General features: G+C 65.5%; 51 protein-coding genes and 1 tRNA gene (1 of these 52 cut by a window edge). 25 read left to right on the top strand and 27 right to left on the bottom strand.

What is annotated here, in order from left to right:
* Positions 1–727, bottom strand: partial view of an aspartate aminotransferase family protein gene (locus tag N7422_RS21225; RefSeq protein WP_279808373.1) — the 5' portion only. 524 nt of this gene lie to the left of the window's left edge; only the first 727 of its 1,251 coding nucleotides appear in the window; its start codon is at positions 725–727; its stop codon lies off the left edge, out of view.
* A 197-nt stretch (positions 728–924) separates the two neighbouring features.
* Complete coding sequence (gene gcvA / locus N7422_RS21220) at positions 925–1,821, bottom strand: transcriptional regulator GcvA (RefSeq protein ID WP_279808372.1); 897 nt, start codon at positions 1,819–1,821, stop codon at positions 925–927.
* 254 nt (positions 1,822–2,075) lie between these two features.
* Here gcvA and N7422_RS21215 point away from each other — a divergent pair, with 254 nt between their 5' ends.
* The 6 genes from N7422_RS21215 to N7422_RS21190 all read left to right on the top strand — a co-directional run bounded on the left by N7422_RS21215 (position 2,076) and on the right by N7422_RS21190 (position 6,918).
* Positions 2,076–3,461: an amino acid permease gene (locus N7422_RS21215; RefSeq protein WP_279808371.1), complete on the top strand. Its 1,386-nt coding sequence runs from the start codon at positions 2,076–2,078 to the stop codon at positions 3,459–3,461.
* 100 nt (positions 3,462–3,561) lie between these two features.
* On the top strand, positions 3,562–4,059 hold the full coding sequence (locus N7422_RS21210; RefSeq protein ID WP_279808370.1) for a PaaI family thioesterase: 498 nt from the start codon (positions 3,562–3,564) through the stop codon (positions 4,057–4,059).
* Between the two features lie 331 nt (positions 4,060–4,390).
* Positions 4,391–4,786 (top strand): DUF4398 domain-containing protein, encoded by a 396-nt coding sequence (locus tag N7422_RS21205; RefSeq protein ID WP_279808369.1) that lies wholly within the window; start codon positions 4,391–4,393, stop codon positions 4,784–4,786.
* A gap of 10 nt (positions 4,787–4,796) precedes the next feature.
* Positions 4,797–5,570 carry an OmpA family protein gene (locus N7422_RS21200; protein WP_279808368.1) on the top strand — a complete coding sequence of 258 codons (774 nt, stop codon included), beginning with the start codon at positions 4,797–4,799 and terminating at the stop codon, positions 5,568–5,570.
* A 104-nt stretch (positions 5,571–5,674) separates the two neighbouring features.
* Positions 5,675–6,190 carry an N-acetyltransferase gene (locus N7422_RS21195; RefSeq protein ID WP_279808367.1) on the top strand — a complete coding sequence of 172 codons (516 nt, stop codon included), beginning with the start codon at positions 5,675–5,677 and terminating at the stop codon, positions 6,188–6,190.
* Between the two features lie 32 nt (positions 6,191–6,222).
* The gene (locus tag N7422_RS21190) at positions 6,223–6,918 is read left to right on the top strand and encodes a glutathione S-transferase N-terminal domain-containing protein (protein WP_279808366.1); all 696 of its coding nucleotides are present in this window, start codon (positions 6,223–6,225) and stop codon (positions 6,916–6,918) included.
* A 66-nt stretch (positions 6,919–6,984) separates the two neighbouring features.
* Here the strand turns inward: N7422_RS21190 and N7422_RS21185 are convergent, their stop codons facing one another.
* Entirely contained in the window at positions 6,985–8,601 is a 1,617-nt protein-coding gene (locus N7422_RS21185) for an inorganic phosphate transporter (protein ID WP_279808365.1), read from the bottom strand.
* Between the two features lie 128 nt (positions 8,602–8,729).
* Here N7422_RS21185 and N7422_RS21180 point away from each other — a divergent pair, with 128 nt between their 5' ends.
* Positions 8,730–9,116: a DUF488 family protein gene (locus N7422_RS21180; protein WP_279808364.1), complete on the top strand. Its 387-nt coding sequence runs from the start codon at positions 8,730–8,732 to the stop codon at positions 9,114–9,116.
* A complete protein-coding gene (locus N7422_RS21175) occupies positions 9,106–9,537 on the top strand; it encodes a GNAT family N-acetyltransferase (protein WP_279808363.1) in 432 nt (143 codons plus the stop codon). Before N7422_RS21180 ends, N7422_RS21175 begins: the two co-directional genes overlap by 11 nt.
* A 28-nt stretch (positions 9,538–9,565) precedes the next feature.
* Here N7422_RS21175 and N7422_RS21170 read toward each other — a convergent pair whose 3' ends face one another.
* The 11 genes from N7422_RS21170 to N7422_RS21120 all read right to left on the bottom strand — a co-directional run bounded on the left by N7422_RS21170 (position 9,566) and on the right by N7422_RS21120 (position 23,848).
* Positions 9,566–10,999, bottom strand: a complete 1,434-nt coding sequence (locus tag N7422_RS21170) for a right-handed parallel beta-helix repeat-containing protein (RefSeq protein WP_279808362.1) — start codon at positions 10,997–10,999, stop codon at positions 9,566–9,568.
* 14 nt (positions 11,000–11,013) lie between these two features.
* The gene (locus tag N7422_RS21165) at positions 11,014–12,090 is read right to left on the bottom strand and encodes a polysaccharide lyase (RefSeq protein WP_279808414.1); all 1,077 of its coding nucleotides are present in this window, start codon (positions 12,088–12,090) and stop codon (positions 11,014–11,016) included.
* A gap of 101 nt (positions 12,091–12,191) precedes the next feature.
* Positions 12,192–13,595, bottom strand: a complete 1,404-nt coding sequence (locus N7422_RS21160) for an alginate biosynthesis protein AlgX (RefSeq protein WP_279808361.1) — start codon at positions 13,593–13,595, stop codon at positions 12,192–12,194.
* Between the two features lie 30 nt (positions 13,596–13,625).
* Entirely contained in the window at positions 13,626–14,255 is a 630-nt protein-coding gene (locus N7422_RS21155) for an alginate O-acetyltransferase AlgF (protein ID WP_279808360.1), read from the bottom strand.
* Between the two features lie 18 nt (positions 14,256–14,273).
* Positions 14,274–15,356, bottom strand: a complete 1,083-nt coding sequence (locus N7422_RS21150; protein WP_279808359.1) for an alginate O-acetyltransferase — start codon at positions 15,354–15,356, stop codon at positions 14,274–14,276.
* A 71-nt stretch (positions 15,357–15,427) separates the two neighbouring features.
* Positions 15,428–16,855, bottom strand: coding sequence for an MBOAT family O-acyltransferase (locus N7422_RS21145; protein WP_279808358.1), 1,428 nt, complete (start codon positions 16,853–16,855; stop codon positions 15,428–15,430).
* A gap of 12 nt (positions 16,856–16,867) precedes the next feature.
* On the bottom strand, positions 16,868–18,316 hold the full coding sequence (locus tag N7422_RS21140; protein ID WP_279808357.1) for an alginate export family protein: 1,449 nt from the start codon (positions 18,314–18,316) through the stop codon (positions 16,868–16,870).
* Positions 18,313–19,761 (bottom strand): sel1 repeat family protein, encoded by a 1,449-nt coding sequence (locus N7422_RS21135; protein WP_279808356.1) that lies wholly within the window; start codon positions 19,759–19,761, stop codon positions 18,313–18,315. Before N7422_RS21135 ends, N7422_RS21140 begins: the two co-directional genes overlap by 4 nt.
* A 9-nt stretch (positions 19,762–19,770) precedes the next feature.
* Positions 19,771–20,934 (bottom strand): PilZ domain-containing protein, encoded by a 1,164-nt coding sequence (locus tag N7422_RS21130; RefSeq protein WP_279808355.1) that lies wholly within the window; start codon positions 20,932–20,934, stop codon positions 19,771–19,773.
* 16 nt (positions 20,935–20,950) lie between these two features.
* Positions 20,951–22,483: a glycosyltransferase gene (locus N7422_RS21125; protein ID WP_279808354.1), complete on the bottom strand. Its 1,533-nt coding sequence runs from the start codon at positions 22,481–22,483 to the stop codon at positions 20,951–20,953.
* A gap of 57 nt (positions 22,484–22,540) precedes the next feature.
* Positions 22,541–23,848: a UDP-glucose/GDP-mannose dehydrogenase family protein gene (locus tag N7422_RS21120; RefSeq protein WP_279808353.1), complete on the bottom strand. Its 1,308-nt coding sequence runs from the start codon at positions 23,846–23,848 to the stop codon at positions 22,541–22,543.
* A gap of 640 nt (positions 23,849–24,488) precedes the next feature.
* Between N7422_RS21120 and N7422_RS21115 the strand changes: the two genes are divergently transcribed.
* From N7422_RS21115 to N7422_RS21090, 6 genes are all read left to right on the top strand, one after another.
* Positions 24,489–24,878, top strand: coding sequence for a transcriptional regulator (locus N7422_RS21115; protein WP_279808352.1), 390 nt, complete (start codon positions 24,489–24,491; stop codon positions 24,876–24,878).
* A 63-nt stretch (positions 24,879–24,941) separates the two neighbouring features.
* Positions 24,942–25,580: a UvrY/SirA/GacA family response regulator transcription factor gene (gene uvrY, locus N7422_RS21110; protein WP_023631421.1), complete on the top strand. Its 639-nt coding sequence runs from the start codon at positions 24,942–24,944 to the stop codon at positions 25,578–25,580.
* 9 nt (positions 25,581–25,589) lie between these two features.
* On the top strand, positions 25,590–27,413 hold the full coding sequence (gene uvrC, locus N7422_RS21105; protein WP_279808351.1) for an excinuclease ABC subunit UvrC: 1,824 nt from the start codon (positions 25,590–25,592) through the stop codon (positions 27,411–27,413).
* 33 nt (positions 27,414–27,446) lie between these two features.
* Entirely contained in the window at positions 27,447–28,007 is a 561-nt protein-coding gene (gene pgsA, locus N7422_RS21100; RefSeq protein WP_011534581.1) for a CDP-diacylglycerol--glycerol-3-phosphate 3-phosphatidyltransferase, read from the top strand.
* Positions 28,008–28,071: 64 nt separating this feature from the next.
* Positions 28,072–28,147 (top strand) — tRNA-Gly (locus N7422_RS21095).
* Positions 28,148–28,373: 226 nt separating this feature from the next.
* Entirely contained in the window at positions 28,374–30,317 is a 1,944-nt protein-coding gene (locus tag N7422_RS21090; RefSeq protein ID WP_023911433.1) for an integrase arm-type DNA-binding domain-containing protein, read from the top strand.
* 56 nt (positions 30,318–30,373) lie between these two features.
* Here the strand turns inward: N7422_RS21090 and N7422_RS21085 are convergent, their stop codons facing one another.
* Complete coding sequence (locus N7422_RS21085) at positions 30,374–31,015, bottom strand: LysR substrate-binding domain-containing protein (RefSeq protein ID WP_094226292.1); 642 nt, start codon at positions 31,013–31,015, stop codon at positions 30,374–30,376.
* A 122-nt stretch (positions 31,016–31,137) separates the two neighbouring features.
* Here N7422_RS21085 and N7422_RS21080 point away from each other — a divergent pair, with 122 nt between their 5' ends.
* Complete coding sequence (locus N7422_RS21080) at positions 31,138–31,431, top strand: helix-turn-helix transcriptional regulator (RefSeq protein ID WP_023911436.1); 294 nt, start codon at positions 31,138–31,140, stop codon at positions 31,429–31,431.
* A 25-nt stretch (positions 31,432–31,456) separates the two neighbouring features.
* Here N7422_RS21080 and N7422_RS21075 read toward each other — a convergent pair whose 3' ends face one another.
* Positions 31,457–32,347, bottom strand: coding sequence for a LysR family transcriptional regulator (locus N7422_RS21075; RefSeq protein WP_023911438.1), 891 nt, complete (start codon positions 32,345–32,347; stop codon positions 31,457–31,459).
* 364 nt (positions 32,348–32,711) lie between these two features.
* A complete protein-coding gene (gene hppD, locus N7422_RS21070) occupies positions 32,712–33,800 on the bottom strand; it encodes a 4-hydroxyphenylpyruvate dioxygenase (RefSeq protein WP_023911440.1) in 1,089 nt (362 codons plus the stop codon).
* A gap of 130 nt (positions 33,801–33,930) precedes the next feature.
* Between hppD and N7422_RS21065 the strand changes: the two genes are divergently transcribed.
* The 3 genes from N7422_RS21065 to N7422_RS21055 all read left to right on the top strand — a co-directional run bounded on the left by N7422_RS21065 (position 33,931) and on the right by N7422_RS21055 (position 35,369).
* Positions 33,931–34,413, top strand: a complete 483-nt coding sequence (locus N7422_RS21065) for an Lrp/AsnC family transcriptional regulator (RefSeq protein WP_023911442.1) — start codon at positions 33,931–33,933, stop codon at positions 34,411–34,413.
* A gap of 93 nt (positions 34,414–34,506) precedes the next feature.
* Complete coding sequence (locus tag N7422_RS21060; protein WP_003821167.1) at positions 34,507–34,701, top strand: heavy-metal-associated domain-containing protein; 195 nt, start codon at positions 34,507–34,509, stop codon at positions 34,699–34,701.
* A 176-nt stretch (positions 34,702–34,877) separates the two neighbouring features.
* Positions 34,878–35,369 carry a DUF305 domain-containing protein gene (locus N7422_RS21055; protein WP_023911445.1) on the top strand — a complete coding sequence of 164 codons (492 nt, stop codon included), beginning with the start codon at positions 34,878–34,880 and terminating at the stop codon, positions 35,367–35,369.
* A gap of 52 nt (positions 35,370–35,421) precedes the next feature.
* Here N7422_RS21055 and N7422_RS21050 read toward each other — a convergent pair whose 3' ends face one another.
* The 4 genes from N7422_RS21050 to N7422_RS21035 all read right to left on the bottom strand — a co-directional run bounded on the left by N7422_RS21050 (position 35,422) and on the right by N7422_RS21035 (position 39,740).
* On the bottom strand, positions 35,422–36,180 hold the full coding sequence (locus N7422_RS21050; protein ID WP_023911446.1) for a glutaredoxin: 759 nt from the start codon (positions 36,178–36,180) through the stop codon (positions 35,422–35,424).
* A 215-nt stretch (positions 36,181–36,395) separates the two neighbouring features.
* Positions 36,396–36,734, bottom strand: coding sequence for an ISC system 2Fe-2S type ferredoxin (gene fdx, locus N7422_RS21045; RefSeq protein WP_023911447.1), 339 nt, complete (start codon positions 36,732–36,734; stop codon positions 36,396–36,398).
* A 15-nt stretch (positions 36,735–36,749) separates the two neighbouring features.
* Complete coding sequence (gene cueR, locus N7422_RS21040; protein WP_023911448.1) at positions 36,750–37,229, bottom strand: Cu(I)-responsive transcriptional regulator; 480 nt, start codon at positions 37,227–37,229, stop codon at positions 36,750–36,752.
* A gap of 15 nt (positions 37,230–37,244) precedes the next feature.
* Entirely contained in the window at positions 37,245–39,740 is a 2,496-nt protein-coding gene (locus N7422_RS21035; RefSeq protein ID WP_023911450.1) for a heavy metal translocating P-type ATPase, read from the bottom strand.
* Between the two features lie 235 nt (positions 39,741–39,975).
* On the opposite strand from N7422_RS21035, the gene N7422_RS21030 reads away from it, so the two are divergent.
* Positions 39,976–40,332, top strand: coding sequence for a metalloregulator ArsR/SmtB family transcription factor (locus tag N7422_RS21030; protein WP_023911452.1), 357 nt, complete (start codon positions 39,976–39,978; stop codon positions 40,330–40,332).
* A 109-nt stretch (positions 40,333–40,441) separates the two neighbouring features.
* Here the strand turns inward: N7422_RS21030 and lpdA are convergent, their stop codons facing one another.
* From lpdA to N7422_RS21000, 6 genes are all read right to left on the bottom strand, one after another.
* A complete protein-coding gene (gene lpdA / locus N7422_RS21025) occupies positions 40,442–41,872 on the bottom strand; it encodes a dihydrolipoyl dehydrogenase (protein WP_023911454.1) in 1,431 nt (476 codons plus the stop codon).
* Positions 41,873–41,975: 103 nt separating this feature from the next.
* Positions 41,976–42,374 (bottom strand): hypothetical protein, encoded by a 399-nt coding sequence (locus N7422_RS21020; RefSeq protein ID WP_023911455.1) that lies wholly within the window; start codon positions 42,372–42,374, stop codon positions 41,976–41,978.
* A gap of 56 nt (positions 42,375–42,430) precedes the next feature.
* A complete protein-coding gene (locus N7422_RS21015; RefSeq protein ID WP_023911456.1) occupies positions 42,431–45,577 on the bottom strand; it encodes an efflux RND transporter permease subunit in 3,147 nt (1,048 codons plus the stop codon).
* Between the two features lie 13 nt (positions 45,578–45,590).
* Positions 45,591–46,706 carry an HlyD family efflux transporter periplasmic adaptor subunit gene (locus N7422_RS21010; protein WP_023911458.1) on the bottom strand — a complete coding sequence of 372 codons (1,116 nt, stop codon included), beginning with the start codon at positions 46,704–46,706 and terminating at the stop codon, positions 45,591–45,593.
* Positions 46,703–47,254: a hypothetical protein gene (locus N7422_RS21005; RefSeq protein ID WP_023911460.1), complete on the bottom strand. Its 552-nt coding sequence runs from the start codon at positions 47,252–47,254 to the stop codon at positions 46,703–46,705. The genes N7422_RS21010 and N7422_RS21005 overlap by 4 nt, the downstream gene beginning before the upstream one ends.
* A 34-nt stretch (positions 47,255–47,288) precedes the next feature.
* The gene (locus N7422_RS21000; RefSeq protein WP_094226294.1) at positions 47,289–48,617 is read right to left on the bottom strand and encodes a TolC family protein; all 1,329 of its coding nucleotides are present in this window, start codon (positions 48,615–48,617) and stop codon (positions 47,289–47,291) included.
* A gap of 274 nt (positions 48,618–48,891) precedes the next feature.
* On the opposite strand from N7422_RS21000, the gene N7422_RS20995 reads away from it, so the two are divergent.
* From N7422_RS20995 to N7422_RS20970, 6 genes are all read left to right on the top strand, one after another.
* Entirely contained in the window at positions 48,892–49,149 is a 258-nt protein-coding gene (locus N7422_RS20995) for a metal-sensing transcriptional repressor (RefSeq protein ID WP_023912712.1), read from the top strand.
* Positions 49,150–49,158: 9 nt separating this feature from the next.
* Positions 49,159–50,469 carry an MFS transporter gene (locus N7422_RS20990; RefSeq protein ID WP_023912710.1) on the top strand — a complete coding sequence of 437 codons (1,311 nt, stop codon included), beginning with the start codon at positions 49,159–49,161 and terminating at the stop codon, positions 50,467–50,469.
* Positions 50,470–50,605: 136 nt separating this feature from the next.
* Complete coding sequence (locus N7422_RS20985; RefSeq protein ID WP_031276183.1) at positions 50,606–51,697, top strand: cation diffusion facilitator family transporter; 1,092 nt, start codon at positions 50,606–50,608, stop codon at positions 51,695–51,697.
* A 42-nt stretch (positions 51,698–51,739) separates the two neighbouring features.
* Complete coding sequence (locus N7422_RS20980; protein ID WP_023912707.1) at positions 51,740–52,117, top strand: metalloregulator ArsR/SmtB family transcription factor; 378 nt, start codon at positions 51,740–51,742, stop codon at positions 52,115–52,117.
* A 256-nt stretch (positions 52,118–52,373) separates the two neighbouring features.
* Complete coding sequence (locus N7422_RS20975; protein WP_279808350.1) at positions 52,374–52,940, top strand: DUF4148 domain-containing protein; 567 nt, start codon at positions 52,374–52,376, stop codon at positions 52,938–52,940.
* 175 nt (positions 52,941–53,115) lie between these two features.
* Positions 53,116–55,812: a heavy metal translocating P-type ATPase gene (locus N7422_RS20970; RefSeq protein WP_347815274.1), complete on the top strand. Its 2,697-nt coding sequence runs from the start codon at positions 53,116–53,118 to the stop codon at positions 55,810–55,812.
* The last annotated feature ends 220 nt before the right edge of the window (positions 55,813–56,032 follow it).

The raw sequence follows: 56,032 nt of genomic DNA, 5'->3' as shown, positions 1-56,032 counted from the left end.
AGCGCTGGCCGGTACGGCCAAAACCGGACTGGATCTCGTCGATGATGATCAGGATCCCGTGTGCGTCGCAGAACTGCCGCAGGGCCTGGGCAAAGGCCGGGTCGAGCGCCAGGAAGCCGCCTTCGCCTTGCACCGGCTCGAAGATGAACGCCGCCACGTCCTCCACTGCCAGTTCCACGCTGAACAGCCGTTCCATGGCCGTGAACGCCTGTTCGCAGGTCACCCCGGTGTCCGGGCTGGGGTAGGGCAGATGATAGACCGGACCGGGTAGTTCGCCCACGCGCTGCTTGTACGGGGCGACCTTGCCATTGAGGTTGAGGGTGGCCAGAGTGCGACCGTGGAAGCCGCCGTCAAAGGCGATGATGGCGCGCTTGCCGGTGGCGCCGCGGGCGACCTTGAGGGCGTTTTCCGCCGCCTCCGCGCCGCTGTTGGTGAGCATGCCCGCCAGCGGGTAGTTGACCGGGACGAACTGGCGCAGGCGTTCCATCAATTCCAGGTAAGGGCCATGGGGCGCGGCGTTGAAGGCGTAGTGGGTCAGAAGCGTGGCCTGCCGCTGGATCGCCTCGACCACCGCCGGGTTGCAGTGGCCCAGGTTGAGCACGCCGATGCCGCCGACGAAGTCGATGTAACGTTTGCCGGATGTATCCCAGACTTCGGCGTTACGCCCATGGGAAAGCGTGATCGGGTGAACGATGGCGATGGACTGACTGATACTTTCCTGATTCATGTGCACGCGGCCTGCTGTTCGAAATAAGCGGTATCCAAGCGTGTCGGGAGTGCATTGCGCAAACGAATTATTGGATTACGGTCATTCCCATAATTCGCAATGTCATCGGCATATGCGCCTCCCAAATCCTCAGGCATCGTTACCATGGGAGCGGCGCTGCGCCGATGCGACTTGCCCGCGAAGAGGTGCAGGCAGCATCAATCCCCCACGGCCACCCGCTCGCCAATCCACTGCACGAACGCCCGTACCTTCGGCACCTCGGCGGCATGCTCGGCGTGGGCCATGAAATGTCGGCCATTGCTTGGCACGGGGTGATCCCAGGCCACCACCAACTTGCCCTCGGCCAGTTCCTCGGCGACCAGGTAGCGCGGGATCAGGGCAATGCCGCAGCCGGCGATGGCGGCGCGAATGCACAGGTAGAACGTGTCGAAACGCGGCCCGTGGTAGCTGTTCTGGCTGTGCAGCCCCTGGCTCAGGAACCATTCATGCCAGGCCTCCGGACGTGAGGCGCACTGCAGCAGGCGGTGCTCGGCCAGGGCCGCGGCGCTGGAAAAGCGCTGCCGAGCCAGCAGTGCCGGGGCACAGACTGGCACCACTTGCTCGCTGAACAGTTCGATGCAGGTTGCCCCCGGCCAGGTGCCCTGGCCGAAGAAGAAGGCGATGTCGGCCTTGGCCTGCACCAGGTCGAAGGGCTCGAGCTCATTGCGAATGTCCAGGTGGATGCGCGGGTGGCGATCGCCGAAACCCTTGAGCCTGGGCACCAGCCAGCGGGCGCCGAAGGTCGGCTGGGTGGCGATGCGCAGCACTTCGGTCTCGTCGCCGTAGCTGAGGATGTAGCGGCTGGACATGTCGATCTGGGTGAGGATCTTGTTCACCTCGGTGAGGTACAGCGCCCCGGCCGGGGTCAGGTGCAGGCGTCGGCGGATGCGCTGGAACAGCGGGTGCGCCAGCATGTCCTCGAGCTGCGCCACTTGCTTGCTGACCGCGCTCTGGGTCAGGTGCAGCTCCTGGGCCGCACGGGTGAAACTCAGGTGCCGGGCGGCCGCCTCGAAGCATTGCAGGGCAGTGGTAGAGGGCATCAGGCGTTTGGACATGGTGAGGCGCTACCCAGCGAAAATGGAAGGAGTTCATTCTTTTTGGGAATGATATGCGTCGAAAAGGTCGTTTGTTGACCTGCCCCCATAGATTAATACTGGCCTGGATCAACGATGACAACTGCAGTTTCGAAAAGGAGGGAAAGTCCCGTCAGCGGCGTTTTAAAACAACAAGAAAGAGCAACTCAGAACTACCGAATCCTGCTTCAACCTTCAGTCGTCCTTGCGGCGGCCGACCCATTCGAGGGTTCCCCATGGCTTCGCCAGACAACAAGAAACAGCGTTCCCTGCAACACGGCCTGACCTCGCGCCAGGTGTCCATGATCTCCATCGCCGGCATCATCGGTGCCGGGCTGTTCATCGGCTCTTCCAATGCCATCGCCACCGCCGGCCCGGCGATTCTCATCTCCTACGCCATGACCGGCCTGCTGGTACTGCTGGTGATGCGCATGCTCGGCGAGATGGCCATCGCCAATCCCAACAGCGGCTCGTTCTCGACCTACGCCAGCGAGGCCATCGGCCCCTGGGCGGGCTTCACCATCGGCTGGCTGTACTGGTGGTTCTGGGTGCTGATCATCCCAGTCGAGGCCATTGCCGGCGCGGATATCCTCCATGCCTACTTCCCGGATGTGCCGTCCTGGTTGTTCGCCTTCCTGATCATGATCGTGCTGTCGGGCACCAACCTGGTCAGCGTGAAGAACTTCGGCGCCTTCGAATACTGGTTCGCCCTGGTGAAAGTGGTCGCCATCATCGCTTTCATCGTGGTCTGCAGCCTGGCGGTGTTCGGCTTCTGGCCGCTGGCGCAGGTCTCCGGCGTCAGTCGCCTGTGGGACAACGGCGGCTTCATGCCCAACGGTTTCGGCACGGTGCTCGGTGGGGTGCTGATCACCATCTTCTCGTTCTTTGGCGCGGAGATCGTCACCATCGCCGCCGACGAGACCGCCAACCCGAAAGACAAGATCCGCCGCGCCACCAACCTGGTGGTGTACCGCATCGCCATCTTCTACCTGGCGTCGATCTTCCTGGTGGTGTCGCTGGTGGCCTGGAACGACCCGGGGCTCAAGGCGGTCGGCTCGTTCCAGCGGGTGCTGGAAGTGCTCAACGTGCCCGGCGCCAAGCTGCTGGTCGATATCGTGGTGCTGGTGGCCGTGACCAGCTGCATGAACTCGGGCCTGTACACCGCCTCGCGCATGCTCTACTCGCTGAGTGCCCGGGGGCAGGCGCTGCGCATGACCAAGCGTATCTCCGGGGCGGGCGTGCCGACCGTGGCGGTCATCCTCTCGACCCTGGCGGGCTTTGCCGGCTGCTTCGTCAACTATGTGTTTCCCGGCAAGGTATTCGGTTTCCTGCTGTCCACCACCGGCGCCATCGCCTTGCTGGTGTACCTGGTGATCGCCGTGTCGCAACTGCGCATGCGCGCCCGCGCCGAGCGAGAAGGGCGTACGCCGGAGCTGAAGATGTGGTTGTTCCCGTGGCTGACCTGGCTGGTGATCGGCACCATCGTCATGGTGCTGGGCTATATGTTGTTCAGTGATGCGTACCGCTACGAGACGCTGATGACCGCGGGCGTGACCCTGTTCATCCTGCTGGTGTCGCTGACCCAGCGGCGCAAGCGAGCGGGCGCGTTGCAAGCGGCCTGATCCGGCACCGGGGCCGCATGGCGGCCCCTTCGGACCGGCTCATTGGCGGCGGCAGAGCAGGGCGCTACCATCGGACCCTTCCAACAAGCCAAGGATGCATATGACCGAGCACGCGCTTTCCCTGCAACAACTCGCCGCCCCCGAAGGCACCTGCTACGGCTGCGGCGTTTCCCACCCCACGGGTCTGCACCTGGAGAGCCGCTGGGACGTCGACGGTATCCACCTGCTGTGCCGTCATTCCCCTGACCAGGCCTTCATCGGCTGGCCCGGGCTGGTCTACGGCGGCCTGCTGGCGATGCTGGTCGACTGCCATTCCAACTGGACGGCCATGGCCTATCACTACCGCGCCGAAGGCCGCGAACCGGGCAGCCTGCCGCGCATCGACTGCGTGACTGGCCAGCTCGGCCTGACCTACCTCAAGCCCACGCCGATGGGTGTCGAGTTGCTGCTCAAGGCACGGGTCGAGGGTGACGTCGGGCGCAAGAGCCGGGTGATCTGCGAGGTCTGGGCCGGGGATGTGCTGACCGTCAGCGCCGACTCGGTATTCGTGCGGGTCGATACCGAGAAGCTCAAGCGCCAGGCCCATCAGCAGGGCTAGCCCCTGGCCAAGCGTGCGCGCAGGTCTGGCCGCGCGCTTGCAGCGAGTCTTCGCTGTACAACGGCGAGCCTGGCTGACTGTTGAAAAAACTGATGGGTCGCTTGTGAAAAGTCCTCTATGTCCGCCCGGTCGCCGGGAATAGTCTGAGCCCGCTTTTCCAACAGTCTGTCTTCGAGATTCTCGATCTCCGAAGTCTTGGCAAGACTCCGCGCTACCGGTATTGCCGGTTTGCGACGAGCATTTCAGACAATTCCCGCACGATGGTGCCGATGCCGGTGGTGATCGACGTTCGCCGGACACCGGCTTGCGCGTGCACCGAAGGAGCTTTTCCATGCCTGTTCTTTTCAACCGCAAGACGCTGCCGCTTGCAGGCCTGTTCGTGATGCTGGGGGCGTGTTCCAGCGTGGTGGTGCCCACCGAACAGATCGAACTCACGCGTAATGCCGTCAACCGCGCGGTCACGGCCGATGCGACCCAATACGCACCGGTGGAGATGCGTGAAGCCCAGGACAAGCTGAGCGCCATGGACCGCGCACTGGGTGAGAAACAGTACGAGCAGGCCCGTCTGCTGGCGCGGGAGGCCGAGGCCGATGCCCGTCTCGCCGAAATCAAGGCGCGGGCTCACAGGACGCTGGATCAACTCGACAGCGCGGAAAAAGGCATCGAAGTGCTCAAGCATGAAATGCTCGGCGCGCCAGATGCCATCCCGACCCACCCTGCTCAGTAAGGAACCGAACATGTCGAAACGCTATCTGCTGCCTGCCCTGTCCGGTCTTACCCTGACGCTTGTCGGATGCGCCGCCACGCCGGAAAACCCGCAGTTGCTGGAAGCCAGGCAGGCCTACGCGGCCTTGCAGGGCAAGCCGGAGTCGCACCGTATGGCAGCCCTGGAAACCCGGCAGGCGCAAGCCGCGCTGGACAAAGCCGAGCAGGCCTCGCTGGGCAACCGCAAGTCGCCCGAAGTCGGGCAACTTGCCTACCTGGCCCACCGGAGCATCGAGGCTGCCGAGCAGACCATCGTCCTGCGCCAGGCCGAGGCCGGCATGCGGGGTATCGAGGCGCGTCGCACCCAGGCTCGGCTCGATGTGCGCACGGCTCAGCTCAATGCGCTCAAAGCGCTCAAGGGGCAACCGTCCGAGCGCGGCACCGTGGTGACCTTCGGCGACGTACTGTTCGATACCGGACGGGCCGAGCTGCGTGCTGGCAACCATGCTGATATCCAGCGGCTTGCCCAGTTCCTGCTGGATAATCCTGAGCGCAAGGTGCGTATCGAAGGGTTCACCGACGCCACCGGTGGCGAGTCCTTGAACCAACGCCTGTCCGAACAGCGCGCGGCGGCGGTGGCCAATGCCTTGCACCGTCAGGGGGTAGCCCCGGAACGGATCGTCAGCGTCGGTTATGGCAAGGCATATCCGGTGGCGAGCAACGCGCACGCTCAGTCGCGCCAGCTCAACCGCCGGGTGGAGGTGGTCGTCTCCCATGACGCGCGACCGGTGGCGACGCGTCACTGAGTCCGGCAGGCGATCCGATGCAGATCGGATCGCCTTTTCATTTGCAGCACCGCGTCGGGACTGGCATTGTCGGGTGTGATCCGGCTACCCGACAGGATGTTGCCATGCCCTACCAGATCCGTCCGGCCTGCGACGCAGACTGTGCGGCCTTGAGCCTCGTCGGCCAGGCCACCTTCGCCTTGGCCAGTCCGCCCGACAGCGCCCCCGCCGCCCAGCGGCACTACATCGCCCACCATCTCCAGCCCGAGCACTTCCAGGCGCATTTGCGCCACCCGCACAAGCGTCTGCTGGTGGTCGAGCAGAGCGGCCAGGTGGTGGGCTACAGCATGCTCGACCTGGCGCCTGGCGAACTGGGCATCGCCGCTGCCGACCACCTGGTGGAAATCTCCCGATGCTATGTACTGCCTTGCGCCCACGGCCAGGGCGCTGCGCAGCAGCTGCTCGAGGCGACTCTGGCCCACACCCAAGGCCCTGTTCGCCTGACCGTCAACGAACGCAATGCCAGGGCCATTCGCTTCTACGGGCGCAATGGCTTCGGCAAGGTGGGGGAGGCGATTTTTCCGTGTGGCGATGAACGGCACATAGACTGGGTGATGGTCAGGTCGCCTTCAGGCCTTTAAATTGAGCAACCCAACCTCTCCAGGGCGCGAACATGACCGATCTTTCCGCATTCCCCATCACCCGCAAATGGCCGGCGCAGCATCCCGAGCGCCTGCAGCTCTATTCGCTGGCCACGCCCAACGGTGTCAAGGTCTCGATCATGCTCGAGGAGATCGGCCTGCCGTACGAGGTACACAAGGTCAGCTTCGATAGCGACGACCAGCTGAGCCCCGAGTTCATCTCGCTGAGCGCCAACAACAAGATCCCGGCGATCCTCGACCCTGATGGTCCGGGCGGGCTGCCGCTGCCGCTGTTCGAGTCGGGCGCGATCCTGCAGTACCTGGCAGAGAAGAGCGGCCAGTTGCTCAGCCTGGACCCGGCCCAGCGTTACCAGACGCTGCAGTGGCTGATGTTGCAGATGGGCGGCATCGGGCCGATGTTCGGCCAGGTGGGGTTCTTCCATTTCTTCGCCGGCAAGGACTACGAGGACAAGCGCCCGCGGGACCGTTACGTCAACGAGTCCAAGCGCCTGCTGGGCGTGCTCGACCGGCACCTGCAAGGGCGACAGTGGATGGTCGATGAGTACAGCATTGCCGATATCGCCATCTTCCCCTGGGTGCGCAACCTGGTGGAGCGTTACAACGCACGGGAGCTGGTGGAGTTCGACCGGTTCGGCGAGGTGCGGCGGGTATTGGCGACGTTCCTCGAGCGTCCGGCGGTGCAGCGTGGGCTGAAGATTCCCGGTTGACGATGGACGAGGCCTCCGTGGGAGCTGGTTCTCCCGCTCTCACGGAGGTCTTGTTCCTGGCGCGGGTCAGAACACCTGGTTCAGCAGCCAGTACAAGCTTCCCGCGAGCAGCATCGCCGCCGGCAACGTCAGCACCCAGGCCATCAGCAGATTGACCAGCGTGCGCCGCTGGAGCCCTGATCCATTGGCCACCATGGTCCCGGCCACGCCCGAGCTCAGCACGTGGGTGGTCGATACCGGCAAACCGAACATGTCCGCCGCGCCGATGGTGCACATCGCCACCACCTCGGCCGAGGCGCCCTGGGCGTAGCTCAGGTGGGTCTTGCCGATCTTCTCGCCCACCGTCACCACGATGCGCCGCCAGCCGACCATGGTGCCCAGGCCCAGGGCAATGGCCACCGCCACCTTGACCCATAGCGGGATGTAGCGAGTGGCATCGTCCAGCTGGCGCTTGAACAATTGCACATGGCTTGCGGTGTCGGCGTCGAAGCTGGCCAGCTGGTGCTTGTCGATCAGGCGGATGGCTTCGCTGGTCAGGTACATGTCGTTGCGCACGTTGGCCATGGCTTCGGCCGGTACGCGGTTGAGCGAGCCATAGCCTTTGACTTCCTCGCCGATCATGCCCGCCAGCGCGGCCAGCGCCGGGACCAGCTCGGGGCCGGCCTTGGGTTCGGTGATGAACGTGGTCAGCACCTGGCGCGGGTCGGCCGGTGGCGTGGCCGGCGCCGAGCGCACCAGCGCCTGACGGGTCACCTCGGCGACCGCCGAAAATTGCAGGGCCTGCTCGCTGGGCATGGTCTTGTTCAGCGCGTAGGCCATCGGCAGGGTACCGACCAGGATCAGCATGATCAGCCCCATGCCTTTCTGGCCATCGTTGGAGCCGTGGGCGAACGACACGCCGGTGCAGGTGAGGATCAGCACGCCGCGGATCCACCAGGGCGGTGGCGTCTGGCCCTCCGGCGCCTGGTACAACTCGCGGCGCTTGACCAGCGCCCGCAGGGCGAGCAGCAACAGGGCGGCGCAGGCAAAACCGATCAGTGGCGAGAACAGCAGGGCGTAGCCGACCTTGCTGGCCTGGGTCCAGTCCACGCCGCTGGTGCCGTCGCGCCCGTGCATCAGCGCGTTGGCCACGCCCACGCCGATGATCGAACCAATCAGGGTGTGCGAGGACGACGCCGGCAGCCCCAGCCACCAGGTACCGAGGTTCCAGATGATCGCCGCCAGCAGCAGGGCGAAGACCATGGCGAATCCGGCGGACGAGCCGACCTGCAGGATCAGTTCCACCGGCAGCAGGGCGATGATGCCGAAGGCCACCGCGCCGCTGGAGAGCAGCACCCCGAGGAAATTGCACAGCCCCGACCACACCACGGCCACCGATGCCGGCAGCGAGTGGGTGTAGATCACCGTGGCCACGGCGTTGGCGGTGTCGTGGAAACCATTGACGAACTCGAAGCCCAGGGCGATGAGCAGCGCCAGGCCCAGCAGCAGGAAGGGGGTGATGGTGGTGACCACGGTGCCGCTGGCGCTGACGTCCTGCTTGAGGCTCCAGAAGGTGTAGGCAAGGCCTGCCAGCAGCAGGCCGAAGAACAGCGTGAGGGTGGCGCGGCCAGGTTTGTGGGCAAGCTGCGGGCGCGGATTGCGCGCGGCCAGGTCGGTCTGGCTGGCCAGGGACGGGGTTGCCATGAGGGCTCCGGTTGGCGTCGGGCGATGATGCCGAGGGCTTTGAGCATAGAAACAATTCGTTACTGGTGCGTGACCTCGGTCAATGAAGGCCCTAGGCTTGCTGGTGAACGATGTCGCAGGAGTGTCTGATGATTCGCTGCAAACGCGTCTACGAAGCGGTTGGCGCCGAGGATGGCCAGCGTGTGCTGGTCGATCGCCTGTGGCCGCGCAACAAGCGCAAGGAGGACCTGCACGGTCAGTGGCTGCGCGAGGCCGCGCCCTCCGACGCGTTGCGCAAGGCGTTTCATGCCGGCGACGTGGATTTCTCCGGCTTCACCCGGCGTTACCGGCAGGAGCTGGCCGACCACCCCGAGCACTGGTATCCCTTGTTGGACCTGGCCAGCAAGGGCGACCTGACGTTGCTGTACGCCGGCAAGGATACCGAGCACAACAACGCCCAGGTGCTTGCCCAGTGGCTGGAAGACGAACTGGAACGCCGTGGCCCGGCAAGTTCGCCGGTGTGCTATGCCCCTTGAACTGATCCCCGCCACCGACCAGCACCTGACCTTCGCCCGCGACCTCACCCGCCGCGCGATGCTGCCGTACTACCGTGAATTCGACCTGCTGTGGATCGAAGAGGCGTTCGATGAAGCCTGGGGCTGGCGCGAGCAATGGCTGGTGGTCGAGGACGAGCAGGTGCTGGGCTTCTGCAGCCTCAGCCAGGACCGCCAGGCGCTGTTCATCCGTGAGTTGCACCTGCTGCCCGAGCATCGAGGCCGCGGCGTGGGTGGCTGGGTGCTGGAGCAGCTCGCCGGCTGGGCGGCGCAGCGAGGCTTGCCGTCGCTGCGGTTGATGGTGTTCAGCAGCAATCCGGCGCGGCGCCTGTACCAGCGCCGGGGATTCGTCGAGATGGGAATGGACGAGTGTTTCGTGCGGATGCAGCGATCGGTGGCTTGATGCTGTGGGAGCGGGCTTGTCTGCGGCGCTATTGATTACGCACCCGCACCCTCTTTGCGTCGGCCTGCGTCGCTTCCAGCACCTGCCCCTGCACCGGCAACAGATCGCCGATCAGCAGGTTCTGCAGCAAGGCCTTGCCATCGAAGGTATTGCCGCCCAGTTCGACCTCCCGCATGCCTTCGACCCGCACCACGGCCTTGCCCACCTGGCCCAGGCGATTGCCGCTGATCAGCAGCGGCCCCGGCTGGGGTGCGGCGTTGCGCAGGCTGATGGCGTACTCCGGGGTATTGCCGATGCGGTTACCCACCAGTGCCAGGGCGGCGACTTCGCTGGCGTCCACCGCGCTGCCCTGGCTGCTGGCCAGCAGGTTGTCGTCGATCAGCAGCGGGGCCGTAGAGGTGGGCATCAGGTTGCGCAGCTGGATGCCATTGCCACGGCTGTCGCCGATCCGGTTGCCGGCCAGCAGCACGGCGCCGCGCTGGTCGCTGATCTCGATGGCGGCCTTGGCCGCGCCAAGGATCAGGTTGTCTTCGATCAGGGCGCGGGTCTGGCCACGCAGGCGCACGCCGCTGTTGTTGTCGATGCCGCGCAGCTGGTTGCCCTGCACGCGCAACTGGCTGTCGCGGACGTCGATCGCGTACTGCTGCGAGCGCTCGAATTGACTGCCGGTGATGGTCGCCTGGCTGTGCTGCAGTTCCACCGCGCTGGACAGCTCGCTGAACCGGCTGGCTTCGATCAGCAGCGTGGCCGGGCGCGTGGTGGCGGCTTGCTGGGTGCTGAGCGCCGTGCTCAGGCCACGGGAAAGATTGGCGTTGTAGCCCAGCCGCTTGAGCGTTGAGCCGATCACCTGGGTGTGGCTGCCGGCCCAGGCCACCACGAACGGGCGCCAGGCGCGGTCGGTGTTGCCGGCCTTGTCGCCGGCCATGCTCTGGAGCGATGACTGGTTCAGCCCCAGCCAGCCCTGGTTGATCAGCGCCGTGCCGGAGAAGCTGTACAGGTAGAGGCTGGTGCCTTCGAGCACCAGCCCGGCGTCCGCGCCGATCATCAACGGATAGCTGAGCAGGTAACCGTCCTTGTAGCGTTTGAGGATACGCGGATCGCGCAGGGCGTCATGCAATTGCGCCAGGGTGATGCTGCCACCGCGCAGCACCACAGCCTGCGGGTGGTGCGCCTGGTAGCCGGCGATGGCGCGGAACAGACCGTTGTTGACGAAGGGTTCGAACGGCCAACTGCCGGCCTGGGACGAGAACATCGTCTGCAGGCTGACGCTGGCGCGACCCGGCGGTGGCGGGCGGCGGGCCTGCTCGAAGGCCACGGCCTGGCGTGCGTGCTGGCGCAACTGGGTCAGCTGCTGCTGGTGTTGCGCCAGGGGCAGGGTATCCACCGTGGGGGCGGCGTGGACGGCGCCCGCCAGCAATAGCGCGGCCAGGCTGGTGAAAGAGAAGCGGCTGAACGGGGCCATGGGAGCGTCCTTGGTCAAGGCAGGTTGGGGTAGGCCGGCTTGAGCGGGCCACCGATCTGGCTGTAGTTGTCCACTTCGCCGTCCTCGCTGTCGTACAGCTGGCGAGCCAGGGGGTGGTTGGGCTGGCGGGCGAGGAACGGGATCAGCCAGGCCAGTTTGTAGGGCGCGACATCGGCCTGACGCTGACCCTTGAGCTCGGGCAGGGTGTCAGGGTCGAGCACGCTGCGGGCGGCGAAGCTGGCCAGGCGCTCGAGGGTGCGCTGGTCGTCGTCGCTCCAGGGCAGGCCGTTGGCGCGGGCCGACTCGCTGAGCAGCACCAGCGGCACCAGGGCGTACTGGCTGTAGTTGGCGGCCAGTTTGCTGCGGGCCACTTCCAGCGGCAGGTAGGCATATTCGCCATGGCGCACGGCCTGGGCCAGGCCTCGGCGCAGGTTGCCATCGGCCCACTGGATGAAGTCGTCGCGGCCCACCAGCATGCCGGCGGCGGCCACCGCCCAGGCGGCCCAGTAGTCATGGTTGTTGAAGTAGACGGTGGTGGACTGGCGACGCGGGTCGTATTCGCGGATCACCTGCTCGCCCAGCTGGGTGAACCAGCGTTGCTGCACGGGGGTGAGCCGGACCTTGCCATCGGCGGCCGCCTGGGTCAGCAGCAGCGCGCCGGACATCGCCGCCAACGCCCACTTGCGCGCGGCAATGCCGGTGTTGCTGGCGTCCGGGTCGAGCAAGGCACCGGCCTTGGCCCAGTGTTCCAGCCACTGGTCCTGACAGGCCAGGGCCATGTTGGCGTCCTGGGGCTTTTTCGCGTTCTGGAAGCGCTTGCCGGCGTAGACCAGGCCACCGATGAACTGCTTGACCTGCTTGGCGATGCGTTCGCTGTCGGCGTCTGGGCTGGCGCGCAGGGTCGACTTGCTGGTGTCGCGCTGGTCGTACTTGCTCTGCAGTCGCAGGCTGCCGGTGTAGGGCGGCGGCGGCTCCCTGTTGCAGGCCAGGGTACGGTAGTCGGCGATCATGGCGGCCTGCGCGGTGGCGCGGGCGGGCCAGATCGACTGGGCGGCCTGGGCCTGGGGCAGCACAAGGACGAACGCGAGCAGTGCAAGGATGCGTGTGGGAGCGGGCTTGCCCGCAAACAGGCCAGAGGATGTGTCGGGGCCTTCGCGGGTAAACCCGCTCCCACAGGGAGCGGCTAGGCACATTACAGGCACAGGCGTGTCTCCACATCGGTGGCGGCGGTGCCGGGTTTGGTCGGTTCGAGGAACACCGAGAGCAGGTTGGCGCCGGCGAACTCCGGGGCCTTGCTCAGCTCCAGGTAGTACTGGCCGCCGCTCACTGCCGCCTCGCGGCGGAACCACACCTTGTCGCGGGCGCCATTGTCGTAATAGACGATGATGTAGAAGTCCTTGACGTTCTTGTCGCTCAGGCGGATGTCGAGGAAGCCTTTCGATCCGGTCAGCGACTGGCGCGCGCTGCCGGCATTGCTCAGCAGCTCGATGCGCTCGCCGACCTTCAGCGCCGGGCGCTGCAGTTTCGAGGCCAGCACTTGTTTCGATGTCTTGCAGCCGCCATGCACCGCTGGCACCAGCTGGCGGTACATCAGTGGCGAGTCCAGCCGGTAGTTGGCCGGCAGTTCCCAGATGATCAGCCTGGGCGGCGCGTCGGCCTTGTAGTCGGCCGACAGCAGGTACTCCAGCAGCGAGCCGTCCTCGCCCACGCCAGGCAGGGCGTAGTTGAGGATGTCCACGTCCAGGTACTGCTTCAGGTAGCCGTCGAAGTTGAACTGCTTGCTCTCGTCTTCACGGGCCGCGGCGTTGCTGTCGCCCACCAGGATCACCTGTGGGTCGGGTGTTTCGTCGAACAGCGCATCGCTGCTGTCGGCCACTGGGATGGTCTGGTAGCCGCGCACGTACTGGAAACCGTAGTTGTTGCCGCAGATGTAGCTCAGCGCCAGGTTCAGGGTGCCGTCCTTGGGCACCATCACGCCGGGCTCGGTGCGGTACTGCTTCTTGGTCAGGTCGGCATAGAACGGCTGGCGGCGGATTTCCTCGGCCATCAGTTTAGCGGTCGCTTCGGCGCCGGCCGGAGTCCAGTGATGGTCGCGGCGCAAGAAGTACTCGCCCTTGGGCGGCTGGCGCACCAGCTGCATCATCGGCGCCACCACCGCGCCGCCCTGGCGCAGTTGCCCCAGGTAGGCCTCGAGATTGCGGCTGGCGCGCGCATGGTCGAAGCCGTGCAACTGGTCGGCATAGAGCTTGTCGTGATGCATCAGGCCCCGGGTCGGCTGGATCGCCATGGCCACCTGGATGCCCTGGCTGTGGAAGGCATCCATCAGCCGGGCGAACTCCGGGCGCATGGGCGTGGGGATGCCGAAATCGTTGGTCAGGTCGACCATCGAGCGGAACAGCCAGCGCTCCTTGCCGGGAACGATCTGGCGCATCAGCTTCATGCGCCCTTCGGCATAATGCCGTGGCTCGGCCAGGGCCGGGCAGACCATGCACTGCAAGCTGTCGCAGCCGGACCTGGCGGTGGCCTGCGCCGCCTGGCCAGGCAGGCTCAGCAGGGCCAGGGTGGCCGCCAGGCCGAGGGGGAGGAGGGTGTTCATGGGCCGGTCATCCTTGCTGGTGGCACTGCGTCACTCGGTGGGGTCGATGCTGTTGGCCAGGCTCAGGCTGCGGTTGCCCGGCAGCAGCACGTAGCTGTAGGAGCGGCCTTTCTTGAGGAACAGCTCGTCGAAGCTGGCCACCTCCTTGTCACCGACATAAGCGGCGAAGTCGATCTTGATTTCGTTGACCATGCGCGTGCCGGTCTGGCCGCTGGCCAGGGTCTTGACCACCTCGTGCTTGCCGTCCGCCGTACGCAGCATGGCCTGTGCGGGCGTGAGGTTGTAGAAGGCCACCTGCGCCTTCTTCGGCTCGTTGACGTACTGGTCGGCGATCAGGTTCAGCTGCCGACCGTCGTACACCACGGTGCTGGCGGCGTTGGCCACCAGGGTCGGCTCGATGGCCTTGGCACCGATGCCGATCTTGTGGACGCCGGCCGGGACGAAGCGGTAGCCGCTGAGCTGGCCCGGGGCGACCTTCTGCGGGTTGACCTTGCCGCTAAGGGTCACGTCGATGCTGTTGTCCGACAGGTTGAGCACGCGCACGAACGCGGAATCCGCCGGCGCCACGGCGTCGTACAGGTCGGCGTTGCCTTCGGCGGCGAGGGCGGCATGGCTGGCAACGGCCAGGGCGAGGGCGGTGAACAGGGGCGAAAGCTTCATCAGGATCTCCTTGAAACGTCAGAAATGCGCAGGCTGGGTGCCGCGCTCGAGCGTGCCGGGACGCTGGGCAAGCAGGGTGCGCAGGGGAAACTCCCAGAGCACGGTGGTGATCTGCGGGTTGTGCAACTGGTCGCTGGCGAGGAACTGGCTCATCGCCTCGAACGGCCCGCGAGCCTCCACGGCGACGGACAGCAGGTCGCGGTTGAGCGCTTCCTTGAGGAAACCGACGAAGTTCCAATCGTCGATCTTGCTGTAGCTGGTGCCCACCAGGAGCAGGCTCTGCGCCTGCTCGGCGAACAAGTCGTCACTGTTCTGCTCGGCCCGCAGCGTCTCGTACAGCGCGATCGAGGTGGGGCCGAACTGTGGCGCGAGGCGCGCGTGGTCGAACTGCAGGTAGTTCATCAGGTCGCCGTTGATGCGCTTGTCGCCGGTCTTGTGCGAGACATACACCTGGTCGCCCAGCAGCTGCGGGCGCTGGCGCGCCAGCTCGTAGGCCGACAGGCGCGCGCCGTCGGGGCTCCAGTGGGTGTCGGACTTGAGGAACAGCCGTGGCCCGGACAGGTTGCGCAGGTAGGCTTCGCGCAGCGGTACCACATCCAGCCGGCGGTCTTGCAGGCCGGCGACGAAGCGGTCGTAGAGGCTGATCACCTGCGGGTCGAACGCGCGCTCGGCGTGCTCGGCGTAGATGTCCAGCTTCATCGGCAGTGGCAGCAGCACCAGTTGCTTGCCTTGCTCGGCCAGTTGGCGCTCGACCTTGACGATCTGCTCCAGCTGGCTTGCCAGGTTGGCGTCCAGGTCATTGGGCACGCGGTATTCCTGGTTGGTGTAGAGCCAACCGTCCTTGCCCAGCACCACGCCCTTGGTGCCTTCGCCGAACAGCTGGAACTGGGCGTCGGCCCACAGCTCCACCGACGGGGCGCGCAGGAAGAAGCGCTTGTCGTACGCCTGCTCGAACTTGCGCAGCAGCTTGCCGTCGACGAACAGGTTCCAGGCGTCGGTCTGGGTGCGGGCGAAGCTCAGCACCGGTGGCAGCGAGTAGACGAACATCGCCGCCAGCACCAGGGCGAAGATCACACCGTTGGCCTTGCTGGCCGAATTCATCACTGGATACATGGCACTCCCGTGGAGCAGAGACACAATTCATTGATTTGACGCGATCCCACAGGAGCCCCCTAGAACTGGAAATACAGGAACGGCGAGAACGAATTGGCCGCCAGGCTGCTCAGCGCCAGCAGGAAGGCGCCCCACAGCAGCAGGCTGTGCAGCACGCCGACGTGACGCATGAAGTAGCCCTCCTTGTTGCCGGCGTAGAAGCGCACGTTGTTGATCCCGGCCAGGATCAGCCAGGCGAACGCCACCAGGGCGAAGGCCATGGCCATCTTCGAGGCGCCGAGCACGTACAGCTCAAGCGAGCCGAAGCCGTTGAAACCCAGCAGCGCCTGGTAGATCTGCAGGCTGTGGCGCAGGTCCATGGTGAAGAACAGCGGCATGCTCAGCACGATCAGCAGGCCGGTGCGCAGGTTGCGACCCAGGTGATAGGGCGTGCTGACCTTGGTCGCCAGGCCGAACTTGCGCTCCAGCACCATGCCGATGCCGAAGAACAACCCCCAGCAAATAAAGGCGAAGCTCGCGCCGTGCCACAGGCCCGACAGCAGCATGGTCCAGACCAGCGCCGGCAGCGCGCCGGCCACGCGCTTGCGCACCAGCGGCATGTACACGTAGTCGCGCAGGAAATGCGCCAGGGTCATGTGCCAGCGCGACCAGAACTCGGTGATGCTCTGCGACACATACGGCTGGTTGAAGTTTTCCGGGAAGCGAAAGCCCATCATCAGGGCCAGGCCAAGGGCCATGTGGCTGTAGCCGGCGAAGTCGAAGTACAGCTGCAGGGTCGACACCACCAGGCCGAACCAGGCATCGCTGAACTGCAGGGTGCCCTCGCCGATGAACAGCACGTTGATCGGCGCCAGGCGGTCGGCGATCAGCACCTTCATGATGAAGCCGAGCATGAAGCGGCACACGCCCAGCGAGAACAGTTCCAGCGAGTGGCTGCGCTGGCGCAGCTGCGGCGCCAACTGGCTGTAGCGCAGGATGGGGCCCGCCACCAGGTGCGGGAACAGCGCGACGAAGGCGGCGAAGTCGATGAAGCTGCGCGTGGGCGTGGCGTCCTTGCGGTAGATGTCGACGATGTAGCTCAGGGCGTGGAACACGTAGAACGAGATGCCCAGCGGCAGGAAGATGTTCTCCAGCGTCCAGGTGTTGATGCCCAGCGGAGCCAGCAGCAGGGCCAGGACCTCGGCGCCGAAGTTGGCGTACTTGAAGTAGCCGAGCGTGGCCAGGTTGCCGGCCACGCCGATCCACAACAGGCGCAGTGCCCAGCGCTTGTCGCCAGCATCCAGGCGCGCCTTGATGCGCAGCCCGAACGCGTAGTTCCACCAGGTGATGGCGACGAACAACAGCAGGAAGTCCGGGCGCCACCATGCGTAGAAGATGTAGCTGGCGGCGACGATCACCAGCGAGCGCCACTGCGGCCGGGCCAGGTAGTAGATGGCCAGGAACAACGGCAGGTAGAGGAACAGGAATACGTTGGAGGCGAAGATCATGCAGGCCCGTCCTTAGTAGCTGATCACCACGCCGACACTCAGCTGGTAGTCGTCACCGGTGTCCAGTGCGCTGCCGGCGTTGAGGTAGCTGGCGCTGACCAGGGTGTTGACGTCCAGGTGCTTGCCGTCGAGGGCTACCGGGAACATCTTCCAGTAGTAGTTGAGGTCGATCATCTGGCCGACGTTGTCGCCATTGCCGTTGCCGCCTGCGTTGATGTCGCTCTGGCGTCGCGAGCGGGCTTCGGCGTCCATGCGGATCGGCAGGGCGCCGTCCTTGTCGCGCAGGTTGAGCTGGGTCACGCGCAGGTCCAGGGCGCTGCGCGGAGTGGGCCGGGTCTCCAGGGCGATGCCGTAGTAGCTCAGGTTGCGCAGGTCGAGGGCGACGAACGAGCTGGTCAGGCGCGTGCTGTAGGAGCCCTGGCGAGTGATGCGGTCGGACTGGATCGGGTTGAGGCGAAAACCGTCGTTGTCGTCATCCGGCTTGTCGGTCAGGCCGCCGCGCAGGGCCACGCGCGGGGTCCAGGGCAGGTTGTCGAAACGCTTGCCGACCTCGCCCAGCGCTGCCCAGCCACGGCTGGTGTGACCGGTGGTGGTGACGCCGTTGCCGTCGGTGTTGTCCATCTTGCCGTCCAGCGCCGCGAGTTCCAGGTGGTAGTCGCTGTCGAGCGGCAGGTTGTCGCCCTTGAAGAACACGCCGTAGCGCAGGCCCTTGAAGTCGTAGCGATCATCGATGTCGTGGTCGCTGCGATCGTTCTCGTGCATCAGGCGCACGCCAACCTGGTTGTTCGGGTTCCAGCGATAGGCGTACTGGCCCATCAGGTACAGCGTGCGTTCCTCGCTGGCGGCCAGCGAGTTGACGTCGGTGTTGTAGTTGTGGAACTTCTGCCCGACCGCGACGAAGGCGTCGGAGAAGGTGTCCTGATAGTTGAAGCGTACCGATTCCAGGCTGTCGTCCCACCAGATGCCGTAGTCGTCGTAGAAGCGCTGGCGACCGAACGACAACGAGAAGCGTGGGTCGTCGCCGATCAGGTTGCGCTTGACGTACAGCTCGCGCAGCTCGGCGTACCAGCCTTCCGGCTGTTCGCGCTCATTGTTGTTGGTCGATTCGTTGGCCAGGTTGCTCGACTGGCTGGAGTCGTAGTTCAGCCACAGGCGACCGTAGACCATCCACTTGGCCCAGCGTTTTTCCGGCGAGTACCAGGCGAACGAAGGCTCGTAGCGCAGGCTGTAGAAGCTCTCGCGGTCGCGGCCGACCTGGGAGTCTTCCGGGCCGTAGCCGGTCTGCACGGTGAGCTTGTTGAAGAACTCCGAGGTGATCACCGGCTCGCCGCCGTCCAGGTTGGCGACGCGCACGGGCGCATTGCTGTCGGCCTCGGGGCCGGTGATTTCCTCCAGCGCCAGGGCGGCTGGCAGCGGGGCCAGGGCGAGCAGGGCGCCGAACAGGGGTTGATGCGCTTTCACAGGGTGGCCTCCTTCAACAGTTCGTTGCGCGCGGCCAGGGCGCGCTCGATGTCATCCTTGGGCAGGGTCTTGTCCAGCCGCCTGAGCAGGCCGCGGGCGCGGGTGTCGCCCAGGTCCAGGGCGATGCGTGCATAGGTGTAGGCCTTGACTGGGTCATGGCAGATGGCGCGACCGCGCAGGTACACCGTGGCCATGCGGTACCAGGCGGCGATCGAGCCTTGCTCGGCCTGCTGTTGCCACACGGCGAGGGCGCGCTCCTGGTCGGGCTGGTCGAGACCACCTTTGCTGTACAGGTCGCCGAGCAGCAGTTGCGCATCGGGGAAGCGAGCGGCGATCAGTTCGTCGATCAGCACCTGGGACTTCTCGGGGTCCAGGGTCAGCCAGTTGTTGACCATGTAGAACGAGGCGTCCAGAGCCTTGGCCCGGGTCGGGTCCTTGGCCCGCACCTGCTCGATCAGCGCCTGGGCCTGCTCGGCGTTATGTTCGGTGGGGTTGGAAATCATGAAGCTGGCCTTGGATACCAGCGCTGGCAGGTAGCCACGGGCGACGGCGTGGTCCAGCCAGCGCTGGTACTCGGCGATGCCCTCGGCGCGCACTTTGGCGTTGGCCTGATCGCGGGCCAGCTGTTCGGCGCTGGGTTCGACCTTGGGGCCCATGGCGATGCCCTGGCGTTGCTCGCGCTCGGCGTCCAGCTCGGCGCGGGTGATGCCGTGGATGCTGTCGATCAGCGAGCCGATGCGCTGCACCACCTCCACCGACAGGCTGGCCATCTCGGGCTCCAGGCTGCGGGCGAAGGCGAGGAAGACCGGGTCCTGGCGCTCGCCGAGGAAGCGGTAGTAACGATCGATGCCGCGCGGGTCGATGCGCGCGGCCTGCCGATACCAGCGCTCGGCCTCGTCGCGTCGGCCCTGGCGCTCGGCCACCACGGCGCGGTACAGCTCGGGGCGACAATTGAGCAGGCAGCTCTGTTCGTACAGGGCCAGCAGTTCGGCGGCACGCTGGCCGGGGAACAGCTGCGGATAGACCAGGAACACTTCCAGGCTGGTGCTGGTGCTGCGCGGATCGCGGTCGTTGGGGTAACGGGTCAGCGCCTCGCGCACCCAGGGCTCCTGGCTGCGCTGCAGGCGCGGGGTGCGATCGAGCAGGCGGGCCAGCGAGGCCAGTGCCGGAATCTGGCCCTTGCCGTCGGCGAAGGCTTCGCGGTACAGGCGGATGATCTCCTGGCGGCTGGCCCCTTCATTGCCGGCGAGCACGTCGCCGAGCAACTGCTTGGAGGCCAGGTCGCCCCGCGCGGCGAGCTCGCGCAGGTCGGCGCTGACATCGGCGCTCGGGTCCTTGTACAGCGCGTAGCGGATCTGCTCCAGGCTTTGCCCGGCACAGGCGGCACCCGCCCAGGCCAGGCCCAGGCCGGCCAGCAACAGCCGTGGGGCGTTCTTGGCGTTCATGGCCGGTCCTCAGTTGGCGCTGCCGAACGGCAGGCCCAGGTACAGGTCGACCGCCACCGCCTTCTGGTAGGCGGCCGCTGGCAGCGGGCTGTCGGGCTGGATGGTCAGGGCCAGGTTGCGGTTCGCTTCGTCGGAGCGGGCATCGACCACCTTGCCGCTGAAGTGCTCATCGAGGCCGAACACCTGCATGTCCACCGCGCGCACGCGGCTGACATCGGCGAGCTTGTCGAACGGCACGTTGGCGCGCACGAACAGGCCCTCGTTCTTCGGCAGCAGGTGCATCATCGGCGCGGCCTTGTAGCCGTAGCCATCCAGCGGCGGCGAGGGGTAGTACACCTGGCAGTCGCACGGGCTGTTGATCACCGTCTCGATGGTGGCGCGGCCGAGCAGCGCCTGCAGATCGCCCGGGGCCAGGTCGGCCAGGGCCTTCATGTCGGCCGGGCTGGTGAAGCTGGTGGCCAGCTGGGTCGAGATGCTCGCCAGCGGCTGGCCGGCCTGGACCTCGGTGGCCCCGGCTGGCAGCAGGTATTTCACGTAGCCGTTGTCCGGCATGCTGATCACCTGCGCGTTGGTCGCCACCGTGGCTTGCACGGCCGGGACGCGGAAGAACAGCAGGTAGCCCTTGTAGCCGACGAAACCCAGCGCCGCGAGGCCGATCGCGCTGTACAGCGCGGTGCCCGCCACGGCCTTCAGGCGCTCGCCCGGGGTGCGGGCGGTGGCCTGCTTGTGCTTGCGCTCCTTGATGTAGTTCTCACGCTGCATCACGTTGAACAGGCCGTTGATGTCGGCGATCTCGCCCGACAGGTAGGCACTGATCAGGTAGCGCAGGATGTCGCGCTTCTGGGCGTCGAGGTCGACGAACTGGGCGCCGACCTCCTTGCCGCGCTGGGACACGATGCGCACCTTGCCGTCGATCGACAGGTCCACCTGGTTCAGGCGCAGCTGGATCGAGGCGTCATAGAGTGCGCCGACGGTCAGCGGCGCCTCGTGCAGCAGGCCGATGCCGCCCAGCGAGATATCCGCCAGGTCCGCCTCGAACGACTCGCGACCGGCACCGGCCATGCGCACCCGCGCGTTCATCCGGGTGCGCACGTACTGACGTTCGTCGATGGCTTCGTGGACGATGTTGGCCGCGGTCTTGCCCGGGGTGGCGGGGGTATTCGAAGTACTCATGTGCAGGCGCCTTTCCTTAACGTTGCGTGAGTTCCAGAAGAACGGTGATGACCCCGAAGAAGATGGCGATCGAGGAACACAGCATCGCCTTCGAGGACCAGCGATTGAGGCTGGCGTCGAAGTCGACGCTGCCGTTGGCCAGGGTGGTCTGCTGCCGCGTCCAGCGTTGCTGGTCCATGTGGAACATGGCGTAGACCTTCATCAGCGAACCGACGATCTGGTTGTAATAGAGAACGAACGGGTACATCGGGCTGACCGGGTGTCCGGCGAAGACGAACAGCACCGTCACCAGGCTGCGCGAGATCAGTACCCAGAACAGGTACACCAGCAGGTACTGGATGCCGAATACCAGGCCGGCCACCACCGAGGCGGTCAGGCCCATCAGGCAGGTCCACATCGACACGCGCTGGTCGAGCAGCACGTAGAGGGTGAACAGCCCCAGGCGCGCGCGGCCGAGCAGGGCGGTGGCGCGGAAGTTCTGGCGCAGCGAGTTGCCGTACCAGCGGAACATCAGCTGGCGGGTGGCGACCCAGAAACTGTCGCTGGGCGGGTGCTCCACCGTCAGGGTGTGGCTGTCGGGCACGTAGAAGGTGTCCCAGCCGGCGCGCATCAGGCTCAGCCAGCTCGACTTGTCGTCGCCGGTAAGGAACTGGAAACGGCCCAGGCGCCAATGCTGGAGGAAGTCGGCTTCGACATCGCGGATGAAATCCGGGTCGGTCATCACGCTGGCACGGAAGAACGACAACCGCCCGGTGAGGGTCAGCACCCGGTGCGACAACGCCATCGAGCACATGTTGATGTGCCGCTGGACGAAGCGCATCGAGTGCCACTGGCGCATCCAGCGGCTGCCCTCGACCTCGCAGAACTCGTTGGTGGTCAGGCCGCCCACGTTCGGCAACAGGGCGAACAGCTTGACCGCCCGCTCGACGCACCCCGGCAGCATCATGGTGTCGCCGTCGACCACGCCGACCACCGCGTCATCCAGCGGCATCTGCCGCGACAGGACGCGGAAGGCGTGGGCCAGGCCATCGCGCTTGCCGGTGCCGCGGGCGCGGACGATCACCAGGCCGATGTCATCGCGACCCTGCACTTCGTTGCGCATGATGTCCTTGATGAACTGCTCGTCGCCTTTCTCGACGATCGAGGCGATCACCGTGCATGGCACCTTGAGCCTTTGCACCTCCTGGAACACCGACTGGTACACCTTGAAGGTGGTGTGGGTAGGGATGCGAAAGCTGGTCACCACCATGAACATGTGCGACGGCAACGCCGCGTCGCCCAGTCGCTCGACCTGACGGCGCAGGCGCGGGAAGCGCCAGTGCAGGAAGTACATGCCGCGCAGGTAGTGGACGATGGCGTTGCCGTAGCGCCACATGCCCAGGGTGCCGATGATGAAGATGAACAGGTGATGGCTCGGATCCAGGTACTGCGGCGCGACCATCTGCGAGGCCAGCGCGATCAGCCCGGCGAGCAACGCCCAGGCGCAGAAGCTGGCGGCCGCGCGCAGGTAGCCCGGGGCCGCGCAAGGGCGCTGATGCTGTCGTTCCATGTCGCTGTAGCTCCTGTGTTCGGTTGCCCACCGCTGGCGCGGCGGGAGCGGCTTGGGTTACCAGCAGATGCCCTGGCGCCGGGCGTCGCTGGCGCCGGCCATGAACCCGACCAGGTCGATCACCTGTTTGTCGGTGCCAACTTCCAGTGCCTGGACGAAGCGCTCGTCGTTGTTGCCCAGCACGATCACTTCGGCCTCGTCGATCACCTGCTGCAGGTCACTGCGCAACAGGGCGCTGACGTGCGGGATCTGCTGCTCGATGTAGTGACGGTTGGCGCCGAACTGGCGGGCGTGATCGACGTTGGCGTCGAAGATGCGCACGTCGTAACCCTTGCCGGTCAGCTGCTCGGCCAGGGTCACCAGCGGGCTTTCGCGCAAATCGTCGCTGCCGGCCTTGAACGCCAGCCCGAGCAAGGCGACCTTGCGTTTGCCGGATTGCGTCACCAGGTCGAGTGCGTTCTGTACCTGGTTACGGTTGCTGGCCATGATCGATGCCAGTAGCGGGTGTGCGACGTCCAGCTGGCTGGCGCGGTAGGTGAGGGCGCGCACGTCCTTGGGCAGGCAGGAGCCACCGAAAGCGAAGCCCGGGCGCAGGTAGTAGCGCGAGAGGTTGAGCTTGTGGTCCTGGCAGACCACGTCCATCACCTCGCGGCCATCGACCCCCGAGGCCTTGGCGATGTTGCCGATCTCGTTGGCGAAGCTGACCTTGGTGGCGTGCCAGACGTTGCAGGTGTACTTGATCAGCTCGGCCACCTCGACCGACTTGCGGATCACCGGCGCATCGAGGCCCTGGTACAGCGATTCGAGCAGGTCGCCCGACTGGCTGTCGAGTTCGCCGATCACGGTCATGGCCGGGAAGTCGTAGTCCTGGATCGCCGTGCTCTCGCGCAGGAACTCGGGGTTGACCGCCACGCCGAAGTCGATACCGGCCTTCTTGCCCGACGCTTTCTCGAGAATGGGAATGACCACGTTGTTCAGCGTGCCGGGCAGTACCGTGCTGCGCACCACCACGGTATGGCGGCTGGCCTTGTCATGCAGGGCCGCGCCGATCTCCCGGCACACCGCCTCCATGTAGACCAGGTCGAGGTCGCCGTTCTTCTTGCTCGGCGTGCCCACGCACAGCAGTGAAAGCTCGCTGGACAGGATCGCGGCCTGGACATCGGTGGTACCGCGCAGGCGGCCCTGGCGCACACCGTCGAGCAGCAGTTGTTCGAGCCCTGGCTCGACGATCGGCGAGCGGCCCTGGTTGATCATGTCGATCTTCGTCTGGTCGACGTCCACTCCCACTACCAGGTGCCCGCGCGCCGACAGGCACCCGGCGCACACGGCGCCCACATAGCCAAGTCCAAAGATACTGATGTTCATAGATCCCTCTCCCCAGGCGCGGCGCAAGGCCGGCCGAGATACACAGTTCAAGAAGTTTTTTAGTGGCAGGCGCGCAGAATAAAGCCGCGCTCGAATGTGGCGCTGCAAGCTGTTTCTTGGTGGTCTTTTTACATCCTAAGGAGTTTTTTATTTGCTCGGCAAGCTTTGTTGTTTTTTAAGTTTGAAAATGACTTTTGTTGTCACATTAAAGTTAAAAAACTCAATAAAATCATATAGTTAAAGTTTGATATAAGTTAGGCGTCAAAAAAATGATTCGTGCGCTGCTGACGATAAAATGGCGTCAAATCGACGTTTTTCAAAGTTTCCATTCCGTTGATGGCCTTTCGTCATCTCTTTTATTGCTGTTTCTTCGGGTGTTAAGTTCGTACTTCAATTGCACTGGGTGGGCGTGTCCGACACCTTCGATGATCAGGCTTCAATTACCCTGTTTGCATCGAGCGGCCGTTGCCATGAAGGGTGCCGAGGCGTTCCAGCGACAGGTTCTGTGCTCTGCTTCAGCCATGGCGCAATGATGGCTTGCAAGGATTGGATCCAATTGGCATAGTGCCGTGCGAATGCCCACGCATTCACTCGGGTGCGGGATGTACCCGTTTCCATTCATGCAAAGGAGGCAAGGCAGATGCACGGATTCGGCCCGCGACTCAGAGAAGAGCGCGAGCGCCTGGGGCTCACCCAGCGCATTTTTGGCGACATCGGCGGCGTGGAACCCAACGCCCAGGGTAAATACGAGAGCGGCGAGCGTACGCCGCGCATGGACTACCTTGCCGCCGTGGCGGCGCGGGGGGTCGATGCGCTGTACGTGCTGAGCGGGGTGCACACGCCTGCGCCGCTGGACAGCCTGAATGCCGACGAGGACCGTCTGCTGGGCGCTTTCCGGCGCCTGCCTGCCGCCGACCAGGCCGCTGTCTGGCACCTGCTCAACCGGCTGGCGGGCGAGGCGGGAGGGGCGGAGTCCCTGCGCATGCGTCGCCCCGACCGGCAGGCATATTTCCATGACGCTTTGCGCTAGGTTCGTTGTGAAAAATTTTGTTAAGGTGGCGGGATCCAATCGCCCCACTGACGAGGTGTCTGCTTGATTAGGGTCCTGGTGGTCGACGATCACGATCTGGTGCGTACGGGTATCACGCGCATGCTGGCCGACATCGATGGCCTGCAAGTGGTGGGGGAGGCGGATTCGGGAGAGTCCGCCCTCAAGCTTGCCCGTGAGCTGAAGCCGGACGTGGTCCTGATGGACGTGAAGATGCCAGGGATTGGTGGTCTGGAAGCGACGCGCAAATTGCTGCGCAGCCACCCGGACACGAAAGTGGTCGCGGTGACCGTGTGCGAAGAGGATCCGTTTCCGACCCGGCTGCTGCAGGCCGGTGCCGCCGGCTACCTGACCAAGGGTGCCGGGCTCGACGAAATGGTCCAGGCCATTCGTCTGGCGTTTGCCGGGCAGCGCTACATCAGCCCGCAGATCGCCCAGCAACTGGCACTCAAGTCGTTCCAGCCGCAAGGTTCGCCGTTCGATGCGCTGTCCGAGCGGGAAATCCAGATCGCCCTGATGATCGTCGGCTGCCAGAAGGTGCAGATCATCTCCGACAAGTTGTGTCTGTCCCCCAAGACCGTCAATACTTACCGTTATCGGATCTTCGAAAAACTCTCGGTCACCAGCGACGTCGAACTGACGTTGCTGGCCGTCCGCCACGGTATGGTCGACGCAAGTCTGTAAGCACACCTCATGTCACAAACCTTTGATGCAAGCGCGTTCCTGGCGACCTGCAGCGGTCGCCCGGGCGTGTACCGGATGTTCGACGGCGATGCCCGGCTGCTCTACGTGGGCAAGGCCAAGAACCTCAAGAAACGCCTGGCCAGCTATTTCCGCAAGGCCGGCCTGGCGCCGAAGACGGCTGCCCTGGTGGGGCGCATCGCCCAGGTCGAAACCACCATCACCGCCAACGAGACCGAAGCGCTGCTGCTCGAGCAGACGCTGATCAAGGAGTGGCGGCCGCCCTACAACATCCTGCTGCGTGACGATAAGTCCTACCCGTACGTATTTTTGTCTGACGGGGAGTTCCCACGCCTGGGCATTCATCGTGGCGCCAAGAAGGCCAAGGGCCGCTACTTTGGCCCGTACCCCAGCGCCGGCGCCATTCGCGAAAGCCTGAGCCTGCTGCAGAAGGCGTTTTCCGTGCGCCAGTGCGAGGACAGCTACTACGCCAACCGCACCCGCCCATGCCTGCAGTACCAGATCAAACGCTGCAAAGGGCCGTGCGTGGGGTTGGTGACACCCGAGGAATATGCCGAGGACGTGCGTCACTCGGTGATGTTCCTCGAAGGCCGCAGCCAGCAACTGGGCAACGAGCTCAATGCCGAGATGGAAAAGGCCGCCATGGCCCTGAACTTCGAGAAGGCCGCCGAGCTGCGCGACCAGATCGCCTTGCTGCGCCGGGTCCAGGACCAGCAGTACATGGAAGGCGGCTCCGGCGATGTCGACGTGGTGGCGGCCTTCGTCAACCCGGGCGGTGCCTGCGTGCACCTGATCAGCGTGCGCGGCGGGCGAGTGCTGGGCAGCAAGAACTTCTTCCCCCAGGTCGGTATCGAGGAGGAGGTGGCCGAGGTCATGGCGGCGTTCCTCTCCCAGTACTATCTGGGCAACGCCGAGCGCGAGCTGCCCGGTGAACTCATCGTCAACGTGGTGCACGAGGATTTCGACGCGATCACCCAAGCGCTGCAGACCCTGCGCGGTCGCGAGCTGGCCATCAGCCACCGAGTGCGTGGCACTCGGGCGCGCTGGCAGCAACTGGCCGTGACCAACGCCGAGCAGGCGCTCAATGCGCGCCTGGCCAACCGCCAGCACATGGCCGCCCGCTTCGAGGCGCTGGCCCAGGTGCTGGGCCTGGATGAAGTGCCGCAGCGTCTGGAGTGCTATGACATCAGCCATTCCAGTGGCGAAGCCACTGTCGCGTCCTGCGTGGTGTTCGGCCCCGAGGGGCCACTCAAGTCCGACTACCGCCGCTTCAATATCGAAGGCGTCACCGCTGGCGACGACTACGCGGCCATGCACCAGGCGCTGATGCGCCGCTACGGTCGCATCAAGGACGGCGAGGGCAAGCTGCCCGACGTGCTGCTGGTGGACGGCGGCAAGGGGCAGTTGAACATGGCCCGCGAGGTGATGCAGGAGCTGGGCCTGACCGACCTCACCCTGCTCGGCGTGGCCAAGGGGGTGACCCGCAAGGCCGGCTTCGAGACCTTGTACCTGAACGATGTAGCCCACGAATTCACCCTCAAGGGCGACTCGCCGGCGCTGCACCTGATCCAGCAGATCCGTGACGAGGCCCACCGCTTCGCCATCACCGGCCACCGCGCCCGGCGCGGCAAGGCCCGGCGTACCTCGAGCCTGGAAGATGTGGCCGGTGTCGGGCCCAAGCGCCGCCGTGAGCTGCTGAAACATTTCGGCGGCCTGCAGGAGTTGAACCGCGCCAGCATCGACGAGATCGCCAAAGCCCCCGGCATCAGTAAAAAGCTTGCCGAGTCGATTTATGCCAGCCTGCATAGCGAGTAGAATGCCGGGTTCAACTCGCAGCCAGTCGTACCGATGAATATTCCAAACCTGCTCACCGTTCTACGCGTCCTGCTCATTCCGATCTTCATCCTGCTGTTCTATGTGCCCTACCACTGGAGCTACATGGCCGCCAGCACGGTGTTCGCCATCGCCGCCGCCACCGACTGGCTGGACGGCTACCTGGCGCGTCGGCTGCAGCAGAGCACGCCGTTCGGCGCCTTCCTCGACCCTGTGGCCGACAAGCTGATGGTGGCGGTGGCCCTGGTGTTGCTGGTGCAGGTGCATGCCAACTTCTGGCTGACGCTGCCGGCGGCGGTGATCATCGGGCGCGAGATCGTCGTCTCGGCCCTGCGCGAGTGGATGGCCGAGCTGGGGGCGAGGGCACATGTGGCGGTATCCAACCTCGGCAAGTGGAAGACCGCCGCGCAGATGCTGGCCTTGGTAATCCTGTTGGCCAACCCGCCGGTGCTGACCTTCTGGGTGGTGCTGGGCTATGGTTTGCTGCTGGTGGCCGCCGGCCTGACCCTGGTGTCGATGGTGCACTACTTGCTGGCAGCCTGGCCGCACCTGCGCGAAGGCTCGGAGCAGAAGTAAAAGTTTTTTTGAATCAAGGGGTTGACGCCGTTCTTCAAATTGCTAGAATGGCGCCCATCACGACGCGGGAATAGCTCAGTTGGTAGAGCACGACCTTGCCAAGGTCGGGGTCGCGAGTTCGAGTCTCGTTTCCCGCTCCAAGTTATGATCTACAGACTTCCACTGACGTCTGTAAGTCGTTGAAAAGAGGGGCTTCGGCCCCTTTTTTCATTCCAGCGAGCGCCACGGAAATCCACCCACAGCTACCGTTTTTGAGTGACCAATTGAGGCACAAGAATACGGGTGGGACGGCTACCGGATAGTTGCTGGGGCTGAGCGGGAACCATGACGAGCATAGGGCCTAAGTCATAACTTAGGAGCCTCGAAATGGCACTCTCTGATCTGACCGTCCGGCAGGCAAGGACCACCGGCAAGCGCTACACCCTCTCCGACAACGACTGCCTGGGCCTGATGGTCTCTGCCGCAGGCGGCAAGTCGTGGATCTTCCGCTACTACTGGCTGGGCAAGCAGAAGCGCTTGTCCCTCGGCGGCTATCCCGCCCTCAGCCTGCGCGAGGCACGCACCGAGCGGGACAAGGCCCAGGCCCTGCTCGCCAGGGGGATCGATCCCCAAATCGAACGCGATCAGCGTCGGCACGCAGCCAAGCTGGCGGGCGAATACACCTTCAAGAACGTCTTCGATGCCTGGGTCGAGCATCGCCGCAAGGAACTCAAGGAAGGCCGTCAAAGCACGCTTTCGCAGATCCTGCGCATCTTCAACAAAGACGTGCTGCCCACTCTAGGGAAGATGTCGATCTACGACATTCGCCGGCCCCAGCTCGTGGGCGTCGTGGCGGCCATCGAGAAGCGCAAGGCGTTCACCACCGCCGAGAAGGTGCGCACCTGGTTCAACCAGATGTTTCGCTATGCCTTGGTCATTGCTGAGGGGCTGGAAGTCAACCCGGCTGCGGACCTGGACGTGGTGGCCGAACCCAAGCCTCCGGTGGCGCACAACCCCTACCTGCACCTGCCCGAACTGCCCGAGTTCCTTCAGAAGCTCCGGCTCTACAACCCCCGTGGCTGGCAGACCCAGCTTGGTGTCCGTCTGCTGTTCCTGACGGGGGTGCGCACGGGCGAGTTGCGGCTGGCCGAACCTGAGCAATTCGACCTCGACCGCGGCTTGTGGATTATCCCGCCGCAGGTCGTCAAGCAGCTCCAGGACGAAATGCGCAAGGCCGGCAAGCGGCCGCAGGACGTGCCGCCCTACATCGTGCCCCTGTCCCTGCAGGCCATCGAGATCGTGCGCTATCTCCTGGGCGTGATGCGTCCGGCGCAGAAGTACCTGTTGTCGCATCGCAGCGAACTCAAGAAGCGCATCAGCGAGAACACCCTCAACAAGGCCGTGCAGCTCATGGGCTACGAGGGCCGCCTGACCGGCCACGGCATCCGCGGCACCATCTCGACGGCGCTCAACGAGATCGGCTACCCCAAGATTTGGGTGGACGCGCAGCTTTCGCACTCCGACCCCAACAAGGTGAGTTCGGCCTACAACCACGCCAAGTACGTGGAACCGCGTCGCCGGATGATGCAGGACTGGGCCGATCGCCTCGACTTGCTCGAACAGGGCGAAGTGCAGGCTGCGAGCGCGCACTTGACCATCCGCATCGACGGGGTGCCGGCGATGGCAGAAGTGGAGGAAGTCGTGCATGCGGTCCCCACGGCGGCCGAGCCCACTCCCCCCGGCGTTCCGCCGGTCGTGGCCACGCCCATTGTCGTAACACCGAGCAGCGGCGGGATCACGTTCCAGCGGCTGTCGCAGGTGCCGCCGCCTCCGACGCACGCCCCGGAGCCGGAAGTCTCCGCAATCCAGCGCGAGCGCGAGGAAATGCTGGTCATCTACGAGTCGCCGAACAATCTGCCGGTTCCGCTGTTCGGCAAGCTGGCCGGGAAGTCCAAGGACCAGATCAACCGCGAGTTGAAGGCGGGCAAGCTGCTGTCTATCAGCTTGGGCAATCGAGGGCAGCGCGTTCCCGACTGGCAACTGGTGCCGCTCAAGCACAGGCTGGCCCAGGTGCTCATGAACCAGTGCCCGCACTCGGACTCTTGGGATCTGTACCGCATGCTGACCCAACCGCACCCGGACCTGGGCGATCGCGCAGCCATTGATGCGGTCACGCCGACGAACGTGCCCGCGATCATCCGGGTCCTCATGGGTGACTACCAGCACCCCGCGGATGCACCCGAGGCTGTTGCCTCGCGGCCAATCCCCGAAGATGTGCGGCAGAGCGTTCGTCGGCTAGTGGATAGCGCTGTGACGCTTGAAGGGGCTTGACGCGTGCCGCTACCCGACGGCCGGAGGCGGGACTACTCCGGTCGTCGGGTTGTGGATTAGGTGCTGCCAGCCTTGGCAACCTGCTGCGCCCTGCGCTCGAACCGATCAATAGCTGGGCTGACTTGCCCATTGGGCCGCAGCAGGTGCGTCACGATCTCGTAAGGGCCGTCGGACAGCGGGCGCATGTCGATTTCCCAGCCGTGAGCGTATTCAATGCGCGATTGCGCGGATACCCCGATCCCGTAGCCGGCCGCGACCCGTAGCGCCATCATCTCGAAGGAGGTAACGGTCTGAAGGTTTTGTTGGTCCACAGGTAGGAGGGAGGACAGCCGGTGATCCAGCAAGGGGCAGGCCTCTGCCTGCCAGCGAAAGACCGAGCAGTCATGTAAATCGGAGATCGTGAGCGCCGCTTGGTCAAGCAAGGGAAATTGCAGCGGAATGGCAACGGCCATGTTCTCGATCCATAAGGGTTGTGTTTTGAAGGCTGGACTACTCGCCTCCGAAAGCGACACCCCTACGTCGTACCGGCCTTCGAGTAGGCCTTCAAGAAGATCATCACCCGCGACCTCGAAAAGCGTGAGGGCTGTATCCGGGTCTTCCGCACGTTGCAGCGCAAGCAACGCGGAAAGTTGTAGTGAAGGCACCCCTGGCGCGATAGCAACTCTGAGGCGGGGGGGATGGATGTTGATGTCGTGCATGGAGAGCCCCGCAGAAGCGTCTGACCAGATCAAGGGCGAAGCAACATAATAGTAAAGAGATAACTTTAACGTCTATAACAATAACGTGGTTAATTTCCGTGGATTGTTCGACGCTTCTGCTGATGCGGAAGCCCACTATTCAGCCAGGTCGTCCATCTGGCACAACCACGTATGAATCCGAACCGGCACAGGCCTTCGGACAGGCTGTGCGCGCTGCCCGTGTCGCTCAGGGAGTCGCTCAAGACGAGTTTGCATCTAGGGCAGGCATCGCGCGCTCCCACATGGGAAAGATCGAGCGTGGAGAGCACGTGCCCACACTGCCACTCATCTTGAAGATCGCCGTGGCACTCGGGATCAGCGCCGCCGACCTGATGGCCGCAACAGAGCGAAATCTTCATGCCGACACCGAGTTATGAACGCGAGTGGCGGAGGACCGCTTCCTCAGCTATCCGGCGGGCTGCGTAAGCGGTCGATAAACCGTTCCAGCGAAGTCAGCGGGCTATCGCTCTCGGGCCGAAGCAGGTAGGTGGTGATGACGGCCGAATCCAGAGCCAATGGCCGGATCACTACATCAGGGCGTTGGCATGCCGCAATCCTGGTCGCCGTTGCGAAGCCGACGCCGTAGCCAGCGCCGACCAGGGTGAGCATCATGTCCAGCGAGGACACGTGTTCGACAATGGTGGGCTCGCGCTCCAGGGGACGCAGCAGCCGGGTCAATTCGCGGCAGTAGCCCTCGCAAAGCTGCGGATCGCACATCACCAGCGGGTAGCTTGCGAGTTCACGCAGCGACACCTCCTTGTGAGCGAGCAATGGGTGCCGGATCGGGACCGCCACCACCAGGGGGTCCTGCCAGATCGATTCCGCGACCAGACCATCGCCGACGTCAGCGGTGTGTGCAAATCCGATCGTGAAGTCGCCTGATCTCAGTCCGCGCAACTGTTCCGCCAAGGGGACTTCGGAGAGCCGTATTTCAATTTCCGGTTCCTCCTGGCGGCAGAAGGCAAGGAGCGCCGACAGCCGCGGATCGATGGCGCCGTCGGAAATGGCAATGCGCAGACTGCCTTTCAGGCCAGCAGCGATGGCCCTAACGTTTTCTCGCGCCTGCTCCAGCACGGTGAACAGCCGCCGAATGTCTTGCAAGAAGGCGGTGCCTGCGGCGGTCAACCGGGTTCCCCGGCGATCCCGGTCGAAGAGCATCACGCCCAGTTCGTCTTCCAATTCCTTGATGGTGCGGGACAGCGGCGGCTGCTCGATATGCAGTCGCTCCGCGGCGCGTGTGAAGTGCAGTTCTTCGGCAAGTGCCACGAAGCAGCGCAGATGACGGAGTTCCATGGGCACGTCCTTCAGCAGTCCTGGTCATTCGGTTGGCCACGGCGCATTGCTGCCGAAGTGTGCTCAGAGGGGGCGAGGTAGTGCTGGGTCCCCCTTCAGGGCAAGGAAAAGGCCATCGGTTTATTTGAATAAGAATACATATGTTCATGTATTAACTCAAGTCGAGGCCAGTAGCAACTGTTTCGGAACGTGACATCGAGACGAGCCCGCTCAATATCGGAGGGGATCAGGACGACGAACGGCCTGCACATGGCTGGTGCCGATCGCTCCCCCGGTCATGCGCGCTCGCGTGCCAAAGCAGAGCGAGCCCACACAGGGGCTCGCGAGGTGCAGAAGGCGCTATGCCTTCCAGGAGACGGCCTGATCAGGCTGGGTTGATCTCCAGCGCGCCGCGGTTGATCTGGTCGCGCTCCATGGACTCGAACAAGGCACCGAAGTTCCCCTCGCCGAAGCCCTCGCGGTAGTTGCCCTTGCGCTCGATGAACTCGAAGAACACCGGCCCGAGCAACGGCTCGGAGAAGATTTGCAGCAGCAGGCGTGGCTGGCCGCCTTCGGTCGTGCCGTCGAGCAGGATGCCGCGCGCCTGCAGCTCGGGCACGGGCTGGCCATGGCCGGGCAGGCGCTTTTCCAGGTTCGCGTAGTAGATGTCGTTGGGGGCGGTCAGCAGCGGGATGCCGGCCATCTGCACGCGGTCGAGCGCATCGATCAGGTTGTCGCACAGCAAGGCGATGTGCTGGATGCCCTCGCCGCTGAACTGCATCAGGAATTCCTCGATCTGGCCGCCGCCCTGGCGTGCTTCCTCGTTCAGCGGGATGCGGATCAGGCCGTCCGGCGCGCTCATCGCCTTGGAGGCCAGGCCGGTGTACTCGCCGTTGATGTCGAAGTAGCGGATCTCCTGGAAGTTGAAGAACTTCGTATAGAAGTCCGCCCAGTACGTCATGCGACCGCGATAGACGTTGTGCGTGAGGTGATCGACGATCGAGAAGCCGTGCCCCTTGGGATGGCGGTCCACACCAGGCAGGAACTCGAAGTCGATGTCGTAGATGGACTTGCCGTCCTCGAAGCGATCGATCAGGTACAGCGGCGCGCCGCCGATGCCCTTGATCGCCGGCAGGCGCAACTCCATCGGGCCGGTGGGAATGTCCATCGGCTGCGCGCCCAGCTCCAGCGCGCGGTGGTAGGCCTTGTGCGAATCCTTGACGCGGAACGCCAGCCCGCAGGGGCTGGGGCCGTGCTCGCCCGCGAAATACGCCGCCTGGCTCTTGGGCTCGCGGTTGACGATGAAATTGATGTCCCCCTGGCGATAGAGCGACACGTCCTTGGAGCGATGTCGGGCCACTTCGGTGAAGCCGAGCTTCTCGAACAGCGGCTCCAGCACGCCGGGCGTGGGCGAGGCGAACTCGACGAATTCAAAGCCGCACAGGCCCATCGGGTTGTCAAAGAGGTCGGTCATCGGGGTGTCTCTCTTGGGTTTGGGGTGGAAATCTGGACACCCTAGATGGTAAGAAAAAGCCCGCACATCATTTCTGCAAAATCAATTGCAAATAGACTTCTTGACGCCTGATTCCTGCGTGGTGAAAGAAATGAGCACAGAAATAGCCCTTGATGGCACGGATAGACGCCTTCTTGATGCATTACAACGCAATGGAAGGTCCACCTTCGACGAGCTGGCCGAGCACGCGAGCCTGTCGTCCTCGGCCACGCTGCGGCGGGTGCGCCGCCTCGAAGAGGCTGGCGTCATCGCCGGCTATGTGGCCTTGGTGCATCCTGAACGCATCGGCCTCACACTCACCGCCTACCTGAACGTGCGCCTCGAAAAGCACTCCGATTCGCACAAGCGCAATCCCATGGACGTGTTCCGCGCGTCGGTCCAGAACTGGCCGGAGGTCGTTGAGTGCCATGCGCTGACCGGCGACATGGACTACCTGCTGCGCGTGGTCGTCAGGGACATGGCCCACTACTCCCGCTTCGTGCTGGACACGCTGCTCAAGCACCCCAGCGTGCAGGATTGCAAGACCAGCTTCGTGCTGGACCGCGTGAAGAGCACCACGGCCTTGCCGCTATAAGCACTCGTCCGATCGGTCGATGCAGATAGCGCTTGACCTTCCAACCGTGGCAAGCACCAGACTTCATGCACCCCAACCCGAAAGGAGTTTTCCATGCAATTCCATCTCGAAGACATGACCTGTGGCGGCTGCGCCCGCACCGTGACGAAAACGATCCAGACGATCGACCCCAATGCCAAGATCGTCACGGACCCGCCGACCCGCCGTGTCGAGGTTCAGACCTCGGCCTCGCAAGAGCAGATCGCCGCGGCCCTGAGCGAAGCTGGTTTCCCGCCGCGCGCGCAGTAATCCTCTTCACGGCCCGTCAATTCGACGGGCCGTGTGCGATGTTGGCGGTGCGCCCCCGCATCGACCGCTTTGCCGAACCGACCTGGACCACGCTTGGCATCTTTCCCACGTCTTGACGAGCCCGCGTGCTGTAGCTTGTGATGATCGAACAACCTTCTGACTCTCAAGGAGCGACCATGAGCAACCACCAACACTCCGGCTCTCAGCACGGGCGCCCCTATGCGCTCTTCGCCTTGAACATGGCGTTGAGCCTGGTCGCCATGTATCTCGTGATGTTCACGATGATCGATACGTGGGGCGACTTCCGCAACAACCTGAACACGCTGTACATGGCGCTGACGATGGTGGCACCGATGGGCATCATCATGTTGTTGACCATGCCGGGGATGTATCCCAGCAAGCGGACGAACCTGTTCATTCACGCTGGCTTGGTGGCGGTATTCGTCCTGTCTCTGGCGGGTACGCGCACACAGACCGCGATTGACGACAAGCAGTTCGTCGCTTCTATGGTCCCACACCACTCCGGTGCCATCCTGATGTGCCGGGAGGCCAATCTCTCGGACGCCGAGCTGGTGAAGCTGTGCGAGGAGATTGCCGTCGCCCAGCGGCGAGAGATCGAACAGATGGACGCCATCCGGGCCAGGCTTTCGGGCACCGCTACACGCTAGGGGGCTACCGAAGTAGGTCGGCGCAACGCGCCAACCCCGCCTGACCCAGCGCTCAGTGCATCCCCAGGAAGGCGACCTTGGCCCACATCCACAGGGCCATCGCCACCATCATCAGGTTCTCCGTCAGGGACACAAAGCCCAGCGGCACGTTGCTGTCCCCGCCCACGCAGGCGCACTTGAGTTCCCGGCGATCGACATAGACCGCCTTGAAAACCGACACGGCCCCGACGGTGCCGATGAACAGCGCCAGCGGAATCGACACCCACATCCCCACGCCCGCGATCATCAGAACGCCCGCGATGGCCTCCGCGAACGGGTAGAAGTAGGCATACCGAACCCAGCGCTTGGCCAGCAGGTCGTAGTTGAGGAACATCGTCGCGAAGCCGTCCACGTCCTTGAGCTTCTGCAGCGCCAGGAGACACATGGCAAAGGCCACGAACCACTCTGCCGCCTGGATGCTCCAGAGCTGGCCGAAGGCCGCACAGCTCGCCGCCAGCGCCATCGCGGCGGCCATGGCGAACAGCGCGATCACGGGGGTGTAGGTCACGGCGTTCTTGTCCTTCACGGACATGCCGAAGAATTTGCGCAGGTCGTCGTAGCCGCCCACGCGCCGCCCGTCGATGAAGGTTTGCGGCGTGGTATCGACGCCATGCTCCTTCTTGAACGCATCCGTCTGCTCGCGGCTCGCCAGATGCTTGTCCTCGACCTCGTAGCCCTTGCGTTTGAGCAGATCGAGCGACTTCAGCCCATAGGGGCAGGTATGGCCGGGCATGACCATCCGGTAGAGCGTGGCGTGCTTGAGCGCAGACATGCTGGACTTCTCCTGTGGGGCTTTCCATGAGCCGCGGCCGCAGGGCCGGCCGTCACGGAAGTACTTTGACGACCTCTCTAGCCTAACCAGCGGTGGTGCAAGGGTGTGTAGGCATCTGGCTCACGGGTAGGTCGTCAGGCTGCATCGGCCTCAATCCTTCACTCCCCAGCACACCCCGGCCGCAGGCTGGCGTGCCTGCGGTGGCACGCCAGGCCCTAGTGGTTCTCCTTGGCGTGGTTGATCGTGTACTTGGGGATCTCGACGGTCAGGTCCTCTTTCGACACGATGGCCTGGCAGCTCAGGCGCGATTGCGCCTCCAGCCCCCAGGCCCGGTCGAGCAGGTCGTCCTCGCACTCCTCGACCTCGTTGAGAGAATCGAACCCCTTGCGCACGATGCAGTGGCAGGTCGTGCAGGCGCAGCTCATGTCGCAGGCATGCTCGATCTCGATGCCGTTGTCCAGCAGCGCCTCGCAGATCGAGGTGCCGGCTGGCACGTTCAGTTCGGCGCCCTCGGGCGCCAGTTCAGGATGGGGCAAGACGGTGATCTTGGGCATGTCTCTCCTGGCCGATCAATGCGAACGCGGCTTTTTCGCCGCCCCGTTGCCACGTGCGCGGCGCGGCACGGCGCCGGTGCGCGCTTCGGGCTCGTCGTCGCTGGTATCGGGCTGCTCCAGCGTGTGCAGGATCGGGCAGTCCGGCCGTTCGTCGCCGGCGCAGCAGTGGATCAGCGCCTTGAGCGTCTCGGCCATCTCCAGCATGCTCGCGATGCGCCGGTCCAGCTCGGCGATGTGCTGCTGCGCCAGGCGCTTGACGTCGGCACTCTGACGCGACTTGTCGTTCCACAGGCCCAGCAGGTCCGTGATCTCGGCCACCGAAAAGCCGAGGTCGCGCGCACGCCGGATGAAATGCAGGCGGTGGACGTCGTCCTGGGTATAGGCGCGGTAGCCCGAATCGGTGCGGTCGGCCGGGGGAATCAGGCCGATCTGCTCGTAGTAGCGGATCATCTTGGCCGAGACCTTCGAGGCCTTGGATGCTTCACCGATGTTCATGGTGTTCCTCCTTTCTCAATGAGCGGAATCCGCCGCCAGCGGCGGCTGGAAGCGGCGCAGGCGCAGCGCGTTGCCGAGCACGAACACGCTGGACAGCGCCATCGCGCCGGCCGCGAAGATCGGTGACAGCAGCACCGCGTAGGCGGGGTACAGCACGCCCGCGGCCACCGGGATCAGGGCCGTGTTGTAGCCGAAGGCCCAGAACAGGTTCTGGCGGATGTTGCCGATGGTGGCCTTGGACAGCGCGATGGCGTTGGGCACGCCCTGCAGGTTGCCCGACATCAGCACCACATCGGCCGATTCCACCGCCACGTCGGTGCCGGTGCCGATGGCCAGGCCCACGTCGGCCTCGGCCAGCGCCGGGGCGTCGTTGATGCCGTCGCCCACGTAGGCGATCTGGCCGTGGCTGGCCTTCAGCCGGCGCACGGCTTCGACCTTGCCCTCGGGCAGCACTTCGGCCACCACCTCGTCGATGCCCAGTTGCTTGGCGATGGCCTGCGCGGTGCGCGCGTTGTCGCCGGTGATCATCGCCACCTTCAGGCCGAGCTGGTGCAGGGCCGCGATGGCGGTGGGCGTGCTGGCCTTGATCGGGTCGGCCACCGCGATGATGGCGGCCAGCCGGCCGTCGATGGCGGCGTACAGCGGCGACTTGCCCTCGTTGCCCAGGCGCTCGGCGGTGCCCGCGAACGAACCGACGTCCAGACCCAACTCACGCATGAAGCGGTCGGCACCGACTTCGACACGGGCGCCGTCCACGGTGGCGCGCACGCCCATGCCCGTGACCGAATCGAAGTCCGTCATCGCCGGCAGCGCGATGCCGCCTTCCACGGCCGACTCGACGATGGCGCGCGCGATCGGGTGCTCCGAGCGCGATTCGACAGCCGCGACCTTCGCCAGCACCTGGTTGCGGTCAAAGCCCTCGGCAATCTCCAGGTCGGTCAGGACCGGGCGGCCCTCGGTCAGCGTGCCGGTCTTGTCCACGGCCACCACCTTGGCGTCCTTGAGCAGTTGCAGCGCTTCACCCTTGCGGAACAGCACGCCCATCTCGGCGCCCCGGCCCGTACCGACCATGATGGAGGTCGGCGTCGCCAGGCCCATGGCGCACGGGCAGGCAATGATCAGCACCGCCACGGCATTGACCAGCGCGAAGGACAGCGCGGGCGACGGGCCGAACACCAGCCAGACCAGGAAGGTCAGCACGGCGGCCAGCATCACCGCCGGCACGAACCACAGCGTCACCTTGTCCACCACGGCCTGGATCGGCAGCTTGGAGCCTTGCGCCTGCTCGACCATGCGGATGATCTGCGCCAGCATGGTCTGCCCGCCCACGGCGGTCGCGCGCAGCGTCAGCGCACCCTTCTGGTTGACGGTGCCGCCGACCACCGTGCTGCCTTCCGCCTTCTCGACGGGGATCGGCTCGCCGGTGATCATCGACTCGTCCACAAAGCTGCGGCCTTCGGTCACTTCACCATCGACCGGCACCCGCTCGCCGGGGCGAACTTCCACGATGTCGCCCTGCGCCACGTCATTGATCGGGATGTCCACGACGCGGCCGTCGCGCAGCACGTGTGCCTCCTTGGCCTGCAGGCCGACGAGGCGCTTGATGGCCTCGGAGGTGCGGCCCTTGGCACGCGCTTCCAGATAGCGTCCCAGCAGGATCAGCGCCACGATGACGGCGGCGGCCTCGTAGTACACGTTCACCGTGCCGGCCGGCAGCAGGCCGGGCGCGAAGGTGGCGACCATCGAATAGCCGAAGGCCGCGGCCGTGCCGACCGCGACCAGCGAGTTCATGTCGGGACCCAGGCGGAACAGCGCCGGGAAGCCCTTCTCGTAGAAGCGCCAGCCTGGAATGGCGAGTACCAGCAGGGTCAGCACGAACTGCAGATACCAGCTCTGCTGGATGCCGATGGTGGAAGCCACCCACTCGTGCATACCGGGGATCATGTGCGAGCCCATTTCGAGCACGAACACAGGCAGCGCCAGCACGGCGGCCAGGGTCAGGTCGCGCTTGAGTTCGGCGCGCTCGGCGTCCTTCTTCTCGGCGGCTTCCTCGTCGGCCTGCGCGCCGGTATCGACCGGACTGGCCTCGTAACCGACCTTCTCGATGGTCGCGATCAGGTCCGCCACGGCGGCCACGCCGCGCACAGTGGCGCGCTCGGTCGCGAGGTTGACCGTGGCCTCGGTGACGCCCGGCACGGCCTTGAGCGCCTTCTCGACGCGGCCCACGCAGGACGCGCAGGTCATGCCCTCGACCGCCAGCTCGACGGTGCCGGCGGGCACGTCGTAGCCGACCTTCTCGACCGCCTGGATCAGCGCCATGCGATCGACAGGCGCCGACAGGCGGATGTCCGCCCGCTCGGTAGCCAGGTTAACGGACACGCTGTCCACGCCTGCGACCTTGGCCAGGGCGGCCTCGACTCGGCCGACGCAGCTCGCGCAGGTCATGCCCTCGATGGGCAGGCTGATCGCTGCTGCGGTGGCACGAGCATCACTCGTTATTGGCATGCTCATGGTTGTTTCCCATAGTTGATATTCGACATGGGGGAGCTTAGGGATTACCATCGTGGGAAGGTCAAGCGTTTTTTTATGTACTGTCAGGCTTCAGAAATGGCCCGGCGCACGGGGGAACGAGGGGCCTTGGCTGCCAGGCTCGCCCTGGTCCCGGGCTGTACGCGCGTTCAAGCGTTCGCAGCCTCGTTGAACCTGAAGGGCAAGAACAGCCGTTCGAGGGTAGGAATTTTGAGAAATGACTCCACGCAAACCAGCCAGTGCCCCACCGAAGGCCCCAAGCGCCGATCTGGCATCCCTGTCACAGAATGACGTGACCATCCTGGCCGAGACCTTCCGGCTCCTGGGCGACCCGTCCCGGCTGAGGATCATGCTGTGCTGCATGAAGGGCTCTTCATCGGTCGGGGACATCGCGGAAACCCTCGAACTCTCGCAATCCCTGGTGAGCCACCACCTGCGGCTGCTGCGCGGTGCCCGTTTGGTCAAGGGCGTGCGCCAAGCCAAGCAGATCTTCTACGAGGTGGCCGACAAGCACGTGAACCAGGTGCTGCTGGACATGGCCATCCACATCGCCGAAGACCACAGCGACGAGTAGCCTTCGGGCAAAGCATCCATTGCGTCGCAGCCTGCGGGCTACGGCAAACCGCGAGCGTATGACCCGCGGCTGCATTCGGTGAGGCGGCTTGGATGACGCTTCCGATCGATCAGAAGTTCAGGGCGCGCTTGTCCACCGCCAGCGAGGCCTCCTTGAACGTCTCGGAGAGCGTCGGATGGGCAAAGCAGATGCGAGCGATGTCCTCGCTGCTGGCCTTGAACGCCATCGCGATGACCGCTTCGGCCACCAGTTCGCTGGCCTGCGGGCCGACCACATGCACGCCGAGGATTTCGTCCGTTGCAGGATCGGCGATCACCTTGACGAGCCCCGTCGTGTCGCCCAGCGCACGCGCGCGGCCATTGGCCATGAACGGGAAGGTGCCGACCCGGTAGGGGGCGCCCGCGTCCTTGAGCTGCTGCTCGGTGCGGCCTACCCAGGCGATCTCCGGGCTGGTGTAGATGACGTTGGGGATCGTGTTGAAATCGACGTGACCATGTTGACCGGCGATGCGCTCGGCCACCGCGACGCCTTCCTCTTCCGCCTTGTGCGCCAGCATCGGGCCGCGCACCACGTCGCCGATGGCCCAGATGCCGGGCACGCTGGTGCGGCAATCGCCGTCCACCACCACGGCACCGCGCTCATCCAGTTGGAGGCCCACGGCGGCCGGATTCAATCCTTCGGTGTTGGGCACGCGGCCGATCGCCACGATCACCTTGTCGGCCTGCAGGGACTGCGCCTGGCCCTGGCTGTCGGTGTATTGGATCGTCACGCCGGCATCGGCTGTGCTGACTTCACTGACCTTCGCACCCAGTTCGATCTTCAGGCCTTGCTTGTCGAACGCCTTCTTGGCTTCCTTGGCAATGGCTTGGTCGGCCATCGGCAGGAAGCCGGGCAGGCCTTCGAGGATCGTGACGTCCGCCCCCAGGCGGCGCCACACGGAACCCAGTTCCAGGCCGATCACGCCGGCGCCGATCACGGCCAGCCGCTCGGGCACGGCCGCGATGTCCAGCGCACCGTCGTTGGAGAGCACGACCCGCTCATCGAACGGCAGGTTGGGCAGCGGCCGCACGTTGGAGCCGGTGGCGACGATGATCTGCTTGCCCACCAGGGTGGCCGCTTGATCGGCGGCGACGCTCACCTCGAAACCACCATCGACGGCCCTGGTGAAGGACGCCAGGCCGTTGAAGAACTGGACCTTGTTCTTTCGGAACAGATAGAGGATGCCTTCATTGCTCGACTTCACGACCTGATTTTTGCGCTCCAGCATCGTGGTCACATCCATGCGCAACTCGCCCGTGGAGACGATGCCATGCGCGCCGAAGTGGTGCTTGACCTGCTCGAAGTTCTCGGACGACTGCAGCAGCGCCTTCGACGGGATGCACCCGATGTTGTTGCAGGTGCCGCCCGGGGCCGGCTTGCCATCCTTGGTTTTCCAGGCATCGACGCAGGCGACCTTCATGCCCAATTGCGCAGCGCGAATGGCCGCGATGTAGCCGCCGGGCCCGGCGCCGATGACGATGACGTCGAAATTCGTGTCCATGATTGAAATCTCCTAGAGGTTTTCAGGCGCTCGCCTGCGTGGCGGTCATGGGTTGGGTGATCGCCAAGTGGCCCGCCGGTCCACCTGACGACCACACCTGGCACTACGGCAGCACGAACCGCACGCTCGCGACCTTGCCGCCGCGCTCGACCTGGACGACAGCCTTCGTGTCCTTGGCCGCGGCGAAGGTCCCGCTGCTTTCGAGGCGGCTGCCGTCCGCTGCGGGCGTGAGTTGCACCTCCTGCTTTTGCGAGCCGGTCAGCAGCGTGAGCTTGGCCTTGGCGTTGCTCACGTTGACCTGCTTGCCGTGGTCGCGCAGGTAGAGCTGCGCGGCCGTGGGCTGAACGACCAGCTCGTAGTCCACGTCGCGGACTTCGGTCACGACGCCGCCATGCAGCGGCTTGTGGTCATGGGCGTGGTCATGGTCGCCTGCGGCGAAGGCCGTGACGGATGCCAGGGCGAGTGCGGTGCCTGCCGCGAGGGAACGAAAGAGAACCGGCATGAAAGCTCCTATGGGGGTTGCGGTGGTTGAAATCGGGTGACGGGCAAGGCGCTGCATCAGAACGCCTCCGCGTCGCGGTCGTCCAGCAGGCGCTCGGCGGGCTTGCGACCGAACAGCCAGAACATGGCGGGTGTGAGGAAGGTGTCCAGCAGCGTGGAGCTGACCAGCCCCGAGAAGATCACCACGGCGACGGGGTGCAGGATCTCGGTGCCGGGTCGGGATGCCTCGAACAGCAGCGGGGCCAGCGCGAAGGCCGTGACCAGCGCCGTCATCAGCACCGGGGAGAGCCGTTCGAGCGAGCCGCGCACGATCATCTTCTGGTCGAAGTCCTCGCCCTCCATGCGCATGAGGTTGAGGTAGTGGCTCACCTTCAGGATGCCGTTGCGCACCGAGATGCCCGCGAGCGTGATGAAGCCGACCAGGGCGGCCACGGACAGCGGCTGGCCCGACAGCCACAGCCCCAGCACCGCGCCGACCAGGGCGAGCGGGATGTTGACCATGATGAGCGCCGACAGGACGACCGACTTGTAGCGCGTGTACAGCACCACGAACATGAGCGTCAGCGAGACGATCGACAGCAGGCCCACCAGGCGCGAGGCTTCCTCCTGCGCCTGGAACTGGCCGCCGAGCGTGATGAAGTAGCCCTCGGGCAGGCGCACTTCCTGGACCACGCTGCGAATGTCGGCCACCACTTCGGACAGCGGCCGCCCCTGGGCGTTGGCCGACAGGACGATGCGCCGGCGGCCATCGTCGCGGCTGACCTGGTTGGGGCCGTCGCTGTCTTCGATGGTGGCGAGGCGCGACAACGGGACGCGCCCCATGGGCGTGTCGATGAGGATGCGGCTCAAGCCCTCCACCGAACGCGCCTGCTCGGGCAGGCGAACCACCAGCGCGAAGCGGCGGTTGCCCTCGATGACCTCGGTGATCTTCTCGCCTTCCACCAGGCTTTGCAGCGTGGACAGGATTTGCGGTGCGGCCACGCCGTAGCGTCCCGCCGCCGCATAGTCCACGCGGATCTTGATCTGCGGCGCCAGGACCTGCTTTTCGATCTCCAGGTCGGCAAGCCCCGGAATACCGGCCAGCTTGGTGCGCAGCAGGTCCGCCTGTCCGCGCAGGACGTCGAGGTCCTCGCCGAACACCTTGATGGCGATCTGCGAGCGCACCCCCGATAGCATGTGGTCGATGCGGTGCGAAATCGGCTGGCCGATGCCGATGGAGCCGGGCAAGTGGGCCAGGCGCGAACGAATGTCGGCGGTGATCTCCTCCATGGAGCGCTTCAGCTCCGAGGCGGGCAGCAGGCCCACGTCCAGTTCGCTGACATGCACGCCTTCGGCATGCTCGTCCAGCTCCGCTCGCCCGCTGCGCCGGCCCACGTGCTGCACCTCCGGCACCTGCGCGACCAGCAGCTCGGCCTGCTGGGCAAGCGCCGAGGATTCGGCCAGCGTGACACCCGGATTCAGGCGCAGGCCCACCAGGAGCGTGCCTTCGTTGAACGGCGGCAGGAACGTGGTCGGAAAGAACGGCACGGCAGCGATGGCCAGCGTGACCGCCACCGCGGCCATGCCGAGGGCGGCGCGCGGCCGCTGCAAGACCTGCCGCAGACCGCCCTGGTAGCGCGCCTTCAACCAGGCCAGAAGCCGCGTGTCGCCATGGTCCAGCGTCTTCATCTTGGGCAGCAGGTAGTACGACAGCACCGGCGTGACCGTCACGGAGACCAGCAGCGAGGCCAGCGTGGACACGATGAAGGCGATGCCCAGCGGAACGAACAGCCGCCCCTCCATGCCCGGCAGAGCGAACAGGGGCAGGAACACCAGCACGATGATCATCGTGGCGTAGAGGATCGCCGAGCGCACCTCCATCGAGGCCTTGGCGACGATCACCAGGGGCGACAGCCGGTTCTCGGGGTGGCGGGCACGGTCTTCCTTGAGGCGCCGCATGATGTTCTCCACATCGACCACGGCATCGTCCACGAGGCCGCCGATGGCGATCGCCAGGCCGCCCAGTGTCATGGTGTTGATCGACAGGCCGAAGTACTGGAACACCAGCCCGGTCACGAAGATTGACGCAGGAATCGCGGTCAACGCGATCACCAGCGGGCGCAAGGTGCCCAGGAAGAAGAACAGGATCACCGCCACGAACACCGATGCACCGATCAGCTTGCCTTGCAGCGTGGTGATGGACGCCTCGATGAAGTTGGCTTGCCGGAAGGTCACCTGCGGCTCGGCCATGCCAGCCGGCAGAGAGCCCTTCATGTCCGCCAGCGCGGCTTCGATCGAGCGGGTCAGCGCAATCGTGTCCGCGGTGGGCTGCTTCTGGATGCCCAGGATCACGGCGGGCAGACCCTCGAAGCCCGCATCGCCGCGCTTGATGGCTGGCGCGAACTGAACGTCCGCGACCTGGTGCAGCAGGATGGGCTGGCCCGCGCGCACCGCCAGCGGCAGGTTGCGCAGGTCATCAAGCCGGGACGTGCGGCCCAGGTTGCGGATCAGGTACTCGCGGCCATTGATCTCCAGGAAGCCGCCGGAGGTGTTCGCGGAGAAGCCCTTGAGCGCCGCATCCAGATCGGCGGCGGTCACGCCCAGCTCCGACATGCGCGTGGTGTTGGGCTGGACCTGGAACTGCCGGACCTCGCCGCCGATCGGGATGACCTGGGCCACGCCGGGAATGGCCATCAGCCGAGGACGCAGCACCCAGTCGGCGTACTCGCGCGTGTCCATGGCCGACAGCGGCGGGGCCGCGTTCTTCTGCCCTGTGGGCTCGGCGCCGATGGGGATGGCGATCTGCATGATCTCGCCCATCACCGAACTGATCGGCCCCATCGTGGGCGTGACGCCCGGGGCGAGCCCTTCCTCCATGGACGTCAGGCGCTCGGAGACCATCTGGCGCGCGCGGAAGATGTCGGTCTTCCAGTCGAAGGTCACGTAGATGAAGGACAGGCCCGCGCTGGAGACCGAGCGCACGCTCTCGACGCTGGGCAGGCCGTTCATGGCCGTTTCGAGCGGGAACGTGATGAGCTGCTCGACCTCTTCGGCGGCCATGCCACCGGCTTCCGTCATGAGGGTGACGGTCGGCTTGTTGAGATCGGGGAAGACGTCCACCGGCGTGCGCGTCAGGGTGAACGCGCCATAGGCCATCAGCACCAGCGCGCCGATGATGACCAGGAGCCGGTTTCGTAAGCTGCTTTCGAGGAGCCACTTGAACATGGAATGGCGCCCCTCAACGAACTTGATTGATCAGGGACGCGCCCTCGACAACCACGCGGTCGCCGTCCGCCAGGCCCGAGGTCACGGCGATGGAGGCGCCGTCCAGCGGGGTGATGTTCACCACGCGCGGCTCGAAGCGCTCGGCCTGGTCCTTGACCCAGACGATGTTCTGGTTGGCCGGGTTCTTCATCAGCGCACCGGACGGCACGCGGTAGCCCGGTATCGTCGTCGCCTCCTGCACGAAGACCACCACCGGCATACCGACCGCCAGGCGCGAGAGGCTTTCGCCGGAGCCCTTGAACAGCATGGGCAGCGCCTGCTCGCGCAGGCTGCTGGCGGCGCCGACGAAGCGCAGCGGCACCTTCTGGCCGCCCACGGCGAGCGCGGCACCGGCCAGGTTCTGCGCCAAGGCCGGGTCGTAGGCAAGCGCCTCGATGCGCAGTTGGGTCGGATCGACCACCTCGAACACCAGTTCGCGCGCATCGACGACCTGCCCAGCGACGGCGGGGCTGGACGCGATGACGCCGCTGACCGGGGCCTTCAGCACGTCCCTGCCGGCGAGGCCGCCGCTCAAGGCGCGGGCGCGCTCGGCCAGGCTCGTCACTTCGCTTTCGGCCGCTTCGATTTCCTTGCGCGGCACGGTCTCCGACAGCTCGCGCAACCGCGCCAATCGCTTCTGCGCGAGCGTCTGGGCCGCGCGCAGCTCGGCGACCTGGGCCATCTGGCCAGAGCGCTCCAGCACGCCGCTGGCCGGCTCGATGTAGGCCAGCACCTGGCCCTTGCGCACGGACTGGCCGATCTGCGGCAGGCCGTCCGGCCCGGGAACCAGCCGGCCCATCACCATGGCCTGCACCTTGCCGCCCGTGGTCGGGTCCATGATCACCTTGCCGGCCAGCTCATGGCTGCGGGCCAAGGGCTCCTGCTTGACCGGCTGGGTGCGCACGCCGATCTGGCGCTGCGACGGCTTCGGAAGAAACACGCTGCCATCGGGCTGGCGCTGCGGACCATTGGAAGAAGCGGCCGGCGCTTCGTCGCCGTGGTCGTGACCGTCGTGGGCGAAGGCGGGAGAAGCCAAAGCCAGGACGGCCGCCATGGCCGTCGTCATCAGGAAACGGACGTTGGGCTTCATGCTGCACCCCGCAGTGCGCCGTTGGCGCGCGTGCGTCTGCGCAGCGCCCACACCAGGACGCCGACGCCGAGGACCGCGGCACCGCCGCCCAGCACGACCACGCGGCTGGGTGCGGCGGCATGGTCGTGCTCGGCGTGTTCGCCATGAACATCGAGGACCCCCGTCAGCAGGTCCGATTGGCCCTGCGCGGTCACGGTGGCCATGATCGAAGTCTCGCCATCGGGCAAAGGCTCGGCCAGTTCGGCCTCGAACTCTCCGACCCCGTGCGGGCTGATCTTCACCTGTTGACCGCCCAGTTCGAGGGTCAGCTCGCCGTCGGCCACCGGCCGGTTGTCGGCCGCATGGTCGAGGTACAGCGTCAGGTGCTGGCCGTTCAGCACGCCCACCAGTTCAAAGTCATCGGAGACCGCGGCAAAGCGCGGAAGCGCGGCGGCAGCGGGTGCAGGAGCGGCTTCGCCATGGTCATGGCCGTCGCCGGCCCACGTTGCGGTGCTGCCAAGCAGGAGGCTGGACAAGGCAGCAGCACGCCAGAAAGAGGATTGCGCCATTTCTAAGGTTCCAGGATGGTTGAGCGCGCGCCGGTCAGCGCGTGCCGGAGTTGTCGGTGTAGGGCCCGGTCGGCTGCGGCAGCGCGCCTTGGGCCTGCAACAGGGACGAGATGGCCGCGGCGTGTTCCACCTTGGCGAGCAGCGCCGCGCGCTCGGCCTCGGTGGCCTCCTGCTCGATGCGAAGGCGGGTAGGCATGTCCGTCTCGCCCATCGCGAACGACTTTTGGTAGAAGGTGCGCGTTTGCTGGGCCAGCCGCTGACGCTCCGAGGCGGCCTGCATCTGGGTGCTGGTCGCCAGCTCGCGCGATTGGGCGGTTCGGATTTCCGACAGCAGCCGGATGCGCTGGGCCGCGAGCGCCGATTCGGCCTCCAGCGCCTGCGCATTGGCGGTGGACAACTGCTCGGTGTGGCGGCTGCCCGTACCGAAAGGAATGCGCACCCCCACCGTGACCGTCTGGCTGTAGCGCTCGCCGGCGCCTCCCCGATCCCGCGTGGTCGCCAGCGTCAGCTCGGGGTTGGCGTACTTCTGATGGGACACCAGTTCTGCGGAACGGCGGGCGGCGAGCGCCTTGTGCTGCAGTTCCAGCAGCGCCGGGTGGTTCTCCAGCGATGCGACGGACGGTTGTGTCGATCGCGCCGGAGCTTGGACGCCTGGCAGTTCCGGCTGCGCTGAGCCCGTCTGCGGCGGGACGTTTTCGATGCCGGTCAGCGCCAGGAGCGCCTCGCGCTGCGTGACTTCTTCGGCCTGGGCCATCGCCAGGGCGCTTCTGGCCGACGCCAAGGCGCCATCGGCCTGGTTCTGGTCGGCTTGCGCCAGGTCGCCCGCGCGAACCCGGCGGGCCACGTCCTGCGCCAACTCGCCCGCGCTGCGGGCGCGGTCCTGCGCCGCCGCCAGTTCGGCCTGGGCGCGTTGCCAGGCCCACCATGCCTGGCGGACCTCTCCGGCCGTGCGCAGCTTGGCGGCCTGCATCCGGCTGGCCAGCGCGAGGCTTTCCGCATCCGCCCAGCGCGCCGACGAAGCGCGTTCACCAGGCATCCAGAGCGGAACGGCCACCCCGACTTCGTATTCGCGCTGGCCGTTGCGGTCGTTGAAGCGATCGGTCTTGGTGGAGGCTTCCAGCGCCATCGGACCGGCCACCCAGCGACCGGCCGTCTCCTGGCGCGCCTGGGCGGCCTGCTGCCAGGCGCGCTCTCCAGCGGCCTCCGGCTGCCGCTGCCAGGCCGACTCCCACAGTTGGGCGACCATGTGGCTGTCCGGCCCGGATGGGGCGTGCGGCGCGGCTACCGGCTGGGCCAGCGCGGTGCCGGCCCAAAGCATGGATACCGCCCATATCCAGCCCCTGCGCATGTCTTTGCGAAGCATTCAGTTCTCCGTCGGTCCTGCATCAGTACTCGCCCCGGCCGGGTGCTCTCCCCCAGGGCAAGTGCTCGTCGTCGTTGAAAAGCCGCTACGTCGCAGCTTAGATATGAACAATTGTATATCTATTCATATGAATGAGAAAGGAAAACCTTCCAACGAGTCTCCATCGCCTGCTACCGCAGGGGGTGACATCGAGGGCGGGGCAGCCCTATCTCGCTGCGCAAGCGGCGATGCGGGCTCGTTGATCGTATCCCCCTAGGGGGGATACAATGGCCGCATGAAAGAGACGCACAAGCACGCCACCCACCCCGATCTCGTGAAGCGGCTCAAACGCGCCGAGGGCCATCTGCGGCACGTCATCGGGATGATCGAAGGGGGAGAAACCTGCCTCGACATCGCCCGCCAGCTCGCGGCGGTGGAAAGCGCGGTAACGGCGGCCAAGCGCGTCCTGATCCACGACCACATCGACCACTGCCTGTCCCATGACGAGGACTCCGTTCTGGTCGAAATGAAGGCGCTGACCAAACTGCTCTGAGGCCACCGAATGCTCTCCGTCCTGAAGAACCGTACCTACCGCCACCTGTTCACAGCCCAGGTGATCGCACTCGTCGGCACCGGCCTGATGACGGTGGCGCTCGGCCTGCTAGCCTACGAGCTGGCCGGGGCGGATGCCGGCGCGGTGCTCGGGACGGCGCTGGCCATCAAGATGCTGGCCTACGTCGGCGTCGCGCCGGTCGCTCAGGCCTTCGCCGACCGGCTCCCGCGACGGTCATTGCTCGTGGCGCTGGACCTGGTGCGAGCGGCTGTCGCGCTGTGCCTGCCCTTCGTCACCGAGGTTTGGCAGATCTATCTGCTGATCTTCGTCCTGCAAGCGGCGTCCGCCGGCTTCACGCCGACCTTCCAGGCCACCATCCCGGACATCCTTCCCGACGAAGAGGAATACACGAAGGCGTTGTCGCTGTCCCGGCTGGCCTACGACCTGGAAACCCTGACTTCCCCGATGCTGGCCGCCGCGCTGCTGACCGTCATCAGCTTTCACAACCTGTTCGCGGGAACGGTACTCGGCTTCCTCGTTTCGGCCGCGCTCGTGGTCAGCGTGCGGTTGCCCACGACCGTCCCCGGCCCGCGCCGCGGTATCTGGGAGCGCACGACGCGCGGTACGCGCATCTACCTCGCCACGCCACGCCTGCGGGGCCTGCTGGCGATCAGTCTGGCCGTCTCGGCCGCGGGCGCGATGGTGATCGTGAACACGGTGGTCCTCGTGAAGGCGCGCTTCGGCCTGGGCGAAGTCGAAGTGGCGTGGGCGCTGGCGGCGTTCGGAGGCGGCTCGATGATGGCGGCCTTCGTATTGCCGTCCCTGCTGGAGAAGGTGGCCGACCGGCCCGCGATGCTCACCGGCGCCGCCGTCCTCGTCGTGGGCACGGCGATTGGCGCGCTGCTGCCGAGCTATGCCCTGTTGCTGCCGCTGTGGCTGGTGATCGGCTTTGGCTACAGCGTGGCGCAAACGCCATCCGGTCGTCTTCTGCGCCGCTCGGCCCACGCCGAGGACCGTCCTGCGATCTTCGCAGCGCACTTCGCGCTGTCGCACGCCTGCTGGCTCATCTGCTACCCGCTGGCCGGCCGCTTCGGCGCGGCCATGGGACTGCAATCGACCTTCGTCGTCATGTCCCTGATCGGCCTGGCCGGCGTGGCGCTGGCGCTCTGGCTGTGGCCGGCCAGCGACCCGTCCGACCTGGCCCATGACCATCCCAACCTGCCGGCGGACCACCCCCACTTGCGCACGCACGCGGACCAGGGCGGGCACCATCACCCGCTGATCGTGGACGACCTGCATCGGGTCTGGCCGAGAGGATAGGCGCACTTTCCCGTCGCGGTGCCGCAACGCATCGGCCTCGGCCACTGGAGATGGCTGGCTAAAATACTTCACATGAACACATATTCATGTGTTATATTCAAGCCCACAGTCAAACACCCAGTTGCCAGAGGCCCCCATGTCCCAATCCCATGCACATGACCATGGTCACGATCACGACCATGATCACGACCACACCCCCACAGTGACCAGCGCCAACGAGCGCAAGGTTCTACTGTCCTTCTTCCTGATCTTCGGCTTCATGATCGTGGAGGCCGTCGGCGGCGTGCTGTCGGGCTCGCTGGCCCTGCTGGCCGACGCGGGCCACATGCTGACCGACGCCGCGGCGCTGGCGCTGGCCTATGCCGCATTCCGGTTCGGCCGCCGCGCGGCCGACAGCAAGCGCACCTTCGGCTACCTGCGCTTCGAGGTCATCGCGGGCTTCCTGAACGCCGTGACGCTGTTCGCGATCGTCGCCTGGATCGGCTATGAAGCGTGGGAGCGACTGCAGGCGCCGCCCGTCATCCTGGCCGGGCCGATGATGATCGTCGCCGTGCTCGGCCTGCTGGTGAACGTGCTCGTGCTGTGGATCATGACCCGCGGCGAGACCGATCACGTCAACGTGAAGGGCGCCATCCTGCACGTGATGGGAGACCTGCTCGGCTCGGTCGGCGCCATCGTGGCCGCCGTCGTCATCTACCTCACGGGCTGGACGCCGATCGACCCCATCCTGTCGGTTCTGGTGGCGGCGCTGATCCTGCGCAGCGCCTGGAAGCTGCTCGCCAAGTCGATCCACATCCTGCTGGAAGGCGCACCCGAGGACGCCTCGCCGGAGAAGGTGGAGCAAGGCCTGATGGGCGCCGTGCCGGGTCTGGCTGCCGTCAGCCACGTTCACGTGTGGCAGCTCACCTCCGGTCGCACGATGGCCACGCTCCACGTTCGCCCCAACACGGACGAGGAAGCGCGGGCCGTGGTCAAGCGCGTCGATGCGGTGCTTCGAGAGCAATTCAGCATCGAACACGCCACGATCGGGATCGATTGGAACTCGGACGCGGTCGAGAACATTTGCAGCCTCCAACCGACTACCGGACGGGACGACCACAGCGGCCACGATCACAGCGCACATGACCACAGCGGCCACAAGCATGGCAGTGGGCATGACCATGGCGCCGGCCACCGCGACGGCGACGGCCATGACCACGACCATTCCGCACCGGGCCACAAGCATTGAGGCCGCGCGAGTTCGCTCGCAGTCCACTTGAGGGTTGAATCCATGACGTCCCGCAAAACCACCAGCGCCGATGCCCAGCAATGCTCGACCCCGGGCCACGGCGCAGCCTCCGATGCCCTTGCGCTGTCGCAAAGCGACGTCGCTGTTCTGGCCGAGACCTTCCGCCTGCTGGGCGATCAATCGCGGTTGAAGATCCTGCTGCAGTGCATGCGTGGATCGGTCGCCGTGGGGGACATCGCAGAAGCGCTCGACCTGTCGCAGTCCCTCGTCAGCCATCATCTGCGGCTGCTGCGCGGCGCGCGCCTCGTGCGCGGCGAACGCCAGGCCAAGCACATCTTCTACGGTATCGCGGATCAGCACGTCAGCCAGGTGCTGCAGGACATGGCGGTCCACATTTCCGAGGACAGAAACGACGATTGACTGAACGTGCGAATGCGCGCCGGCATGCTCCTTCAGGGAGCATGCCGTTTTTTTGGGGGGGGAGCGATCAATCCTGGGGCGGCGACAGCTCCTTACGGTCTAGCCTGAAGCCGAAGCCTCTCCCCGAGGCCAAAGGCCCATTGGTATCGTGGAATTAAACATTTGAACATATCTTCATATGTGCTATTATTCATCCACGGGTTAACCGAAGGAGGCGTGAGCACCACGCCATTGTTTTCAACGTCAAGGAGTATTGATGATGTTCAAGAAGTTTCGCCTCGCTGTCCTGCTTTCCGCGTTCGCCGCGGCTGGTGCAGGCGCTCAATCCCTCGACGCGGGCGTTTCGCGCGCGCAAGTCAACGCCGACCTGGCCGCATGGCAGCAGTCCGGGCTGGATAAGCTGTCCCGCGGGGAAGGCGGTCCCGACACGTCCAGCCCCGAGTACCGCCAGGCCTACGAGAGCTACCTGCAGCGCATTCAGGGCTCCGACTATCGCCAACCCACGAGCCTGACGCGCGAGCAGGTGCGCGCCGACCTGGAACTGTGGCAGCGCGCCGGCCTGGACAAGCTCGAACTCCGCGAAGGCGGCGCTGACACATTCAGCGCGCAATACCGTGCGGCCTACGACAACTATCTGCGCATGCGCGACGGCGAGAAGTACCAGAAGCCGGTGGCGCTGACGCGCGATCAGGTGAAGGCCGATCTGGCACTTTGGAAGCGTGCCGGACTGGACCGCTTCTCGGCGGGCGAACAAAGCGCCGACACACACAGCCCTGCCTATCGGGTTGCCCTCCAGAACTACCTGCAACTGCGTCAGAACTGAGAGGACGCGCGCCGCAGACCATCACCACCGGGGATCGCAGCCAGAAGGACGGAGACGTCTTTTTTTCTGGCCTGATATATGAACGTATGTGCATGTGTTTTCAGATAGCAAGACGGTCAGATCGGTCTGCGGCGCACTCCACCGTGTGAGGGATTCGGAGAAATTGGAGATCGATATGTCTTTGGAAACGATGGACCGCACCGAGGAAGCCGGGGAACGCCTCGGCTTTCGCGTGGAGGGAATGGATTGCGCGAGCTGCGTCGGCAAGATCGAGACGGCCCTTGGCCGCATTGACGGCCTGTCGGACGTGCAGGTCAGTTTTGCGAGCGAGACGCTCACCTTGAGGCGCGATCCGCACAGCCGTGCCACCGCGCGGGACATCGCCAAGAAAATCCGCTCCCTGGGCTTCGACGTGCAGGCACTGCCCGCGTCCGACCTGCCCGCGGCACCCGCGCCGCGTCAGGCGGCCCACGCGCATGACCACGCCGGATGCGGCGGCCACCATGACCATGGGCATGCCCACGACCACGGGCACGATCAAGCGCACGGCAAGGCGTGCGGTGATGACCATGGACACGGCCACGCGCATGACCACGGTCACGATCACGGAGCCTGCAGCGGGCATGACCATGCGTCGGCCTCTGCCTCCCGTGGGGCGCCCAGCACGCCCCCCAACGTGTCCATGCGCGTCGAGGGCATGGACTGCGCCAGTTGCGTCGGCAAGATCGAAACGGCCCTCGCGCGCATGGCAGGCGTCTCCGACGCCCGCATCAACTTCACCGCCGAAACGCTGGAACTGACCCTCGCGTCCGGCGGACCCACGCAACTCGGCGACATCGAGAAGACCATCAAGAGCCTGGGCTTCGGCGTCTCCGACGTGCGCCGCCACGACGGCTCCGCGCCTGCTGCGCCGGCTCCGGCGTCCTCGGCCGCCAGCCAGCGCTGGTGGCAGACGAAGAAAGGCAAGCACGTGCTGGGCCTGGGCGGCCTCATGGGCTCGGCCTACGCGATCGCGCAGTTCGTTCCCGGCTACGCCGAATGGATCTTCGCCGCCGCGGTGATCGCGGGTGTGCTGCCGTTCGCCCGCAAGGCCTTCGCGCTGGCCATGTCCGGCTCGCCGTTCTCCATCGAAACGCTGATGGTCGTTGCCTCGCTGGGCGCGCTCGTGATCGGCGAGGCCGAGGAAGCCGCCGCCGTGGTGTTCCTGTTTGCGGTCGGCGAACTGCTCGAAAGCGTGGCCGCCGGCCGCGCGCGCGCCGGCATCAAGGCTCTTACCTCGCTGGTGCCCAAGACGGCGGTGCTGCTCGATGCCGCGGGCGGGCAGCGCGAGGTGCCCGCCGCTTCCCTGCGCGTGAGCGACCGCGTGCTGGTGCGTCCCGGCGACAGGGTGCCCGCGGACGGCAAGATCCTCCGCGGCGAAAGCAGCCTGGACGAGTCGCCCATCACCGGGGAATCCGTGCCGCGCCAGAAGGCCATCGGCGCCGACGTGTTCGCCGGCTCCATCAACGTCGATGGCGTGCTCGAAGTGCAGGTCGAGAAGGCGGCATCGGACAACACCATCTCGCGCATCATCCAACTGGTCGAGCAGGCGCAGTCCTCCAAGGCGCCTACGGCCCGCTTCATCGAGAAGTTCAGCCGCTACTACACCCCGGCCGTGATGGCCATCGCCGCGCTGATCGTCGTGGTGCCGCCGCTGACCATGGGCGGCGACTGGGGCACCTGGCTGTACCTGGGCCTGGCGCTGCTGCTGATTGCCTGCCCCTGCGCGCTGGTGCTGTCCACCCCGGCAGCGATCGCCTCGGGCCTCGCGGTCGCCACGCGCCGCGGACTGCTGATCAAGGGCGGCCACGCCCTGGAAACCATCGGCCGCGTGCGGGCCATCGCCTTCGACAAGACCGGCACGCTGACCGAGGGCAAGCCGCGCATCACGGAGGTCGTGCCGTTCGGGCTGTTCAAGCATCAACAGGTCCTGGCGCTTGCCGCGGCCGTCGAGTCCGGCTCGAACCACCCCTTGGCGAAGGCGATCGTCGCCCATGCCAAGAGCCTGGAAGTGGCGATTCCGCAGGCCACGGACGCATCGGCCATCGCGGGCAAGGCGGTGCGCGCCACCGTGAACGGCAGCGCGCTCGCCGTCGGCTCGCCCGCCCATGCGGGTCAGACGGCTACGCTGACGGACGCGCACCGCAGGGAGATCGACAAGCTGGAGGACGGCGGCAAGACCGTGGTGGTCCTGTTCGACGAGGCCAGCAAGAACGTCCTGGGCCTGCTGGCCCTGCGCGACGAGTCGCGCCGCGATGCACGGGAAGGCGTGGCCCAGCTCAACGCCATGGGCGTGCGCTCGGTCATGCTGACCGGCGACAACCGCCGGACCGCGCAGGCGATCGCCGGCAAGCTGGGCATCGAGTGGGAGGCCGAGCTGCTGCCGCAGGACAAGCTGCGCCTGGTCAACGATATGAAGCGTGACGCCAAGGTGGCGATGGTCGGCGACGGCATCAACGACGCGCCGGCCCTGGCGACCGCCGACGTGGGCATCGCCATGGGCGGCGGCACCGACGTGGCCCTGGAGACGGCCGATGCCGCGCTGCTCAAGAGCCGCGTCACCGACGTGGCGCACCTGGTGGCGCTGTCGCGCGCGACGATGGCCAACATCCACCAGAACGTGGTGTTCGCCATTGGCCTGAAGGGCCTGTTCCTGGTCACCAGCGTGATGGGCATCACGGGCCTGTGGGTCGCCGTGCTGGCCGACACCGGCGCCACGGCCCTGGTCACGCTCAATGCGCTGCGCCTGCTGCGCTTCAAGGGCGCGCCGGAGGCCGACCACGGCGACGACGCGGGGCTTCCCTCCACCTTGTCCATGCAACCTGCCCGCTAGGGCAACCCAAAGGGCTTGACCTTGCCTTCGTTGTAACGCCTAGCCTCCACACAAATTTCTGCAGAGCGCTTCGGAAGGGCCGGAGCCCTGCATCCAAGAAAGGGTCACTTCCATGCGCAAAAAAATCAGAATCCTTGTGGTGGCGGGCGTCATCGCAGCAGTCGGGGGGATAGCGATCGCCGCCCGCGACGCCAAGGACGAGGGCAAGGCCGCGGCACCG

Origin of the sequence: Pseudomonas sp. GD04091 (assembly GCF_029836165.1) — a bacterium.
Taxonomy (GTDB): Bacteria; Pseudomonadota; Gammaproteobacteria; order Pseudomonadales; family Pseudomonadaceae; genus Aquipseudomonas.
This window is presented reverse-complemented; position numbering and strand designations above follow the sequence as displayed.

Excerpts from the sequence above, each read along its gene's own strand:
- gcvA (WP_279808372.1), bottom strand. The coding sequence starts at position 1,821 with ATGTCCAAACGCCTGATGCCCTCTACCACTGCCCTGCAATGCTTCGAG.
- N7422_RS21215 (WP_279808371.1), top strand. The coding sequence starts at position 2,076 with ATGGCTTCGCCAGACAACAAGAAACAGCGTTCCCTGCAACACGGCCTG.
- N7422_RS21210 (WP_279808370.1), top strand. The coding sequence starts at position 3,562 with ATGACCGAGCACGCGCTTTCCCTGCAACAACTCGCCGCCCCCGAAGGC.
- N7422_RS21205 (WP_279808369.1), top strand. The coding sequence starts at position 4,391 with ATGCCTGTTCTTTTCAACCGCAAGACGCTGCCGCTTGCAGGCCTGTTC.
- N7422_RS21200 (WP_279808368.1), top strand. The coding sequence starts at position 4,797 with ATGTCGAAACGCTATCTGCTGCCTGCCCTGTCCGGTCTTACCCTGACG.
- N7422_RS21195 (WP_279808367.1), top strand. The coding sequence starts at position 5,675 with ATGCCCTACCAGATCCGTCCGGCCTGCGACGCAGACTGTGCGGCCTTG.
- N7422_RS21190 (WP_279808366.1), top strand. The coding sequence starts at position 6,223 with ATGACCGATCTTTCCGCATTCCCCATCACCCGCAAATGGCCGGCGCAG.
- N7422_RS21185 (WP_279808365.1), bottom strand. The coding sequence starts at position 8,601 with ATGGCAACCCCGTCCCTGGCCAGCCAGACCGACCTGGCCGCGCGCAAT.
- N7422_RS21180 (WP_279808364.1), top strand. The coding sequence starts at position 8,730 with ATGATTCGCTGCAAACGCGTCTACGAAGCGGTTGGCGCCGAGGATGGC.
- N7422_RS21175 (WP_279808363.1), top strand. The coding sequence starts at position 9,106 with ATGCCCCTTGAACTGATCCCCGCCACCGACCAGCACCTGACCTTCGCC.
- N7422_RS21170 (WP_279808362.1), bottom strand. The coding sequence starts at position 10,999 with ATGGCCCCGTTCAGCCGCTTCTCTTTCACCAGCCTGGCCGCGCTATTG.
- N7422_RS21160 (WP_279808361.1), bottom strand. The coding sequence starts at position 13,595 with ATGAACACCCTCCTCCCCCTCGGCCTGGCGGCCACCCTGGCCCTGCTG.
- N7422_RS21155 (WP_279808360.1), bottom strand. The coding sequence starts at position 14,255 with ATGAAGCTTTCGCCCCTGTTCACCGCCCTCGCCCTGGCCGTTGCCAGC.
- N7422_RS21150 (WP_279808359.1), bottom strand. The coding sequence starts at position 15,356 with ATGAATTCGGCCAGCAAGGCCAACGGTGTGATCTTCGCCCTGGTGCTG.
- N7422_RS21145 (WP_279808358.1), bottom strand. The coding sequence starts at position 16,855 with ATGATCTTCGCCTCCAACGTATTCCTGTTCCTCTACCTGCCGTTGTTC.
- N7422_RS21135 (WP_279808356.1), bottom strand. The coding sequence starts at position 19,761 with ATGAACGCCAAGAACGCCCCACGGCTGTTGCTGGCCGGCCTGGGCCTG.
- N7422_RS21130 (WP_279808355.1), bottom strand. The coding sequence starts at position 20,934 with ATGAGTACTTCGAATACCCCCGCCACCCCGGGCAAGACCGCGGCCAAC.
- N7422_RS21125 (WP_279808354.1), bottom strand. The coding sequence starts at position 22,483 with ATGGAACGACAGCATCAGCGCCCTTGCGCGGCCCCGGGCTACCTGCGC.
- N7422_RS21120 (WP_279808353.1), bottom strand. The coding sequence starts at position 23,848 with ATGAACATCAGTATCTTTGGACTTGGCTATGTGGGCGCCGTGTGCGCC.
- N7422_RS21115 (WP_279808352.1), top strand. The coding sequence starts at position 24,489 with ATGCACGGATTCGGCCCGCGACTCAGAGAAGAGCGCGAGCGCCTGGGG.
- uvrC (WP_279808351.1), top strand. The coding sequence starts at position 25,590 with ATGTCACAAACCTTTGATGCAAGCGCGTTCCTGGCGACCTGCAGCGGT.
- pgsA (WP_011534581.1), top strand. The coding sequence starts at position 27,447 with ATGAATATTCCAAACCTGCTCACCGTTCTACGCGTCCTGCTCATTCCG.
- N7422_RS21090 (WP_023911433.1), top strand. The coding sequence starts at position 28,374 with ATGGCACTCTCTGATCTGACCGTCCGGCAGGCAAGGACCACCGGCAAG.
- N7422_RS21085 (WP_094226292.1), bottom strand. The coding sequence starts at position 31,015 with ATGCACGACATCAACATCCATCCCCCCCGCCTCAGAGTTGCTATCGCG.
- N7422_RS21080 (WP_023911436.1), top strand. The coding sequence starts at position 31,138 with ATGCGGAAGCCCACTATTCAGCCAGGTCGTCCATCTGGCACAACCACG.
- N7422_RS21075 (WP_023911438.1), bottom strand. The coding sequence starts at position 32,347 with ATGGAACTCCGTCATCTGCGCTGCTTCGTGGCACTTGCCGAAGAACTG.
- hppD (WP_023911440.1), bottom strand. The coding sequence starts at position 33,800 with ATGACCGACCTCTTTGACAACCCGATGGGCCTGTGCGGCTTTGAATTC.
- N7422_RS21065 (WP_023911442.1), top strand. The coding sequence starts at position 33,931 with ATGAGCACAGAAATAGCCCTTGATGGCACGGATAGACGCCTTCTTGAT.
- N7422_RS21060 (WP_003821167.1), top strand. The coding sequence starts at position 34,507 with ATGCAATTCCATCTCGAAGACATGACCTGTGGCGGCTGCGCCCGCACC.
- N7422_RS21055 (WP_023911445.1), top strand. The coding sequence starts at position 34,878 with ATGAGCAACCACCAACACTCCGGCTCTCAGCACGGGCGCCCCTATGCG.
- N7422_RS21050 (WP_023911446.1), bottom strand. The coding sequence starts at position 36,180 with ATGTCTGCGCTCAAGCACGCCACGCTCTACCGGATGGTCATGCCCGGC.
- fdx (WP_023911447.1), bottom strand. The coding sequence starts at position 36,734 with ATGCCCAAGATCACCGTCTTGCCCCATCCTGAACTGGCGCCCGAGGGC.
- cueR (WP_023911448.1), bottom strand. The coding sequence starts at position 37,229 with ATGAACATCGGTGAAGCATCCAAGGCCTCGAAGGTCTCGGCCAAGATG.
- N7422_RS21035 (WP_023911450.1), bottom strand. The coding sequence starts at position 39,740 with ATGAGCATGCCAATAACGAGTGATGCTCGTGCCACCGCAGCAGCGATC.
- N7422_RS21030 (WP_023911452.1), top strand. The coding sequence starts at position 39,976 with ATGACTCCACGCAAACCAGCCAGTGCCCCACCGAAGGCCCCAAGCGCC.
- lpdA (WP_023911454.1), bottom strand. The coding sequence starts at position 41,872 with ATGGACACGAATTTCGACGTCATCGTCATCGGCGCCGGGCCCGGCGGC.
- N7422_RS21020 (WP_023911455.1), bottom strand. The coding sequence starts at position 42,374 with ATGCCGGTTCTCTTTCGTTCCCTCGCGGCAGGCACCGCACTCGCCCTG.
- N7422_RS21015 (WP_023911456.1), bottom strand. The coding sequence starts at position 45,577 with ATGTTCAAGTGGCTCCTCGAAAGCAGCTTACGAAACCGGCTCCTGGTC.
- N7422_RS21010 (WP_023911458.1), bottom strand. The coding sequence starts at position 46,706 with ATGAAGCCCAACGTCCGTTTCCTGATGACGACGGCCATGGCGGCCGTC.
- N7422_RS21005 (WP_023911460.1), bottom strand. The coding sequence starts at position 47,254 with ATGGCGCAATCCTCTTTCTGGCGTGCTGCTGCCTTGTCCAGCCTCCTG.
- N7422_RS21000 (WP_094226294.1), bottom strand. The coding sequence starts at position 48,617 with ATGCTTCGCAAAGACATGCGCAGGGGCTGGATATGGGCGGTATCCATG.
- N7422_RS20995 (WP_023912712.1), top strand. The coding sequence starts at position 48,892 with ATGAAAGAGACGCACAAGCACGCCACCCACCCCGATCTCGTGAAGCGG.
- N7422_RS20990 (WP_023912710.1), top strand. The coding sequence starts at position 49,159 with ATGCTCTCCGTCCTGAAGAACCGTACCTACCGCCACCTGTTCACAGCC.
- N7422_RS20985 (WP_031276183.1), top strand. The coding sequence starts at position 50,606 with ATGTCCCAATCCCATGCACATGACCATGGTCACGATCACGACCATGAT.
- N7422_RS20980 (WP_023912707.1), top strand. The coding sequence starts at position 51,740 with ATGACGTCCCGCAAAACCACCAGCGCCGATGCCCAGCAATGCTCGACC.
- N7422_RS20975 (WP_279808350.1), top strand. The coding sequence starts at position 52,374 with ATGATGTTCAAGAAGTTTCGCCTCGCTGTCCTGCTTTCCGCGTTCGCC.
- N7422_RS20970 (WP_347815274.1), top strand. The coding sequence starts at position 53,116 with ATGTCTTTGGAAACGATGGACCGCACCGAGGAAGCCGGGGAACGCCTC.